General features: G+C 29.8%; 44 protein-coding genes. 40 read left to right on the top strand and 4 right to left on the bottom strand.

What is annotated here, in order from left to right; all coding sequences use genetic code 11:
* Positions 1-110 precede the first annotated feature (110 nt).
* The 8 genes from B2694_RS04970 to B2694_RS04935 all read left to right on the top strand — a co-directional run bounded on the left by B2694_RS04970 (position 111) and on the right by B2694_RS04935 (position 9,416).
* Positions 111-803 (top strand): Crp/Fnr family transcriptional regulator, encoded by a 693-nt coding sequence (locus B2694_RS04970; protein WP_346884795.1) that lies wholly within the window; start codon positions 111-113, stop codon positions 801-803.
* A 97-nt stretch (positions 804-900) separates the two neighbouring features.
* Positions 901-1,413: a ferritin-like domain-containing protein gene (locus B2694_RS04965; RefSeq protein ID WP_346884794.1), complete on the top strand. Its 513-nt coding sequence runs from the start codon at positions 901-903 to the stop codon at positions 1,411-1,413.
* 339 nt (positions 1,414-1,752) lie between these two features.
* Positions 1,753-2,175, top strand: a complete 423-nt coding sequence (locus B2694_RS04960) for a GNAT family N-acetyltransferase (protein ID WP_346884793.1) — start codon at positions 1,753-1,755, stop codon at positions 2,173-2,175.
* Between the two features lie 182 nt (positions 2,176-2,357).
* Positions 2,358-3,392 (top strand): M42 family metallopeptidase, encoded by a 1,035-nt coding sequence (locus B2694_RS04955; RefSeq protein ID WP_346884792.1) that lies wholly within the window; start codon positions 2,358-2,360, stop codon positions 3,390-3,392.
* Positions 3,393-3,589: 197 nt separating this feature from the next.
* Positions 3,590-4,966, top strand: a complete 1,377-nt coding sequence (locus B2694_RS04950; RefSeq protein ID WP_346884791.1) for a hypothetical protein — start codon at positions 3,590-3,592, stop codon at positions 4,964-4,966.
* A gap of 282 nt (positions 4,967-5,248) precedes the next feature.
* Entirely contained in the window at positions 5,249-6,301 is a 1,053-nt protein-coding gene (hydE, locus tag B2694_RS04945) for a [FeFe] hydrogenase H-cluster radical SAM maturase HydE (protein WP_346884790.1), read from the top strand.
* A gap of 18 nt (positions 6,302-6,319) precedes the next feature.
* On the top strand, positions 6,320-7,513 hold the full coding sequence (hydF, locus tag B2694_RS04940; RefSeq protein ID WP_346884789.1) for a [FeFe] hydrogenase H-cluster maturation GTPase HydF: 1,194 nt from the start codon (positions 6,320-6,322) through the stop codon (positions 7,511-7,513).
* A 241-nt stretch (positions 7,514-7,754) separates the two neighbouring features.
* Positions 7,755-9,416: a SulP family inorganic anion transporter gene (locus B2694_RS04935; RefSeq protein ID WP_346884796.1), complete on the top strand. Its 1,662-nt coding sequence runs from the start codon at positions 7,755-7,757 to the stop codon at positions 9,414-9,416.
* Positions 9,417-9,469: 53 nt separating this feature from the next.
* On the opposite strand, the gene B2694_RS04930 is transcribed toward B2694_RS04935, so the two are convergent.
* A complete protein-coding gene (locus tag B2694_RS04930; protein ID WP_346884788.1) occupies positions 9,470-11,020 on the bottom strand; it encodes a PLP-dependent aminotransferase family protein in 1,551 nt (516 codons plus the stop codon).
* Positions 11,021-11,244: 224 nt separating this feature from the next.
* Entirely contained in the window at positions 11,245-12,261 is a 1,017-nt protein-coding gene (gene pdaA / locus B2694_RS04925; RefSeq protein WP_346884787.1) for a delta-lactam-biosynthetic de-N-acetylase, read from the bottom strand.
* 360 nt (positions 12,262-12,621) lie between these two features.
* On the opposite strand from pdaA, the gene nagA reads away from it, so the two are divergent.
* The 10 genes from nagA to B2694_RS04875 all read left to right on the top strand — a co-directional run bounded on the left by nagA (position 12,622) and on the right by B2694_RS04875 (position 22,085).
* Positions 12,622-13,731 (top strand): N-acetylglucosamine-6-phosphate deacetylase, encoded by a 1,110-nt coding sequence (nagA, locus tag B2694_RS04920; protein WP_346884786.1) that lies wholly within the window; start codon positions 12,622-12,624, stop codon positions 13,729-13,731.
* Between the two features lie 33 nt (positions 13,732-13,764).
* Positions 13,765-14,076 carry a hypothetical protein gene (locus B2694_RS04915; protein ID WP_346884785.1) on the top strand — a complete coding sequence of 104 codons (312 nt, stop codon included), beginning with the start codon at positions 13,765-13,767 and terminating at the stop codon, positions 14,074-14,076.
* A 125-nt stretch (positions 14,077-14,201) separates the two neighbouring features.
* Positions 14,202-14,942, top strand: coding sequence for a tRNA pseudouridine(38-40) synthase TruA (gene truA, locus B2694_RS04910; protein ID WP_346884784.1), 741 nt, complete (start codon positions 14,202-14,204; stop codon positions 14,940-14,942).
* A gap of 90 nt (positions 14,943-15,032) precedes the next feature.
* Positions 15,033-16,307, top strand: a complete 1,275-nt coding sequence (locus B2694_RS04905; RefSeq protein ID WP_346884783.1) for an MFS transporter — start codon at positions 15,033-15,035, stop codon at positions 16,305-16,307.
* 141 nt (positions 16,308-16,448) lie between these two features.
* Positions 16,449-17,459, top strand: coding sequence for a substrate-binding domain-containing protein (locus tag B2694_RS04900; protein ID WP_346884782.1), 1,011 nt, complete (start codon positions 16,449-16,451; stop codon positions 17,457-17,459).
* Positions 17,460-17,583: 124 nt separating this feature from the next.
* Positions 17,584-18,267 (top strand): response regulator transcription factor, encoded by a 684-nt coding sequence (locus tag B2694_RS04895; protein WP_346847390.1) that lies wholly within the window; start codon positions 17,584-17,586, stop codon positions 18,265-18,267.
* 4 nt (positions 18,268-18,271) lie between these two features.
* Positions 18,272-19,705, top strand: a complete 1,434-nt coding sequence (locus B2694_RS04890) for a HAMP domain-containing sensor histidine kinase (protein WP_346884781.1) — start codon at positions 18,272-18,274, stop codon at positions 19,703-19,705.
* A 92-nt stretch (positions 19,706-19,797) separates the two neighbouring features.
* Positions 19,798-20,826 (top strand): hypothetical protein, encoded by a 1,029-nt coding sequence (locus B2694_RS04885; protein WP_346884780.1) that lies wholly within the window; start codon positions 19,798-19,800, stop codon positions 20,824-20,826.
* A gap of 154 nt (positions 20,827-20,980) precedes the next feature.
* A complete protein-coding gene (locus B2694_RS04880; RefSeq protein ID WP_346884779.1) occupies positions 20,981-21,736 on the top strand; it encodes an exodeoxyribonuclease III in 756 nt (251 codons plus the stop codon).
* A gap of 76 nt (positions 21,737-21,812) precedes the next feature.
* Positions 21,813-22,085, top strand: coding sequence for a hypothetical protein (locus tag B2694_RS04875; protein WP_346884778.1), 273 nt, complete (start codon positions 21,813-21,815; stop codon positions 22,083-22,085).
* Positions 22,086-22,166: 81 nt separating this feature from the next.
* On the opposite strand, the gene B2694_RS04870 is transcribed toward B2694_RS04875, so the two are convergent.
* Positions 22,167-22,538, bottom strand: a complete 372-nt coding sequence (locus tag B2694_RS04870) for a hypothetical protein (RefSeq protein WP_035130245.1) — start codon at positions 22,536-22,538, stop codon at positions 22,167-22,169.
* A 423-nt stretch (positions 22,539-22,961) separates the two neighbouring features.
* Between B2694_RS04870 and B2694_RS04865 the strand changes: the two genes are divergently transcribed.
* From B2694_RS04865 to B2694_RS04855, 3 genes are read left to right on the top strand one after another with little or no spacing between them, the layout of a single operon-like run.
* A complete protein-coding gene (locus B2694_RS04865; RefSeq protein WP_346884777.1) occupies positions 22,962-23,324 on the top strand; it encodes a DUF2089 domain-containing protein in 363 nt (120 codons plus the stop codon).
* A 16-nt stretch (positions 23,325-23,340) separates the two neighbouring features.
* The gene (locus B2694_RS04860; RefSeq protein ID WP_346884776.1) at positions 23,341-23,733 is read left to right on the top strand and encodes an SHOCT-like domain-containing protein; all 393 of its coding nucleotides are present in this window, start codon (positions 23,341-23,343) and stop codon (positions 23,731-23,733) included.
* A gap of 27 nt (positions 23,734-23,760) precedes the next feature.
* Positions 23,761-24,030, top strand: coding sequence for a hypothetical protein (locus B2694_RS04855; RefSeq protein ID WP_346884775.1), 270 nt, complete (start codon positions 23,761-23,763; stop codon positions 24,028-24,030).
* A gap of 58 nt (positions 24,031-24,088) precedes the next feature.
* Here the strand turns inward: B2694_RS04855 and B2694_RS04850 are convergent, their stop codons facing one another.
* Entirely contained in the window at positions 24,089-25,207 is a 1,119-nt protein-coding gene (locus tag B2694_RS04850; protein ID WP_346884774.1) for a hypothetical protein, read from the bottom strand.
* 490 nt (positions 25,208-25,697) lie between these two features.
* On the opposite strand from B2694_RS04850, the gene B2694_RS04845 reads away from it, so the two are divergent.
* The 19 genes from B2694_RS04845 (at position 25,698) to B2694_RS04755 (ending at position 41,575) form a co-directional block, all read left to right on the top strand.
* The gene (locus B2694_RS04845; RefSeq protein ID WP_346884773.1) at positions 25,698-26,831 is read left to right on the top strand and encodes a 1-propanol dehydrogenase PduQ; all 1,134 of its coding nucleotides are present in this window, start codon (positions 25,698-25,700) and stop codon (positions 26,829-26,831) included.
* 246 nt (positions 26,832-27,077) lie between these two features.
* The gene (locus B2694_RS04840) at positions 27,078-27,425 is read left to right on the top strand and encodes a BMC domain-containing protein (protein WP_346884772.1); all 348 of its coding nucleotides are present in this window, start codon (positions 27,078-27,080) and stop codon (positions 27,423-27,425) included.
* A gap of 8 nt (positions 27,426-27,433) precedes the next feature.
* The gene (locus B2694_RS04835) at positions 27,434-27,865 is read left to right on the top strand and encodes a EutP/PduV family microcompartment system protein (RefSeq protein ID WP_346884771.1); all 432 of its coding nucleotides are present in this window, start codon (positions 27,434-27,436) and stop codon (positions 27,863-27,865) included.
* Between the two features lie 21 nt (positions 27,866-27,886).
* Positions 27,887-28,459, top strand: a complete 573-nt coding sequence (locus B2694_RS04830; protein WP_035130570.1) for an ANTAR domain-containing response regulator — start codon at positions 27,887-27,889, stop codon at positions 28,457-28,459.
* A complete protein-coding gene (locus B2694_RS04825; RefSeq protein ID WP_346884770.1) occupies positions 28,452-29,876 on the top strand; it encodes a sensor histidine kinase in 1,425 nt (474 codons plus the stop codon). Before B2694_RS04830 ends, B2694_RS04825 begins: the two co-directional genes overlap by 8 nt.
* Positions 29,877-30,007: 131 nt before the next feature.
* Positions 30,008-31,441: an ethanolamine ammonia-lyase reactivating factor EutA gene (gene eutA / locus B2694_RS04820; protein WP_346884769.1), complete on the top strand. Its 1,434-nt coding sequence runs from the start codon at positions 30,008-30,010 to the stop codon at positions 31,439-31,441.
* Between the two features lie 17 nt (positions 31,442-31,458).
* Positions 31,459-32,823 (top strand): ethanolamine ammonia-lyase subunit EutB, encoded by a 1,365-nt coding sequence (locus B2694_RS04815; RefSeq protein ID WP_346884768.1) that lies wholly within the window; start codon positions 31,459-31,461, stop codon positions 32,821-32,823.
* A 13-nt stretch (positions 32,824-32,836) separates the two neighbouring features.
* A complete protein-coding gene (gene eutC, locus B2694_RS04810) occupies positions 32,837-33,727 on the top strand; it encodes an ethanolamine ammonia-lyase subunit EutC (protein ID WP_035130580.1) in 891 nt (296 codons plus the stop codon).
* A gap of 17 nt (positions 33,728-33,744) precedes the next feature.
* The gene (eutL, locus tag B2694_RS04805; RefSeq protein WP_035130583.1) at positions 33,745-34,398 is read left to right on the top strand and encodes an ethanolamine utilization microcompartment protein EutL; all 654 of its coding nucleotides are present in this window, start codon (positions 33,745-33,747) and stop codon (positions 34,396-34,398) included.
* A gap of 15 nt (positions 34,399-34,413) precedes the next feature.
* The gene (locus B2694_RS04800; RefSeq protein WP_346884767.1) at positions 34,414-35,082 is read left to right on the top strand and encodes a BMC domain-containing protein; all 669 of its coding nucleotides are present in this window, start codon (positions 34,414-34,416) and stop codon (positions 35,080-35,082) included.
* A complete protein-coding gene (locus B2694_RS04795) occupies positions 35,082-36,560 on the top strand; it encodes an acetaldehyde dehydrogenase (acetylating) (RefSeq protein ID WP_346884766.1) in 1,479 nt (492 codons plus the stop codon). Before B2694_RS04800 ends, B2694_RS04795 begins: the two co-directional genes overlap by 1 nt.
* 49 nt (positions 36,561-36,609) lie before the next feature.
* The gene (eutM, locus tag B2694_RS04790; RefSeq protein ID WP_035130585.1) at positions 36,610-36,900 is read left to right on the top strand and encodes an ethanolamine utilization microcompartment protein EutM; all 291 of its coding nucleotides are present in this window, start codon (positions 36,610-36,612) and stop codon (positions 36,898-36,900) included.
* A 72-nt stretch (positions 36,901-36,972) separates the two neighbouring features.
* Entirely contained in the window at positions 36,973-37,752 is a 780-nt protein-coding gene (locus B2694_RS04785) for a cobalamin adenosyltransferase (RefSeq protein ID WP_346884765.1), read from the top strand.
* A 16-nt stretch (positions 37,753-37,768) separates the two neighbouring features.
* A complete protein-coding gene (eutD, locus tag B2694_RS04780; protein WP_346884764.1) occupies positions 37,769-38,395 on the top strand; it encodes an ethanolamine utilization phosphate acetyltransferase EutD in 627 nt (208 codons plus the stop codon).
* A 22-nt stretch (positions 38,396-38,417) separates the two neighbouring features.
* A complete protein-coding gene (locus B2694_RS04775) occupies positions 38,418-39,104 on the top strand; it encodes a TIGR02536 family ethanolamine utilization protein (protein WP_346884763.1) in 687 nt (228 codons plus the stop codon).
* Positions 39,105-39,115: 11 nt separating this feature from the next.
* Positions 39,116-39,388 carry a EutN/CcmL family microcompartment protein gene (locus tag B2694_RS04770; protein ID WP_346884762.1) on the top strand — a complete coding sequence of 91 codons (273 nt, stop codon included), beginning with the start codon at positions 39,116-39,118 and terminating at the stop codon, positions 39,386-39,388.
* On the top strand, positions 39,381-39,926 hold the full coding sequence (locus tag B2694_RS04765; protein WP_346884761.1) for a BMC domain-containing protein: 546 nt from the start codon (positions 39,381-39,383) through the stop codon (positions 39,924-39,926). Before B2694_RS04770 ends, B2694_RS04765 begins: the two co-directional genes overlap by 8 nt.
* Positions 39,927-40,007: 81 nt before the next feature.
* Positions 40,008-41,102, top strand: coding sequence for an ethanolamine utilization protein EutH (gene eutH, locus B2694_RS04760; RefSeq protein ID WP_346870143.1), 1,095 nt, complete (start codon positions 40,008-40,010; stop codon positions 41,100-41,102).
* A 2-nt stretch (positions 41,103-41,104) separates the two neighbouring features.
* Positions 41,105-41,575, top strand: coding sequence for a cupin domain-containing protein (locus tag B2694_RS04755; protein ID WP_035130623.1), 471 nt, complete (start codon positions 41,105-41,107; stop codon positions 41,573-41,575).
* The last annotated feature ends 43 nt before the right edge of the window (positions 41,576-41,618 follow it).

Below are 41,618 nucleotides of genomic sequence, written 5' to 3'. Positions count from 1 at the left end.
ATTATCAAAAATCGATCAGACACCTCAATCTATACTTTACATCCTATAATTCATAAGTTACCATATTGATGTATATATATATAGGACATATGTCATGATAAGGAGAATTTATGAAAAAAATATTGAATCAGCAACTCTTAAACAAGTATTTTGTTAAGTACAATATAGAAGAACTATTTGATGAGGAGATAGTAAACTATGCTCAACTCCATTTTTATGAAAAAGATGAAGTTATATTAGAAGCAGAGGATGAGCTTGAGTATTACTATTTGCTTGTAGATGGGAAAATTAAAATATCATATCTTTTTGAAAATGGTAAATCAATGCTATTAAAGTTTTATAAAGACTTTAATACTATAGGAGATTTAGAGTTTTTAAAAAATAAGCCCATACAATGTAATGTTGAAGCTATAGAAAATACTTTTTTAATTGCCATACCATCAACTATACTTAGAGCAAATTATATTGATAATGTGAACTTTTTGCATCATTTAGTAGGTTCTTTAAGTGAAAAACTTCATGAAACCATTAATAATAGTTCATATAACTTTGTATATCCTCTTGTAAATAGGCTAGCTAGCTACCTAGTTGAGCATTTAAAAGATGATAGAAATTATATACTTTTAAACTCATCATTTAAAGAGATTGCTGAATTTTTAGGAACAACTTATAGGCATTTAGTGAGAACATTTAAAGAGCTTGAATCAAAATCAATTATAAAATGTGATAATAAAAAAATATATATATTAGATGAGGATAGACTTAATGAGTTATCTAAAAATGTGTATATGAAATCTCTTTAGATACAGAAGTAATATATGTAAATGTAGAAGAACCATTCATAAGATAAAATTATTTTTAATATATATAAAATGTAGATAAATAATTAAGGGGACTATTATGAGTTATACTACTGAAAGACAACCACAAGGCATAGCAAAAAGTGTTGAAGATTTTTTAAGAGAAGGACTTGTTGCAGAAGTAGTGGCTATAAATGATTATAGTCATTTTATAGCAGTTACAGAAAACAAAGAACTTAAAGAATTATTTCATCATATTATGGAAGATGAAAAAAGGCATTATGCAATGTTTTTAAACGCTCTAAGATGTGTTGATCCAGAACAGGCGGAATTACAGGAAGAAGCCAAAGAACATGTAGATATATCATCTAAAGAGAAGTATAAAGACTACACTAATAAATATGATAAGGAAGTTAATCTGCTTGCAACTATTAGAGAAGGAATAAAAGGAGAGCTAGAGGCTATTTTACTTTATGAACAATTTGTGAGAAATATAAATAACGATACTTTAATTAAAATCATAAATGAAATAACTAGGGATGAAAAGGAGCATGTGGAAGAATTAACGAGAGCTTTAATTATTTTAGATAAAGATGAATATGGAACATTGTAAGAATGTATAAAATAATCTGTGTAAACCCAATAAGGAGAATGTTTTTATCCTTATATTAATGGGGAAGCACAGATTATTTTATTATTAAGAAAGAAAATTTAATATAAGAGAGGTGGACTTTTTATTTTAATATAGATATTATTAACTTAATACACTGGAAAAAAATAATTTATAGCTATGATTAAACATTATTGTATAATATTTTATATGAGTAGTATCTGGTGGATTAGTTGAAATTGTAAAGAAACAAGAATAATGCTATGCTTATATAAAACCTTAAAAATTGATAAATATAAGAATGAATAATTAACATGAAAGAACATAATTGGGAGCGATATTATGAATATAAAAATAGAAAAAAACTGTGATAATGTAGATTGGAGCTTGATTCCAGAAATATTAAAGCTGGGAGGTATGGGGTATTTTGATGAAGATACCCATAAGAAAGCATTTGAAAATAGTTATATTACTGTGTTTGTATATGATAACAATAGGCTTATTGGATTTGGAAGAGCATTATCAGATGGAGTTTATCAAGGCGCAATTTATGATGTAGCTATATTTCCACAGTATCAAGGTAAAGGGATAGGAAAATTAATTGTAAGTACTATACTTGAGTCATTGCCAGGATGCAATGTGATTTTATATGCTGCTAAGGGAAAAGAAGGATTCTATAATAGCTTTAATTTTAGAAAGATGAAAACTGGTATGGCTTTATTTAATAATGCTGAAAAAATGAAAGAAAAGGAATTTATTGAATAGAAAACTTTACAAAAAATATTTTTATAAACCCTTTAATAATTTATAGATGAATATTATAATATTTAGAGAGACTAAATTATATGACTATTATAATTATTTAGATATTTTAAAAATTAACTACTTTATATCTAAGATTACAAAATAATAGAAATATAAAATTTATATTATCGGGAGGGCGAAAAATGATAACAGTAAACAAAGAAAAGGTTTTAAATACAGCAAAAGAAATATTGCTTATTGATAGCCCAAGTGGATTTTGTTATGAAGTTATGGATAAAATCCAATCAATGGCAGAAGAGTTAGGTTATACTTTTGAAAAGACTGTTAAAGGCTGTGGAGTTATAACTGTTCCTGGAAAGAGTAATGACAAAGTAATAGGGTTATCTGCACATGTAGATACATTAGGAGCTATGGTAAGATCTATTTCTAGTGAAGGTACTTTAAAGTTTACTTTAATTGGAGGACCAATAGTTCCTACTTTAGATGCTGAATATTGTAAGGTTAGAACTAGAGATGGAAAAATATATAATGGAACATTTTTAAGCACTAGTCCTGCTATTCACGTGTATGAAGATGCAAAATCTAAAGCTCGTGATCCAAAGAATATGGAAGTAAGACTTGATGAAGTTGTAAAATCTAAAGAAGATGTAGAAAAACTAGGCATATGCCCTGGAGATTTTATATTTATAGATCCTAAAACTACTATAACAGAAAGTGGATTTTTGAAATCTAGATTTATAGATGATAAAGGTAGCGTTGCATGTTTAATGAATCTTCTTCATATATTAAGTAGCGAAAAGATAGTTCCTACCTATACTACTAAAGTATTTATATCTGTTTATGAAGAAGTTGGACATGGTTCAGCCTATATACCATCGGATATAACAGAAATGATAGCTGTAGATATGGGATGTATTGGAGAAGATTTATCTTGTACAGAATATGATGTTTCTATCTGTGCTAAGGATTCTAATGGTCCATATGATTTTAATATGACTACAGACCTAGTAAGTCTTGCTAAAAGCAACGAAATAAAATATGCTGTAGACATTTATCCAATGTATGGTTCAGATGTTGGAGCAGCACTTAGTGGTGGAAATAATATTAAAGGTGCACTAATAGGACCTGGAGTTCATGCTTCTCATGGAATGGAAAGAACTCACTACACAGCTTTAGAAGGAACAATAAAATTATTATATGCTTACTTAACAAGATAGGTATTAAGACTCAATTTATCATTAGATATGGTAGGTTGAGTCTTATTTTTAAAGGAAATTTTCCCCATGATTAAAGATATTGAAATATCTATAACAACATATAAGTAAAATATAATTGGGTTTACATATAATTCAATATTAAGTATAATTTAGATATATTATGGATATGAATTTTACGATAAAAAGGGGGAGACATATTGAATTTTAAAATAAAAAAAGAAATTATTATTACCATTGCCTTTGTGATAGGATTTATCTTTTTAATAGGAGGAATGTACATATCATTGCCAGCTAATGAGAAAAGTTATATAGGTAAAAATTCTTCTACTATAGACTTCACTAACTATGAGGATTATTCTGGATTGGGAATTTTTGATAGCAGTATAAAGGATAAAAAAATAATTTTAACTAATGAAGAAGGTGGAATAAAGGAGAATGAGCAAATTCAATATAAATTTATATCTTACTTAATGGATACATGGAAGTTAAAATATTTTTTAGTTGATGCAGGGTATGCAGAAGCTGCAATTATAAATGAATACTTGCAGACTGGAGATGAAGCCTTATTAGAATCATATAATAATAGTTCTATGGGATATGCATTTATTGGAGATTCAACGGTGGACATGTTTAAAAGATTATATTTAAAAAATAGTCAGCTTCCCGACAATAAAAAATTAAATATTGTTGGAATAGGTATAAGAGAATCCTATGAATTTATTGATTTATATTTTAAAAGGATAATTAATAGAAATCCAGATTTAACAGAGAAGCAAATAGAAAATATAAATAATTTTTTGGAAAATTTAAAAAGTGAAGAGACTATAACAAATATAAGTAATGATGAGGATTTAGAAAAAAGAAATGAAATAATTTTAAAGCATATAGATAATTTTTATAGTGATATTAATGTCAATGAGGAAGAATATAAAGAAGCTTTAAATGATGATTTAAATAACATAAAAATTGTTTTAGATAATATGAAAAATTTGCAAGAAATTATGAAAACATATTATCAAGATGATTCAAATAATACAAATGGAAATGAAAAGTATTCTCAATATTTATATGATAATTTGAATAGTTTCTATAAAGATATGAATATGAAAAGATGTTATGTTCATGTATATCAGATATATAGCTATCAACATAAAATTTTAGATGTAGATTTTTTAGGAGCCAAAATTGCAAAGGATAAGAAATTTAAGGATAAGGTTTTAGGGATTAATGTTATATACCAAAAAGGTAAATTTAATTTTGATAATACACAAATACAAATAAATACAGCAAGACAAGATTTAAATACGCTCCTCGAAGAAATAAAGTTAGATAAAGAGGATATAGTAATAGATTTAAACAACTCAAGAAGTCCATATAAAAGAAAATTTATTCCTATATATTTTCCATTTCCAGATGATATATTATATTCACAAGAAGATGTAGATGGGGAAGAAGTTGGAGGAATTATAGGGAAAAATCCAGGGGTAACTACTGATTATTTTCAAGGAGTAATTATTATAAAGAATCCTTCTATAGACGAAACTTATTATAATAGATTATATAATAATCAATAAATAATTGGTTTATTCAAGTCACTGCAATAAATGGCTTGAATTTATTATAATAAAGTATTATTCTAAAGATGGAATACTAAGTTTAAATTTTCATAAAAATAAATGTAAAGGTTTAAAAATCTAACGGAAAAGATAAAACAATCTAATCTGAAAGGAAACTATAAAACCAGAACCATAGTTATTGTTATATATTATGGGTCTAGCTTTCTTTCTATATTAAGATGGCTAGACTTTTATTTTAGGTTAAGTATATTATAAAATTATATTGTAAAGGGGAAAATTATGATAAGAGATTTAATAGATAAGTTAGCTTTAACTAATGATTTATCTTCAGAGGAGTTATTGTACATATTAGATAATTTGGATGAAGAAAGTAAAAAATATTTAATAGAAAAAGCTCATGAAACTAGGATGAAAGTATATGGAGATAAAGTATATATGAGAGGTCTCATTGAATTCACTAATTACTGTAGCATGAATTGTGTTTATTGTGGAATTAGAGCAGAAAATAAAAATGCTGATAGATATAGACTTACTCTAGAAGAGATATTAGAATGTGCAGACCTAGGAGATGAACTAGGATATAAAACTTTTGTATTACAAGGTGGAGAAGATCCATATTATACAGATGAAAGATTAGTACAGGTTATTAAAGATATAAAACAAAGATATCCTGAAAATGCTATAACAATTTCTTTAGGAGAGAGAAGTTATGAATCCTATAAGAAACTTTATGATGCAGGTGCAGATAGATACTTATTAAGACACGAAACTGCTACAAAAGAACTTTATGATAGATTTCATCCAGGTGCTACCTTTGAGAATAGAAGACAATGCCTATACAACCTAAAGGAAATAGGATATCAAATAGGGGCAGGATTTATGGTGGGGTTACCTGGACAAGAAAATAAGGATTTAGTTAATGACTTAAGATTTATAAAAGAACTATCTCCTCATATGTGTGGATTGGGTCCTTTTATACCCCATAAGGACACAGTATTAAAGGATTGTAAATCAGGAACTTTAGAAAAAACTATTACTATGCTAGCTTTAGTAAGACTTTTAGTCCCCAATATTTTATTACCTGCTACTACAGCACTAGGTAGTATTAATCCTTTGGGAAGGGAGATGGGAATTAAAGCTGGAGCAAATGTTGTTATGCCTAACCTATCACCAAGAAGTGTGAGAGAGAAATATTCTCTTTATGATGGAAAGATATGCACTGGAGATGAAGCAGCAGAATGTAGATATTGTATTGAAAATAGAATAAAAAGTGCAGGATTCCAGTTAGATATTACTAGAGGAGATAATTTAGACTGGATACGTAAGCAATAGATTAGAAGGAGAGAGAGAATGAATACTACACCTAATTCTAATAGAACGCATATAGCTATATATGGTAAAACTAATGTAGGAAAATCATCATTATTAAATAAAATTCTTAAACAAGAAATTTCTATAGTTTCAGATGTAAGGGGAACTACTACAGACCCAGTTTCAAAGGCAATGGAGTTAATTCCAATTGGTCCAGTTCTATTTATTGATACAGCAGGACTTTGGGATGATACTAAGCTTGGAGCTGTAAGGAGTGAGAAAACTCTTGAAATAGTTAAGAGGACAGATTTAGCTCTATATGTTATGGATTCTGATGATATAGACATAAAAGCTTACGAAGAAGTAAAGTTAAATTTTAAAAAGTATAATGTGCCACATATCCTTGTCATTAATAAGATAGATGTTTTAAATAATAATAATAGAATAATAGATTTGAAAAATGAGTTTTCTGAAGGTGTATTTGTATCTTCCATAACTGGTGAAGGAATTGAAACTTTAAAGGGAAAAATTATAGCTATGGTACAAGAGAATCAAGAGGAACTTCCCATAATAGGTGATTTATTACCTTATAATAGTAAGGTTGTTCTTGTAGTACCTATAGATTCAGAAGCACCGAAAGGAAGGTTAATATTACCTCAGGTTCAATGCATAAGAGATTGCTTAGATTATGGAATAAAAAGTTATGTAGTAAGAGATACAGAATTGGAATCTGCTCTGGTAGATATTAAGGATATAGACTTAGTAATAACAGATTCCCAAGCTTTTAAGAAGGTAGATAAAATAGTTCCATCTAATATTAAATTAACTAGTTTCTCTATGCTCTTTGCAAGACATAAAGGAGACCTATCTGTATTTGTAGAGGGGGCTAATAAAATCAAAGACCTTAATGAAAATTCACGAATACTTATATCAGAAAGCTGCTCTCATAATGTGTCTCATGAAGATATAGGAAAAGTTAAGATTCCAAAGCTTTTAAATAAACATGTAAGATTTGATCTTAATTATGAATATAGAGTTGGTCATGATTTCCCAGAGGATATTGAAAAATATGATTTGATAATTCATTGTGGAGCATGTATGATAAACAGAAAAACTGTTATTAACAGAATAAATCAGTGCAAAGATAAGAAGGTTTCTATAACTAACTATGGAGTTATACTTGCGTATTTAACAGGTATTTTAGATAGAACCTTATCAATTTATAAAATGTAAATTATTCCATATAAAATATAAATTTGACAATTCAAATAGCAAGGTATAAAATATCTATGGGTGTAAAGCTTATTTTGCACCCATAAATAATAGCATAAGCATTAGGCTTCAGAGGACGATAATCTTCCACTGAGGCTATGTTCGTTGCCACGATACCCTACTTTAGTACTTATTAGCAGAAATAAGTATTAAAATAGAATATTGTTGAGTGACTAAAGCTAAAGTAAAGGATGGAGAAAAGATGTCACCAAAGATTTTTACTCTTATTAACGAGAAAAAAATTACTAAAGAGCAAGTAATGAAGGATGTTATGGCTGGAATTATAGTAGCTATAATAGCATTACCACTTTCCATTGCACTAGGTATATCTTCTGGAGTATCTCCGGAAAAAGGCCTCATCACTGCTATAGTTGCTGGATTTATAATTTCTTTTTTAGGTGGAAGTAGAGTGCAAATAGGAGGTCCTACCGGAGCTTTTGTAGTTATAGTTTATACTATAGTACAAATGTATGGTATTAATGGTCTTATAATAGCAACCCTTATGGCCGGAATTATGCTTGTTATAATGGGAGTATTAAAATTAGGAGATCTTATAAAGTATGTTCCACATACTATAACTGTAGGTTTTACTAGTGGGATAGCCATAACTTTATTATCTACACAAGTTAAAGATTTTTTAGGACTTAATATTAAAAATGTACCAGTAGAGTTTATACCTAAGTGGCAAAGCTACTTTTCTAATATGGGCACTTTAAATATTACTGCACTTTTAGTTGGAATTGGATGTATACTAATAATGGTGTTTTGGCCAAAGGTAAATAAAACTATTCCGGGTTCCGTTATAGCACTTATTGTATCTACTCTAGCAGTTCAGTTATTTAATTTACCAGTAGAAACAATAGGTAGTAAATATGCACAAATATCATCTAGTATACCAGTGCCTTCAATTCCCATGTTTGAAATAGAAACAATAAAAGTTTTATTTAAGCCAGCTATGACTATTGCTATATTAGCAGCTATAGAATCCCTACTATCAGCAGTTGTAGCAGATGGAATGATAGATGATAGTCATGATTCCAATATGGAGCTCATTGCTCAAGGTATTGGAAATATAGGTTCAGCTTTATTTGGAGGAATTCCAGCTACAGGAGCCATTGCAAGAACAGCAGCTAATGTTAAAAATGGTGGTAGAAGTCCAATTTCAGGAATGGTACATGCTATAACCTTATTATTAATAATGCTATTATTTATGCCTTTAGCTAAAATGATACCTATGACAACTTTGGCAGCAGTATTAATTGTAGTTTCTTATAATATGGGTGAGTGGTCAACCTTTAAATCCCTTCTTAAAGCACCAAAAAGTGATATTATAATTTTACTTTTAACTTTTATATTTACTATAGTATTTGATTTAGTAGTAGCTATAGAGATAGGAATGATTCTAGCTATGTTCTTATGGATAAGAAGATTAGCTGAAACTACAGATATTAAAAAAGTTCAAGGAATAAAAAGCAAAAGAAATAAAGATGGAGAAGTAATACAGATTGATAATAATAAAATTTTAATATATGAAGTAAACGGACCTTTCTTCTTTGGAGTAGTTCAAGATTTTATTAAGATGATAAGTAAAATTGAGACTGCAGCAGAAGTATTATTATTAGACATGAGGCATACTCAAGCATTAGATGCCAGTGCAATTTCAGCGCTAGAAAGGTTACACAATCATTGTAATAAGCACAATATAAAACTGATAATATCAAATCTACAACTACAACCTAAAAAAGCACTTACTAAAATGGAGTTTGTAAAATCCTTAGGTAAAGAAGCGGTGTTTAATACGAGAGAAGAAGGATTAAAGGCTGCACATGAGTATATAAATATAGAAGAAAAGCTTTTGGGATAAAATTAAAGGTTCTGTATAAATAGTTTACTATTTGCATACAGAACCTATTTTTCTTATATAAGAGGACTTATATAAGAGGTTCTTTTACCTTTATTTATAAGCATTGATAGGCAGTCAGCGATTATACTCATGCCAACTTGAATTTCTTCTAAATTAGTGGCAGCATAACTAAGTCTTAAAGTGTTATCTATATTTTTATCTTTATTTACATAGAATACATTGCAAGGAACAATTAATACATCTTTTTTTGAACATTGAACATATAGCTCACTAGCAGAAACGCCCTTAGGAAGTGTTACCCAAAAGTTAAGACCACCTTTAGGATCTATAAAATCTATGCCATATATTTTAAGCTTTTTTAGTTCTGATTTCATGGCATCATATTTTATTTTATACATCTCTATCATATATTTTAGATGTTTTTCCCAGTAACCATTTTTAAAATAAAGTTGCAGTGCTCTTTGAATTAATCCAGAAGAAGAAATATCAGTAGTATGTTTTGCTGCTAAAAGTTCATCTTTTATAGCTTCAGGAGAAATTATAAATCCTATTCTAAGTCCAGGCATTAAAAGCTTTGAGAAGCTTTTGATATAGATAACCCTATTTTTACTATCCATAGATTTAAGGGTTTTGCTCTTAAAAGAACTATCATAGGAAAGTCCAGATAAAGAATCATCCTCCACCAAATATAAATCGTATTTATCAGCTAAAGCTAATAGCTGATTAAGTTTTTCTTCAGAATAAGAGGCTGTAGTAGGATTTTGAAATTGAGTCATTACATATATTAATTTAGGTTTATATATTTTAATATTTGCTTCTAATAACTTTAAGTTTATGCCATCAGCTTCCATGGGTACACCGATGATATTAGCTCCTCTAGATTTAAATACAGCAACAGCTCCTGTATAAGTAGGATTTTCTGTAATAACATAATCACCAGGACTTAGTAGAGCTTTACCAATTATATCAATACCCTGTTGAGCACCAGAAACTATTTGAATGCTATCTGAAGTAGCATTTATTCCATACTCTTGAAGAAAATAATCACATAAAGAAGACCTAAGAGGTTCATAACCATTGCTTTCTTGGTATCCAAATGCGTAACCTTTATCTCTATCTAGGACTTCATTTAAAGCAGATTTAAAGGCTTCAAAAGGGAAGATGCCTGGATCAGGAGTAGCACTAGCAAAGTTAATAGTAGTTGAAGACATAGCAATTTGACCATTAGACATAAGCTTAAAGTCTTCCTGGTAGTTAGGGGAAGCTACATAGGTATTATGTGAATCTAGATTTTCAGAATTTATACCTCTACTATTGGATGGGGAGGATGAAATATCATAACTCATATAGATATTATCTTGTTCTGCTACATAATATCCACTTCCCTTTATAGCGTTAACGTATCCGTTTATCTCAAGTTGTTTATATGCATTAACTATAGTTACATTATTAACTTCTAATTCATTAGCTAATTTACGAATAGGGGGAAGCTTATCACCAATTTTTAAAGTGTTAGATTTTATTAATGCTTCAATTTTATTAGCTACTTGAAGGTACATAGGTATTGTAGAAGATTTATCTAATTCTATTGAAATAGAGTTCATTATTAATACTCCTTTCATTATTCTAAATATAATTATTGTAACGATACAATAATTATATATTTAAGTAATGACATTGTAAAGAAAAGATTGAAGATAATTATAAGAAAAGAGCATTAATACTGCTTACAAATGTATTAATACTCCTTTTCTTGCTTATTATATTTTAGGAAGAATGCATTTTGAAAATATTTTAAGAGCATCTTTAAAGTAATATATTTTATAATCTACTGGAATAGTTGAAATTCATAGCCTTGTGCTTTGGCTTCTTTTAGTATGGAATCAAGGATTTCTGTGTTGGTCTTAGAAACTGCATGAACAAGAAGAATTGCGCCATTGTGTAAGCCGTTCATTATAGTATCTTTTGCTTTAACTGGATCAGGTTGTTTGTTTATATCCCAATCATGATATGCAAAACTCCAAAATAATGTTTTATAACCTAGATTTTTTGTCATAGCTAAAGATTTCTCGGAATATTCACCCATTGGTGGTCTGAAATAAAGTGGCATATTTTCACCAGTAATTTCTTTAAACTTTGATTCTACATCTGAAAATTCATTGTTAAATTTCTCCTCTGATCTAGTAACATCTGGCATAGAAGGATGATGATTTGTATGATTACCAACAATATGACCTTCTTCTACCATTCTTTTTATAATATCTGGATTATCTTTTACATAAGGTGAAGTTACAAAGAATATAGCCTTAACATCATTTGCTTTTAGTATATCTAAAATTTTAGGGGTATATCCATTTTCATAACCTTCATCAAAGGTTAAATAAAGTACCTTTTTACTAGTATCTCCTACGTAATGAGCATCATATTTATTTAAATCAAACTTTAATTTTAAATTTACTTCTGGTGTCACATGTTGTTTATTTGGTTTAAACCACCATGCTATTTTTTCATTGCTAAGATTAGTAGTATCTATTTTTGAAGCTATTGGAGCAGGATCTTCATTAGATGGGTTATTAGAGCTGTCATTGGATATATTTTCATCTACATCTGACGGCTTAACTGCTAAATCATCTTTTGAGGATGAAGGATTCCTCTGATTGTTTTGAGAAGCTCCCTTAATTATTTCATCATCAATTTCTTTCACAGTATTAAATACACTTTTATTTTCATCCTTGTCTGTAGTTGAGTTTGAGGTAGACCCTGTGTTAGAAGTACATCCAACAAACATAAAAGAACTTATAATTACAAGGACTAAACTTAAATTACGTATAAATTTTTTACTCATTTTAATCCTCCTTTTTAAAATATCATTAGTGACTTTAGTAATTAATATACGAATAGCATGTGTTTATAGTTAATAAAAAATACAAAAAGTTTTTCTACTAGAGTAATAAAAATATGTTTAACCTTTAGTAAGATTATCTTATAATGAAATGTAGAATATCGTACTATTTCCATAGTTCACTATTTAGATAGGTAAATAGCCAAATAGCTATATAGGAAACTATTTAACTATTTAACTACTTGTTCTATTCATGCGGGTTTCAAAGTTTTTTCATTTAAATAGTAAGATTGGAAATATATTTAATATGAATATTAATAATTGCTTTGTTAGTGAAAAATAAAGATTTAAGGAGCAATGGTAATGATAAAGGTATTAACAGATACAACAATATATATTAAAGATGGAAAAATTGCAGACCATGGAGAGTCTTTAGTTATAGAAAAAGGATGTTACGCAGTACCTGGCTTTATAGATGAACATACCCATGGTGGATACAGAATAGATGTCATGGACACTGATTATGAAGGTTTAAGAAATCTAACTAATAAATTGCCAGGAGAAGGAGTTACAGCTTTTCTTCCAACCACCATGACTGCAAGTTTGAAAAAAATAAGAGAAGCTATTGATAATACTTTAAAGGTTAAAAACCATAATGATAATAATGAAGCAGATGGAGCAGAAATAATTGGACTTCATTTGGAAGGTCCCTTTATAAATAAAAAGTATAAGGGAGCTCAGGCTGAGAATTATATTTTAACCCCAGATAGTGAGATAATGAAGGAGATTATAAAACATTCTCACAATAACATTAAAAAGGTTACTTATGCTCCTGAATTAGACAATAAGTTCGAATTTATAAAATGTCTTACAAATAATAATATTATTCCATCAGTAGGGCATAGTGATGGAACTTTTTCTCAAATAGAAATAGCAGTAGAAAAGGGTCTTTCCAGTGTTACACATTTTCACAATGGACAAAGCCCTCATCATCACAGAGAACCTGGAGTAGTTACTGCTGGTTTTACTTTTGATGAATTAGGTGTAGAAATAATATGTGATGGAATACATCTTCACAAAGACACTATAAAAGCTGTTTATAAAATAAAGGGAAGGGAAAAAATAATATTAATAACAGATTCTATGGAAGCTAAAGGGTTAAAAGATGGTGAGTACAAACTTGGTGGACAAAAGGTTATTAAAGTTGGAAATGAAGCTAGACTTGAAGATACAACCTTAGCTGGAAGTTGTTTAACTATGATAGATGCTGTAAAGAATATAATAAAATTCACTGGATGTACCTTAGAAGACGCTGTCACTATGGCAAGTACAAACCCAGCTAGGAATTTAAATATACTTCATAGGAAGGGTAGTTTAGATAAAGGCAAGGACTGTGATATAGTAATATTAGATAATAAGTATAATATTGTAAAGACTCTATGTAAAGGAAAAGTTGTGTTTGAAAATAGATAAAAATTTTAGGATTAAGAAGGGAGAAATTATATTATGGCAAAGAAAAATAGTAAAAATAATAACTTTTTAAATACTCATAGAAATAGCTCATCCCCTAAGATATATTCTATATTATTGGATTTAGTAAATGATGATAGAGAAGACTTAGCCAAAATTGTATTAAAAGTAGATTATTTGCTTCAATATACCAGTAATGCTATAAAACAAAGGGATTATCCAGAAGCAAAAGAGGCTATAGAAAAGGCTAGAGAAAGAATTGATAGTTTAAAGGCTGAAAATGTGGATGTAGAGTATTTAGAATACCTCTACCAAGGGATAATTAAAAATTGCAAGACAGTTAAATAGTATAACTACATAATTTTATAGCTTTATTTTAGTAAAGAGTATATACTTAATTGGAATGAGCTAAGAGTTAGAACTCTGTTTATTCTATAGAGAATTTAACTAGCAGAGATAATAAAGGAGATTTTATGAGAAATTTTAAAATGGTAATAGAATATGATGGAACTAGATATAAAGGATGGCAAAAGCAAAAGGATAATGTTGCTACTATACAAGATAAAATTGAAAATGTATTAAGTAAGATGACTAATGAAGATATTCAAGTTATAGGTTGTGGGAGAACAGACACAGGAGTACATGCTAAAAACTATATAGCTAATTTTCATACTAAATCTACCCTTACCAATGAAGATATTTTGAACTATCTTTATGAATTTTTACCAGAGGATATAGTTGTAAAATCAGTAACTGATGTTCACGAAAGATTTCACTCTAGATATAATGCAAAGGCAAAAACCTATGAGTATACTATAAACAATGGAAAATATAGAAATGTATTTAATAGAAAATTTACATACCACATTGAAGAAGAAATAAATTTAAATGCTATGATGGCAGCTGCAGATGTTTTGGTTGGTACCCATGATTTTAAGAGTTTTACAAGCTTAAAATCAGATAATAAATCCACTGTTAGAACTATAAATTATATTGATATAACAAAGGATGATGAGATTATTAAAATAGAAGTCAATGGAGATGGATTCCTTTTAAATATGGTTAGAATAATAGTTGGAACTCTTTTAGAAGTTGGGAAAAATCAGTTAAAGCCAAGTGATGTTGCTAAAATTTTAGAGGCAAAAGAGAGAGCACAAGCTGGACCAATGGCTCAGGCTAAAGGATTATGCTTAAAAGAAGTTGAATATAATTAATTTTAAGAGAGCAATAATGCTCTCTTTTTGTATAAGTATTGAAATTTTGTTTACCCTAAATAGAGAATGATTATTTAAGGTGGACATAAAATGGGTAAATTAAAGACGTTACAAATAATAAAGACATTTCCTAAAAATATACATATAATGGTAGCGAGTGAAGGTTTATGCGCTCTAGCCATGGGAATGTTTTTCTTCTTGCAAATTTTATATTATGATTTTATAGGCTTATCAGCTGAAGCTATAGGAACAATATTTTCTCTAGGCTCCCTATTTACTTTGACAGGCTTTTTTGTAGGACCATTTATTAAAATACTTGGAAGAAAGAGAATTTTATGTATAGGATTATTAATTTGTGCCATAGGAATCGGGTTTCATATGGGATTTAGGGCAATGATAATTCTTATGTTTGGTCAAATTCTTATAAATATAGGTACGTGTCTTATAAATGTTACAGAGTTACAATTGTTGTATTCATATACTATAGGCAAAAAGGAATGTTGTGCCTATAGCTATAAGTATTCTGTAAATTTAATAGCCGGAGCTGTAGGAGCACTAATAGCTGGAAATATAACAGGCATAGAATATTTTGCGAGAATAGGGTATAAAAAATTGTTTATACTAGCAGCCATAATTCTAATAGTGACTTCAACTATTAGATGCTTATTGCTACCTAAGGATATAACTAATGTAGCAGAAAATGAAGAAGTAAAGAAAAGTATGAGAGAAACAATAGAATGCTTAAAATCTGATAAGCAAATTAGACTTTTTTCTATGCTTCTATTTATTAATGCCATAGGATTTAGTGGTGTAGCACCTTATAATAATTTAATATTAAAGAATTATTTTGGTTTAGGAAATAATATAATATCTTATATAACTTTTTCATTAACTATTTTAAGTATGTTTGGGCTTATTTTAATGCCAGGGATTATAGAACGGATGGGGGTAAAGAAATTTAACCTGACTGTATTTATAATTGCAATTATCAGTTGTCTTATGTTAGCAGTGGTTTCTAGCAGTGAATTGTTTATACTTTTCTTAGTTATTAGAGGTATATCTGTTGGTCTTATAATTTACTCTTTAGATAGTCTGATGATGAGTAATATAGCCATAGAGCATCGAGATATATTTGCATCATTAAAGATGCTAGCTAATGGATTCTCATTAGCTATAGGGAATTTTCTTGGTGGAACTATTTTGAATAACTTGGGATATAGATATAATTATTTATACGGTTTTATTATACTTATTTTTGCTACTATATTTTTCTATCTTAAGGTTAGAAGATATATGACAAGTACTACAATAAATAGATCTTGTTCCTGTAATTTTAAGGCTAGACATATTGAATATAAGAAATAGTAGAAATTGATAAAATAATTAACATAGACCATGTGCTTACTTGATAAATATGGGGGAGCATATGGTCTATTGTAGTTTAATAGAGTATCATATATAATATATTTATAGCTTAATAAATGACATAAAGTAGGAGGAATCTGTATGGGGGTTACAATAAAGGACATTGCGAAGATTGCCCAAGTGTCGGCAACTACGGTTTCTAATGTTATTAATGGAAAGACAGCAAAAACTACAGAGGAGACAAAACAGAGAATACTAAATTTAATTAAGGAGCTTGACTATAAACCGAATGCCATGGCTAGGAGTTTGGTTAATGGAGAAACTAAGCTTATTGGGGTTATTTTGCCGGATATTTCGAGTTTTTATTTTTCACGAATAATTAAGGGTATTGAGGAAACCGCAGAGGAGCATGGATACAGCATATTAGTTTGCAGTACATATAATTATGCAGAAAATGAACATAAGTATATTAACCTAATGAGAGAGCACTGTGTAGATGGTATTATAATTGCGCCTAGTTTAATAAAGGAGAGTTGGCAATTTGAAGATTTATTAAGAATTAAGTATCCTATGGTGGCTATTCATCGTAGCATTAGTAGTAGTGAAGACGTTTGCAATGTATATCTAGATAGTTGTAGGGATGGTTATGAAGCAACTAAATATCTTATTGAATTAGGACATAAAAATATAGGATGTATTAATGGAACATCTTGGTTAGCAAATTGTGGAGATGGCATGGAAGGGTATAGACAAGCTATGAAAGATCATAGCTTAGAAATAGATGATGAATGGACATACTCTTCTATGCATGATGTAGAAACTGGTATTAAGGGAGCGGAAAAACTTTTAAGGTGTAATAATAAGGTTACAGCTATAGTAGCTTGTTCTGATGTTATTGCTTATGGAGTTTATAAAGTTGCCAATAAGGTTAAGATATCTATACCATATGATTTATCTGTCATAGGTATTGATGATTTGGCTTTTTCTGAAATTATAACGCCAGCACTTACAACCTTTAAACAACCTATAAAAGAAATGGCTAAAAAAGCCACTGAAGAGTTGATATCTATAATTTTACGACAACCAAGAGAACAATCAGAGTATAGGTATACATCTGAATTAGTTGTAAGAGAAAGTGTAGAAAGAATATAGTTTTAATCCCTATCTAATATAGATGGGGATTTTTTATTTGAGACAGTTACTTCATATATTTGCCATATATAATATGAAGATGTATATTATAATTAGTGGATAATTTTTAATTTGGGAGAGAGATATGGGTATAAAGATTTTAATAGTAGAAGATGAGATATCTATAAGTGATATATTATATACTGCATTAAAAAGTGAAGGATATAATGTAAGATGTGGATTTACGGCTAAAGAAGGCAGAGAATTAGTAAAAAATTATAAACCTGATTTAGCTTTGTTAGATTTAAATTTACCAGATGAAAGTGGCTTCGAGTTATGTAAAGAAATTAATAGTAAGTATTTAATTCCAATTGTAATATTAACTGCAAGAAATGATATAGTAGATAAAATTTTAGGATTAGAGCTAGGAGCTGATGATTATATAACTAAGCCATTTCATATAAAGGAAGTCCTTGCAAGGGTTAAAACTGCTCTTAGATGTGTAGAAAAGTACAAAGTGAAGAGCCAAAGTGAATTTTTAGAAGTTTCAAATCATATAAAAATAAATATAGATAGTAGAATTGTATTAAAGGATGAAGAAGAAGTCAGATTGAAACCACAGGAATATGATTTGTTTGAATTCTTAGTGAAGAATAGGAATAGAGTATTTTCAAGAGAAGAACTTCTTAATAAAGTTTGGGGATATGATTATGATGGAGATATTAGAACTGTAGATGTTCATGTAAGAAGAATTCGAAGTAAATTAGATAATGAAAATGAGAGATATCTTATAGATACAGTATTTGGAGTAGGATATGTAATGAGGTAATAATATGAAGATAAGAGTAAAATTTATATTTTCTATACTATCTATAATTATAACTTTTGGAGTAATATTGAATTTATCCATAAGACATATATTAATTATTAGAATGGAGACATCCATAGGTAATTCACTAAACGAAATTATGTATAGTACTAGAGAAGCTATAAAATATAGACTGCTAGCTACAGATTTAGAGTATGAAAAAGATAGCTTAGTTAAAGAAAGCAATTACTTAAAGAGATATATATCATCTAATTTTCAGTGTACTGTAGAAATAAGTGGTACAGATGGTAAGGTATTAAGTGAGAACGTAGATGAATCTTTTAGGAAAATATTAGATAGTGGAAATAAAAATGCTAAATCTGGAGCTGCTATTGTTAATCTTAAATATGAAGATAAAAAACTATATGGAGTTCTGTCATATCCTATTTTTGTAAATGAAGATAATCTAGGGGTGCTTAGTATAATAAAAGATTATAGTGAGGTTTATGGTGAAAATAATAGGATACTTTTATTTATAACTGCTGTAGAAGGAATTATATTATTCTTTATATTTAGCTTATGCTTTTTCATAATAACTAAAGTTACTAAGCCTATAATAACATTGACAGAAGGTGTAAAAAAAGTTGGACAAGGAGACTATAGTTTTTATGTAGATGTTCATGGAAATGATGAAATAGCTATATTGTCAAGAGAATTTAATAATATGAAAGAAAAAATAAAAGAACATATAAATACAATAAAAGAAGAAAAGCAAAAGGTAGAGAAATTAGAGAAAAGTAGAAAAGCTTTTTTTGATAATGTGACTCATGAAATGAAGACCCCTTTAACTGCTATTTCTGGATATGCAGAGATGATAAATGATGGAATGGTAAAGGAGGAGGCTTTCAAGAAAAGAGCTATAGAAAGAATCTATCTAGAAAGTGAAAGATTGCATCACTTAATTATAGAGTTAATAGAAATATCCAAGGGATTATCTTATACTACAGAAGAATTTAAGGATATTAGAATAGATAAACTTATAGATGAGATAAGTGATGACATGAGTATAAAAGCTAGAAAACACTCTATGAAAATTATAAGAAATTTAGAAAATGGTATAGTATTAGCACAGTGTAACAGGATTAGGGAACTTATTATAAATTTAATTGACAATGGTATAAAGTATTCTAAATCACAAGAGTCTCTTTATATAAATGGGAAAATAGAAGGAAAGAAATATATTCTAGAAGTAGAGAGTATGTCAGGAGTTATTTCTAAGGGAATATACGATCATATTTTTGAACCTTTTGTAAAATCTAATAAGTTTTCAGAATCTGAAAGTAGAGGACTCGGATTATACCTATGCAGTGAAATTATAAAAGATCATGGAGGTTCTATAGATATTATAAATGGAGAAAAGGTTACTGTAAGAGTAGATATGCCATTAAGTATAAAATAACCTTGTTAATAACTTGGAAATAACTTTACTATAGTTGTTAAAATTTTCATCATATACTTATATTAAAGTTATTAAGTAAGGGGTGCTTGAAAATGAAAATAAATAAATTTCTATTGTGTTCTGTAGCTTTTGTTATGGTCACTGGTACAGTTATAATGGGAGGATGCAAAAATAAAGATAAAGAGATTGTTTTATCTGAAAATGTAGCCAAAGATATTCAAGTTGAGGAAAATGAAATAGAAAAGTATATAAAGGAGGGAAATAAGTTTCTAGAAGAAAAAAAATATGCAGAGGCTAGAAAGTCCTATGAAGCTGCAATAACAAAAGGAAAGAATGATAAGCAGATATATACAGATATAAAGGATGAGTATATAAAGAAAAAGAGGTACGATGATGCTTACTATATTATAAAATTAGCTATTGATAATAAGGTTGATACAGAAAATATGGAAAAGATTCTTACTAGTATAAGGGGAAAAATGGAGGGAATTGAGTTATCTTATGATATATATGAAGATGACATTTCATTTGTTTTACCAGAAGAGGTAGAAGTAATTGTAGATAACAATAAGATAAAGGATTATGTTCTTTGGGAAAAATCAAAGATAGATATATTAAATCAACCTGGACAATATTCATACAATGGGGTGACAAAGGAATATGGAAGAAATGTTCATGCTACCTTAAATATAAAAGAGAATATGTATGATAGTAGAATTGGATATGTAAAAGATATTTACACAGATAATAATGTTATTTATATATCCTTTGATGAAGTAGAATTTTATACTGGAGAAGATGCCTTAGTAGAAGCTAAAAAGGATAATAAAGCTATAAAAGAAGAGGATGGAACTTATGTAGTTTATGATGACTATTATATTAGAAATTCTGTAGTTGAAACAAAGGTTTATGAAGTATCTAAGGATGTAGCTATGAACTTATTAGCCTATGAAGTAAACCCGGATAATAATAAGATTGATTTTCAAACAGTTAATTATGATACTTTTAAAAAGCATATAGATAAGTATAAGAAGAACACCTCTGCAGAAAGAGCTTTACTATGTAAAGTGGATATAAAAAATAGTATAGTTGCATCAATTAGTAGACAATTTACTCCATAGTAGTGTAAATAAATATATACTATATGTTACAATAATTAGTAAGGTAATAGAATCACATTAAACTTATAGTGATAAGTTATAGCTAATAATAAAATAAGTTTTAAGTTATAAGTTATTATAACTTAAAACTTATTTTGGAAATGAGGTAGTATATATGAAGTTGATTTCGTGGAATGTTAATGGCATTAGAGCTTGCGTTCAAAAAGGATTTTTAGATTTCTTTAAAGAAGTAGATGCAGATATGTTTTGTATTCAAGAAAGTAAAGTTCAAGGTGGCCAGATAGAACTTGCTTTAGAAGGATATCATCAATACTGGAATTATGCTGAAAAAAAAGGATATTCAGGAACTGCTATATTTACAAGGATAGAACCTATGAATGTATCCTATGGTATTGGAATAGAAGAACATGATAAAGAAGGTAGAGTAATTACTTTAGAGTTTGAAAAGTTTTATCTTGTAACAGTATATACTCCAAACTCTAAGTCGGAGTTAGAAAGACTTGATTATAGAATGGTTTGGGAAGATGAATTTAGAAAACATCTTAAAAATTTAGATGAAAATAAATCAGTGATAGTCTGTGGAGATTTAAATGTAGCTCATAAGGAGATAGATCTTAAAAATCCTAAAAATAATAGAAGAAATGCAGGATTTACTGATGAAGAAAGAAATAAATTCACTGAATTATTATATTCTGGATTTATAGATACCTTTAGAAATTTCTATCCTGATTTAGAAGGAACATATTCTTGGTGGTCTTATAGATTTAAAGCTAGAGAGAAAAATGCAGGATGGAGAATTGATTATTTCTGTACCTCAGAAAGATTAAAGGAAAATTTAATTTCAGCTAAGATACATACAGAGATATTAGGTTCAGACCATTGTCCAGTAGAACTTGAAATTAATATTTAACATTTAAAGTAATATTATCCCATAAACTTAAATATAATATATAAAATTATACTTAAGTAAATATGGAGGGGTTACTATGATAATAGATGCTAGTTTAAGAGATTTAAAAATTAAGGGAAGAAAATTTAGAAATGAAGGAAGAACTGTGGGAATGATACTTAGAAGTAATGGAGATACTTTGCCAATTAGCATTAAACGTTCAGATATGGATAAATTTCTAAAAAGATATGGAGACCATAGTGATGTAACTTTAAGGGTTGATGGAGAAAATATTAATACATCCATAATAGAAGTACAAAGAGATCTATTACTTCATTATGCACATAATGTGCAGTTTAAAGAAATTTAAATTATAGTTTGAAAAATCCCCAGTTAAATTGATAATTCTCAATTTAACTGGGGATTTTTTTATTTTAGTATCATTTATAGACTAAAGTGGTATTCTTGCAAGAACCATATGTTTATTTTTCATATTATATAACTGTTCCTTAGTGATTTCTTGAATAGTTGTAATCTTAGTTACATTGTGGATCATACCAACTCTAATTTTTGCATCTTCTAAGTCTCTTGCTAATAATGTTCCACAGTATCTAGCATCTTCAGTATCCACATTAAATAAGAATACATTTAATTTCTCTATTGGTACAACATCTTTCTTTAAAAATTCATCATCAAATTCAACTTCACTATCAAGAGAGATTAAACCTTCTCTAACTATAAGTTTATCCCACCCTTTATATTCACAAAGTCTACCCCATAGTCCTAAATTCATAATGCTTCTTACAGTAAGTTTTACCATCATAAAAATTCACTCCCTCTCAATTTTAACTCTCATATATTTTAATTATTATTGTACCATTATTTTGAAGATTATTCAATCAATTTACTGAATATTTAAATTATTTATAGTTTGTATACAATATTTATTGATTATACATTAATAAATATATTAAATTTATCAATAATTATGATTACCAATTTAAAAAGATTTATGTTATTAGATCTTTGGATATTTATTCTAAGGTTTGTAATGGATATTTTATAATAAGATTTTTATATATTATCAATAAATGAGTAAAATTAATTATATTAACATTGCAATTAATTATATTAATATAATACTTGTTTAAAATTAATTTCTTGAATAATAATATTAATTATTTTTAATGTATATATTTACAATTAAAAGAATATGCTGTATAATTTTATTTAGGAGGTGGCAAGAATGTATAAGGCATTAACAAGATGTCCTGTTTGTTCGGGAAAATTGAATATAAAAAGGCTACAGTGTGATGAATGTAATACTGTAATTGAAAATAATTTTACTTTTTCAAAGTTTGAGAAGTTAAATCATGACCAATTAAGGTTTGTAGAAACCTTTTTACAATATAGAGGAAATATAAAAGATGTAGAGAAGGCATTAGGAATTTCTTATCCAACAGTAAGGGGTAAGTTAGATGAAATAAATGAAGTATTAGGGCTATCTAGTAAAAAACAGCATGAAATTGATAGAAAACATGTAATTACAAAGTTAGAAAATGGTGAGATAACTTCAGATGAAGCTATCGAACTTTTAAATAAATTATAAATTAGGGGGAGTAATCATGGAAGATAAGTTAAGAATTTTAAAAATGGTAGAGGAAGGAAAGCTTACAGGGGAGCAAGCAAGTAAACTTCTAGAAACCTTAGAAAAGAACGATGGAGATAAAGTAAAATGCGAAGATGATAATGAATTCTTTAAAATACCAAAATCAACTAACGGGACTAGAATGCTTTATATAAGGATTAAATCTCACGATGGAGAAAATGTTAAAGTTACAATACCACTAGAGGTTATAAAAATAATGGCTTCTGCTGGTAGTAATGTAATTGAAAGTATGGACAAATATGATATCAAAATTGATATGATATTAGAAGCTATTGATAAAGGTGTTGTAGGACCAATTGTACAAGTAGATACAGATGAGGGAGATAAAATATTGATAGAAATAGCTTAAAATAATATATTAAGGGGATTTGAGTAAATGATTATCAATATAAAAGAACCAGGGGAAAATAAGAGTAAAAATATATGTATACCAAGGGTTTGTATTTCGCTAGGAATATTTGTACTACCTTTAGCATTAAAATCTATGTATAGGAAAAAAAATAATAGTGAAACCAAGGTAGCAATTAACAATAAAGAAATGAAGAACTTAAAAAAAGCAATTAAGTATCTTAATAAAAATTATAAAGGCTTAGTTCTTGTAGATATAAAAACCAATGAAGGAGAAAGTGTAAAAATAGTTATATAGATAATATATGTATGTATTTTAAAGAGATGATCAGTTTCATTAAAGTCATTATGTAAAACTACATAATGACTTTAATACCTTTAGATTCAGCCTGTTTTATGAAATCCTCTAAATATACAATATAACAATTTTTTAAACTAATAGTTTTCAGTGTAGGTATATCAAAAAGCTTAGAATAATCTGATATGTAAGCGTAGGATAGATTCAAGGTTTTTAGATTATTTATAACTTCTATTCCGTCTACAATTAAAGGACCTTCTAAACATAGAGAGAATTCCTCTACATTAGGAAAATTTTTCAAAGTTGAAAGCTGAAAATCACTGCTAAAGTTAATGGTTAAGTTTTTTACCTTTGGGAATAATGGCAGACTATTTATAGAATCAGTTTTCGGATATATAAGTTTAAAAGTATCTATTTTATCAAATAAGGCTACTTCACTTAAAACATTTAAGTTGCATCTGTGTATACTTAAAGTCTTTAAATTATATAACTTAGTAATAGGTAAATAATCTAAAATTAATCCATCATCATTAATTTCCAAGGTGTTTAAATTTTCAATATTTTCTAAGCCTTTTAGATTAGATACATTTTTGATTTTAAGTTTATTTACATTTGAGAGGTCAGTTTTATTCAAAGAATTTAGAGAATGTATATTCATACCTAGGGCTTTTTTTACAGTAGTATTAAGGTTAGAATCTTTTATAATTCTATTAGAATATATGTAATAATTAATTGAAAAGAAGGTACATATAGATAAAATCACCATAATAATTCTTAGATATTTTTTACTATGGAATTCTTTTATAACTCTATAGATTATAGACATACCTAAAGATAATATAAGAATTATATGACTAGGTATGTATATGTATAATTTAAACAATAAATAATTTAAAATCATGGGAATGGTTATAATATAACTGATAATAATAAAATTAGAAGAGTGAAATTCATTAAAATTAGTAATAGTTATAATTACAGTTATACATAATAATACAATCCATGGCAAAGGAAATTTACCATCTAGGACTAATAGATTTGAAAAGAATAGATTAAATATCATAAAAGCAATGAGAAAACTTATAGAAATAATATACCAAACATTACATTTAGATTCTTTAGGATATAAAGTAATAATATTATTTTTTACATTAGTTTTATAAGAAAAATTTTTCATTCTGTCCTCCTAGTATAAAGGGTTATAATGCTATACAAATATTATATTTTAAAAATAGTTATATGTAAACGTATAATAGACTCGAGAAAATGTAATATTTAACGGCAAATTTAGAGGCTTTTATCATAAAAAATATTTTAAACAGAAAAATTTTTAATATTTATTAATATAAATAAAAATATTGCAGAAAACAGTAGCTTAAGAGATAAATATTATAGTGTAAATATAATATTCAATTAATTAATGAGTTTACATTTTAATTAATTGAATATTTATTGACTTTTATTTTTTAAAATAGTATATTGAAAATATGTACAATGAAGTACTTAAAGAGCAGTGAAGCTCCATAGGATTATTCCTATGGAGCTTTTTGTGGTTGTTTTTAGGGTAAATTTAATAATGAATTTTCTTTTAATAAACTTACTGCATAAATAGTTAATTAATTTTAAAGACTATATTGTAAATAAGATAGTCTTGAAAGGAGTTTAAGATGAACAATTTTAAAATTAAAACTCAGATTTATTTTGGTCAAGGAGCTTTAGAACGGTTAGAGGAAGTAGGAAATAAAAAAGTTTTTGTAGTTACAGATCCTTTCATGGTGAAATCAGGAATGATTAATAACATAACAGAAAAATTAAAAAGTGCTAACATAACTATATTTAGTGATATAGTTCCGGATCCACCTATAGAGCTCATAGTTCAAGGTATAGAAGAGCTTCAGAAAGTTAAGCCAGAAGTGTTGATTGCTCTAGGAGGAGGTTCTTCAATAGATGCAGCTAAAGCAATAATGGATTTTGCGAAGAAAATTACATCTGTTACAGATATGGAATTTATAGCTATCCCAACTACAAGCGGTACAGGTTCTGAGGTTACATCCTTCTCAGTAATAACAGATAAAACTAAGGGAACAAAGTATCCATTAGTTTCAGATGATCTATTACCAGATGTGGCTATATTAGATCCAGAACTAGTGAAAAGTGTACCTGGATCAATTACTGCAGATACAGGTATGGATGTAATAACTCATGCTCTTGAAGCTTATGTATCTACAAATGCTTCTGATTTTTCAGATGCTTTAGCAGAAAAAGCACTTATACTATCCTTTAAATATCTTTTAAGAGCATATAATAATGGTGAAGATATAGAAGCTAGAGAAAAAATGCATAATGCATCATGTCTTGCAGGAATTGCGTTTAATTCAGCTTCTCTTGGATTAAATCATGGGATAGCCCATGTTCTAGGAGGCAAATTCCATGTACCTCATGGAAGAACTAATGCTTTATTATTACCTTATATAGTTGATTTTAATGCTGACATAGTAGGATATGAGAATAATGAGTTTTCTAGAGCTGCTATTAAATATGCTAACATAGCAAAATTATTAGGATTACCTTGTAGTAATGCTAGAGCAGGAGTTAGAAGTCTTGTAAATGAAATTAAAAAATTACAAAAGGAAATGAAGATGCCTACCACTTTAAAAGCTTGTGGTGTATCTATGGAAGAATTAGAAAAGCTTAAAGAAGAAATTGCAAACAGTGCATTATTAGATGCATGTACTGCAACTAACCCTAAAATACCTACTCCTCTTAATGTTATTGAAATTATCGGAAAAATTAAAGAATAACATTAAAAAATGGGTTGACAGTATAAAATTTTGAATATATAATCGAAATATACACAAAGTAGTGTAATGGTTTTAAGCAAAGGGGCTTCTTGAAAATATTATGTTTTCGAGGAGCCTTTATTATTTTTTATAAAATTATAGATTTATTTTAGAATAGTTGTTAAAACACAGGTAATACTAAGACTAATAATTTATATGAAAATATTATTTTAGTGTTGTCTCTAAATGCAAAGGTAAGGTGAGTATATGAGTGACGATAAGCAAAGGATCATACAGGAGTTTGTTCCAGGAAAACAAGTAACCCTTGCACATATAATAGCCAATCCTACAGAAGAGCTTTATAAAAAGCTAGGTCTTGTAGCAAGTACTAGAGATGCTATTGGTATTTTAACTATAACTCCAAGTGAAGGTTCTATAATTGCTGCTGATGTAGCTACAAAAGCTGCTGGAGTTAATCTTGGGTTTGTAGATAGATTTAGTGGTTCACTTGTTATAACAGGAGATATTAGTTCTGTAGAATCAGCATTGAAGGAAGTTACTTCTGTACTTGAAGGATTATTACAATTTACCTCTACAAGAATTACTAGAACCTAGGAGGTAACATGAAAAAAGTAATATTTATAGGAAAGACTGGTAGTGGCAAGACTACTTTGTGTCAAAAGATTCATGATTTAGATTTAGAATATAAGAAGACTCAATCGGTAGAAATTTATGATGAGTCTATAGATACTCCAGGAGAATATCTAGAAAATAGATCTTACTACAAAGCTTTGATAGTAACATCAGCAGATGCAGATGTAATTGCACTAGTATATGATTGTACTTCAGAAGAATCGTACATAGCACCAGGTTTTTGTAGTATGTTTGCTAAAGAATGTATTGGGATAGTGACAAAGATAGACATTGCTCAAAACAAAGATAGAATAAAACATGCTAAGGAAATCTTAGATGAGGCTGGAGTATCTAGAATATTTGAAGTAAATACTTTAGATGGAACTGGCATAGAGGAATTAATTAAATATTTAAGTTCATAATATAGAGGAGAATAATTAAATATGAGTAAAAAAATCATAATAGTCGACGATGAGCCTATTATTAGAATGGATATCAGAGATATCTTAGAAGCGGAGGGTTACAATGTAGTAGCAGAAGCTTCAGATGGGTTTAGTGCTGTAGAACTTTGTAAAGAGCATAAACCTGATTTAGTAATTATGGATATACAGATGCCTATACTTGATGGCATAGGAGCTAGTAAAAGAATTAGACTTGAGCATCTTGCAGGTGGAATACTTTTATTGACAGCCTTTAATGATACTGAATTTATAGAAAAGGCTAAAAGTGTAGGAGCATATGGATATCTGGTGAAACCTTTAGATGAAAAATCATTTATCCCAACAGTGGAAATGTGCTTAGCTAAAGTAGAAGAATTTGAAGAGTTAGAAAATAACCTGGAGAAAGTTACATCAAAGTTAAACGAAAGAAAATTAATAGAAAAAGCAAAAGGTATACTTATGAAAGAATTAAATTCCGATGAAGAAGAAGCTTACAGATACATTAGAAAATTAAGTATGGATAGAAGATGCTCTATGATAGATATTGCAAAAACTTTAATAGTGGCTTATGAATAAGATAAAAGAATTATGTAATATTTATACTAATCTTACTGATGAAGATGTTAATAAAATCATAGAGGTTTCTAGCTCTATTGAGTTAATAGCTAATTTAGAGGAATGCGATGCTTTTATAGATGTGCCATCAAAAAATCCAGAAGAAGCTATAGTGGTTTCAGAAGGAAGAAAAAAAGAATCTATTTATACTAATTCTGTAGTAGGGAAAAAAGCTTTAAGAATTAATGAGCCTGGCGTAATAAGAACTCTAAAAACCGGTGAGGTTTTTAAAGGAGTAAGAGCTTTAACACAAGAAAATAGATTTGTAAGGCAAAAGGTATACCCGATTTATAATAAGGAAAAAATAATAGGAGTAATTATTGTTGAGGATGATATAAGTAATGAAATAAAAGAAGATTTTACTATTCCTAATGATGGCTCCAAAAGCAAAAGACAAAAGACACATCAGCTTATGAACTTGATAAATTCCAATAGATTGATAAATGATAACTTAGAATCTGCTATTTTAGTTTATGATGAAAATGGAATATTAAGAATTAAAAATAGAAAAGCTGATATGATTTACATAGGTAGAGGATATAATGAGCTTGAAGGAATGCATTATGATGACTTGTCCTTAGATAATACCCTATTTACTAATATTAATAAAATCTTAGAGATTACAGAAGATAATAAAGTAATAACAAAGGAAATAAAAGTTGGTAATTTTTATTATGGAATAAAAAGAATACTGATTAAGGAAGAAGACTTGAGAGTTATTGAAATAGTTCAAGATATAACAGATATAAAGAATAAGGAAGCCGAAATAATCTCTAAGTCTGTTGCTATAAGAGAAATTCATCATAGAGTAAAGAATAACCTACAAACTGTAGCTTCACTTTTACGTATTCAAGGGAGAAGATGTGATAGTGAGGAAGCAAAGGTAAGTCTTCAAGAAAGTGTGAATAGGATTCTAGCTATTGCAGCAACTCATGAACTTTTATCCAAGGATATAAGTGATGAGGTAAAGATTATGAAGGTTATAAATGCTATAGTAGATAATGCTAAAAGATGTTTTTTAAATATTCAAAAGGAAATTAACATAGAAGTATCAGGTAATGATTTTTATATTGATACAGATAGAATTACTGCAATATCTCTTATAATTAATGAATTAATACAAAATTGTTATGATCATGCTTTTAATCATAGGGAATGTGGCACTATAAAAATTATTGTTACTGAGCAGGAAGAGTTTAGAGAAATATCAGTAGCTGACGATGGAGTTGGTTTTGATACTTCCATAGATAAATCTTCTAGCTTAGGAATGTCTATAGTAAAAAACTACATATCTGATAAATTAAAAGGTGATATAGATATATTTTCTAATGATGAGGGAACTAGAATTAAATTTAGATTTCCTATAAAACTTGAATAAAATAGAACTACATTGAAGTAGTTTGATTTAAGCAAAGAGGCTTAAAGTTAAAAAAATTAATTTTCATAGTTATTTGAAAGATTAATTTGATAGCTTTAAGCCTTTTTATATTTGTATTTGGAGGTGATTTAATGAGAGAAGAACTTTTAAGTGTTGGAATTGATATTGGAACTAGTACAACTCAACTTGTATTTTCGAAACTAATCATAGAAAACACTGCTTCAAGTTTTTCAGTACCTAGAATATCAATAGTTGATAAAGAAGTAGTTTATAGAAGTGATGTTTATTTTACGCCACTTAAATCTATGACAGAAATTGATGCTGAGAAAGTTAAGGATATAGTATCTTTAGAATATAAAAAATCTGGTATCAATAAGGATGAAATACAAACAGGAGCTGTAATTATAACAGGTGAAACTGCTAGAAAAGAAAATGCCAACGAAGTACTACATACTTTAAGTGGATTTGCAGGAGACTTTGTAGTTGCTACAGCAGGTCCAGATCTCGAAAGTATTATAGCAGCTAAAGGTGCAGGAGCTCACATTTACTCCAGTGAACATTCTACAAGTGTAGTTAATCTAGATATTGGTGGAGGAACTACAAATTTAGCTGTGTTTACTAGAGGAGATTTGAAGGAAACTGGATGTCTAGATATAGGTGGAAGACTTATAAAACTCGATAAAGACACAAATAATATAGTATATATTGCACCTAAAATACAAAATATTATAAATCAAAATAATTTTGATATGAAAGTTGGCTATAAAGCAACTAAAGAAATGTTGATTCCAGTTGTTGATGAAATGGTAAAGCTTTTAGAGGAAAGCGTAGGAATTAGGACTCAAACATCTATCTTTGAAATGATAGTTACTAATAAGTCTATTGCCTTAAATGAGGATATTAAGTGTATATCTTTTTCAGGAGGAGTAGCTGACTATGTATATAATGAATCTCCTATAGAAGATTATTTTAAGTATGGAGATATAGGAATACTTCTTGGAGAAGCTATTAAAAACTCAGACTTATGTAAAAAATTAAAATTGGTGAGATCAATAGAAACTATAAGAGCAACGGTAGTGGGAGCTGGCTCTCACACTATGGATATTAGTGGAAGTACAATTACATATACCCATGACAACTTCCCTATAAAAAATTTACCAATTTTAAAGCTCAGTTTAGAAGATGAGAATAGAGGTTCTGAAATTTTAGAAAAAGCTATATCAGAAAAAATTAATTGGTTTAAATATGAAAATGAACTTCAGAGTATTGCCATAGCCCTACATGGAAAGAAGAATCCTTCTTTTGCAGAAATACAAGACATGGCAAAGGGACTAGTAGGTGGGATGAAAGAACTGATTGATAGAAAGCTTCCACTTATTATAATTGTTGAAAATGATATGGCAAAGGTATTAGGTCAGGCTATTTACTCCCTTTTACATCTTGATAAGGACATAGTTTGTATAGATGGTATCAAGGTTGAAAATGGAGATTATATAGATATAGGAAAACCCGTAGCGGAAGGTAAAGTATTACCTGTAGTTATAAAAACATTAGTATTTAATTAACCGAGAGGAGGATTATCATGATTTTAAAAACTAAATTATTCGGAAAAGTATACCAGTTTAATTCAGTAATGGAAGTTATGGCAAAAGCAAACGAAGAAAAATCAGGAGATAACTTAGCAGGAATAGCTGCACAGTCAGCAGAGGAAAGGGTTGCAGCAAAAGTTGTACTTTCTAACCTTACATTGTCTGATTTAAGAAATAATCCTGCAGTACCTTATGAATTAGATGAGGTTACTAGAATAATACAAGATGACGTAAATGAAAAAATATATTCAGAAGTTAAAAATTGGACTGTAGCAGAATTTAGAGAGTGGCTACTAGATGATAATACTACAGGAGCAGATATAAGAAGAGTTTCAAGAGGAATAACATCAGAAATAGTGGCTGCTGTTGCAAAAATAATGTCTAATATGGATTTAGTATACGCAGCTAAGAAAATAAAAGTTACAGCTCATTGTAATACAACTATAGGAGAACCAGGTACATTATCTGTTAGATTACAACCAAACCATCCAACAGATGATCCAGATGGAATACTTGCATCTTTAATGGAAGGATTAAGCTATGGTATTGGAGACGCAGTGCTTGGATTAAATCCAGTTGATGACTCTGTAGAGAGCGTAACAAAAGTCTTAAAGAGATTTAATGAATTTAAAGAAAAATGGCAAATACCAACTCAAACTTGTGTACTTGCACACGTTACTACACAAATGGAAGCAATTAGAAAAGGTGCGCCAGCGGATCTTATATTCCAATCAATTGCTGGTTCTGAAAAAGGAAATGAAGCATTTGGATTTACTGCTGCAACAATAGAAGAAGCAAGACAACTTGCACTTAAAGAAGGAACTGCTACAGGTCCAAACGTAATGTATTTTGAAACTGGTCAAGGTTCAGAACTTTCTTCAGATGCACACCATGGTGCTGACCAGGTAACAATGGAAGCTAGATGCTATGGATTTGCTAAGAGATTCCAACCATTCCTAGTAAATACAGTTGTTGGATTCATAGGACCTGAGTACCTATATGATGCAAAACAAGTTATAAGAGCTGGTCTTGAAGACCACTTTATGGGTAAACTTTCAGGACTTCCAATGGGATGTGACGCTTGTTACACAAACCATATGAAGGCTGATCAAAATGATATAGAAAACTTAGCGGTATTACTTGCTACAGCAGGATGTACATACTTCATGGGAATTCCTCATGGTGATGACGTAATGCTTAACTATCAAACAACTGGATATCAAGAGACAGCTACATTAAGAGAGTTATTAGGAGTAAAACCTATTAAACCTTTTGAAGAGTGGATGGAAAAAATGGGAATTATAGAAAATGGCAAGTTAACCAGAAGAGCTGGCGACGCTTCAATATTTTTAGGATAAGGGGGGACTACTGATGAACGAACAAGAATTAAAATTAATGGTTGAAAAGTTATTAGGAGAAATGGTAGAAAAATCAGGTAGTACTGACATAGTAAATCAAGTAGCAAATAAAATGAGTGCTGTAATAGGTTCAGTAGATGAAAATGGATGTATTCCAGATATCACAGAAATTGACCTTAAAAAACAACTTTTAGTTGAAAACCCTCATGATAGAGAAGGATACCTAAAAATGAAGGAAAGAACTCCAGCAAGAATAGGTATTGGAAGATCAGGTCCAAGATACAAAACTATAACTCAATTAAGAGTTAGAGCTGACCATGCTGCTGCACAAGACTCTGTGTTCTCTTATGTATCTGAAGATTTTATAAAAGAAAATAATTTAATACCAGTAAATACAATGTGTGTTGATAAAGATCAATATATAACTCGTCCTGATCTTGGAAGAAAATTTGATGAAGAAACTACTAAGTTTATAAAAGATAAGTTTTCAGGTCAAAAGGTATTAGTAGTAGTTGGAGATGGACTTTCTTCTGCAGCTATTGAAGCTAACCTAAAAGATTCAGTTCCTTCAATTAAGCAAGGTTTAAAAATGTATGGAATTGAAATTGGAGATATATTATTCATTAAACATTGTAGAGTTGGAGCTATGGATGCCATTGGTGATGCAACAGGAGCAGAGGTTGTTTGTATGCTAGTAGGTGAAAGACCAGGTCTTGTTACTGCTGAATCAATGAGTGCTTATATAGCTTATAGACCAACAGCTAATATGCCAGAGGCTAACAGAACAGTTATATCAAACATCCATAAAGGTGGTACTACAGCAGTTGAAGCTGGAGCACATATAGCGGAACTTATAAAGACAATGCTTGATAAAAAAGCATCAGGAATAAATTTAAAAATATAATTTAGGAGGAATTTATTGTGATTAATGAAGCATTACGTCCAACCGTATTAAGCGTTAAAATAATTTCAAATGTAAGCCCAGAACTAGTTAAAAAATTAGAATTACAACCTCATCACAAAAGTTTAGGTATCATTACTGCTGATAGTGATGACGTAACTTACACTGCCCTTGATGAAGCTACAAAAGCTGCTGAAGTTGATGTAGTATATGCAAGATCAATGTATGCAGGTGCTGCTAATGCATCTACAAAACTTGCTGGTGAAGTTATTGGAATAATAGCTGGACCAAGTCCAGCAGAAGTAAGAAGTGGTTTAAATGCTACTATAGACTTCATGGAAAATGGATCACACTTTGTAAGTGCTAACGACGATAACTCTATAGCTTACTATGCACATTGTGTTTCAAGAACTGGAACTTATCTTTCAAAAGTAGCAGGAGTTAAAGAAGGAGAAGCAATAGCTTATCTTGTAGCTCCACCACTTGAAGCTATCTACGGATTAGATGCAGCTCTTAAGGCAGCAGATGTTGAAATGAAAGAATTCTTTGGACCTCCAACTGAAACAAACTATGGTGGTGGATTACTTACAGGTAGTCAATCAGCATGTAAGGCAGCATGTGACGCTTTTGCAGAAGCTGTCAAATCAGTTGCTCAACAACCAGTAAACTTTTAGGCGAAGGTTTAGTAAGTGAGTAAAGCATTAGGTCTAGTAGAAGTAAGAGGATACGTTGCAGCAGTAGAAGCTGCAGATTCTGCTCTAAAGGCTGCAAATGTTACTTTGATTGGACTAGAAAAAATAAAAGGTGGAATAACCACTATTAAAATTATTGGAGATGTAGGAGCGGTAAAGGCTGCAGTTGATGCAGCCAGGGCTTCTGTAGAAAGTTTAGGTACTTTTAGAACTGCTCATGTGATACCAAGAGTAGATTCCCAAGTTGAAGATTTATTCTTTGAAGGACATAAAAAATCACAAGAGGTATCTATAGAATCATCCAGTGAAAAAAGGGATACAAAAGATAAGGAAAAAACAGAAACTCCGGTTAAGAAAAAAGAAGAGGCTTTAGTCAAGAAAAAAGTAGAAACTTCTGAAGTGGGAATTGTAGAAAAATTTACAGAAGAAAAATCAGAAGCTAAAGAAGAAAATAAGGAAGTAGAGCCTCAAATAAACAATATAGAAGAAATTAAAAAAAATGATTTCAAACATAATATAGATTATAACTCTATGAAAGTAGAAGAGTTAAGAAGGTTAGTTAGAACTTTAAAAATTCCGAATATGACAAATAAACAAATTAAATTTGCCAAAAAGGATGTGCTTATTAAAACTATACTAGAATATAACAAAGCAGGTGAAAAATAATGGAACTTACAGATAAAGATTTAGCGTCTATACAAGAAGTTAGAAATCTAATTAAAACAGCTAAAGCTGCTCAAGCAAAATTGGCTAAAAAATCTCAAGAAGAGATTGATAGAATAGTTAAGGCTATGGCTGAGGCTGCTGCAGCAAATGCAGAGAAGCTAGCTAAAATGGCAGTTGAAGAAACTGGATTTGGGATATGGCAGGACAAAGTAATTAAAAATATTTTTGGGTCTACATATATCTATGATTATATCAAGGATTTAAAAACTATTGGTATAGTTGCAGAAGATGAAGAGAAAAAAGTTATGGATGTTGCAGTACCTATGGGAGTAATTGCAGGATTAATTCCTTCAACTAATCCAACATCAACAACTATGTATAAAGCTCTTATATCATTAAAATGTGGAAACGCAATAGTATTTTCACCACATCCAAATGCTAAAAAAAGTATATTAGAAACAGTTAGAATTATTAATGAAGCAGCTGTAAAGGCTGGATGCCCAGAAGGAGTTATTGGATGCATTACAATTCCAACCCTTCAAGCTACAGATGAATTAATGAAAAATAAAGATACAGCTATGATACTTGCAACTGGTGGTTCAGCAATGGTTAGAGCAGCGTACTCTTCAGGTACACCGGCCCTCGGAGTTGGTCCAGGAAATGGTCCAGCATTTATCGATAAGAGTGCTGATATTAAAGTTGCGGTTAAGAGAATAATGGATTCTAAAACTTTTGATAATGGAACAATCTGTGCTTCTGAGCAATCAGTAATTATAGAAGAAGCTATTAAAGATAGAGTAGTGACTGAATTCAAAAATCAAGGAGCATATTTCTTAAGCCCAGAAGAAGCAAAACAACTTGGTAAATTTATAATGAGAGCTAATGGAAGTATGAATCCACAAATAGTTGGTAAGAGTGTAGAAACTATTGCAAAACTTGCTAATTTAACTAACGTACCTTCTTCAGCAAGAGTACTTATTGCAGAAGAAACAGAAGTAGGACACAATGTTCCATATTCAAGAGAAAAACTAGCTCCAATTCTAGGATTCTATGTTGAAAAGAGTGTAGATGATATAGAAGCTAAGTGTAGAGAAATACTTATTAATGAAGGCGCTGGTCACACATTCTCAATGCACTGTGAAGACAAGGAACTAGTAAAAAGGTTTGCTCTTAGTATGCCGGTATCAAGAATACCAGTAAACACTCCAAGTACTTTAGGAGGAATAGGTGCTTCTCTAAATATAGTACCTGCTTTAACTTTAGGTTGTGGAGCTATTGGTGGAAGTGCAACATCTGATAATGTAGGACCACTTCACCTTGTAAATATCAAAAAAGTAGCTTATGGAGTTAGAGAAATTGAACATTTTAGAGGTGGAAGTAGCAATTCAGTTAATGAAAATAATAGTTCACTTTCATCTGCAGACACAGAAGAGCTTGTTAATTTACTTGTTAAGAAAATAATAAGTGAATTAAGATAATAAAATAAAATTTCAAAGTATATTGGTTAAATTTAAGGAGGAATTTATAATGGCAAACGCAAATGCATTAGGAATGATTGAAACTAAAGGATTAGTAGCAGCGATAGAAGCTGCAGACGCAATGGTTAAAGCTGCTAACGTACAACTAGTAGGAAAAGAACAAGTTGGTGGAGGTCTTGTAACTGTACTTGTAAGAGGAGATGTTGGAGCTGTTAAAGCTGCTACAGATGCTGGAGCAGCGGCTGCTGAAAGAGTTGGAGAATTAATATCAGTTCACGTAATCCCAAGACCACACTTTGAAGTAGATGCTGTTTTACCAAAAACACAGGAAACAGTTTAATTTAGATTTGTGTAGAGATGTATTGCTAAAATAAGCAATACGTCTCTTACATCTAATGAGGGATGTGAAGATATGTCAGTATTAACTGAAAGTGAAGTTAGAAGACAGTTAAAGGGAACAGACTTTAGGGAATATAACGAATTTAGAGTTCTAAAAGGGCAAATAGTAACTCCATCTGCAAAATCGTTTTTGTCAGAAAATAATATTAAATTGAAGTATGTAGATTCTTTAGAGGAAGTAGTACATGAAGTAAAAAAGGTAAAAGAAGAAGTACCTGTAAAGTTACAAACGAGAGAAGAAAAAAGTAAATATATAACTGTATTTGGTGCTGAATTAATGGAAAAACCTGAGCATATGACACATTTAAATGGAAACTTATTAGTGTTTAAAGATCATAAGATAATAGCGCTGAGAGGAAAGCTAGATTCTCTTGAGTCTAAGATATTGGAAACTCAAGTTATTACTCATAAATTAGGAGCTTCAAAACTAACAGAAGACCTTGAAGAGATATTAAAGTTTGTAAGAGGTCTCCTTAGATGTGAAGTAGTTAATGAACCAGTAGGAGAATTTAAACTTCTTGGTATGACTCCAGAAGAATTGAGAGAAAAATCTAATTATCCAAAGAAATATTATGGGATTGGTCATGAGCCAGTAGCGTTTTCTATGGGTGAGGCTGTTGTGGCATTAAATTCTTGTAGAACAACTATAAGAGAAACTGAACTTTTAGCTTATACCGCATTTAAAGGGGAGTATGGTGATGTTCAAAGGCCGGATATAATAAAGGCATTAAATAGATTATCATCCTTGTTTTGGATAATGATATTTAAATATAGAACTGGAGAATACAGTTAAAGCAGGAGGATGAAATATGAATAATCTTTTAGTAGAAGATATCATAGATGAAGTAATAAAGAGAGTAAAAAAAGAAGCTTTTATAGAAGTTGAAGCTTCAGGAAAACACGTTCACCTATGTGAAGAACATATAAACATATTATTTGGACGTGATTATCAGTTAAATAAGGTTAAAGACTTATCACAACCAGGTCAATATGCATGTAAAGAAAGAGTTACTATAACAGGACCTAAGGGTTCACTAAAAAATGTTGTTGTTCTTGGACCTGCAAGGAAATCTACACAAGTAGAAATTTCATTAACTGATGCAACAGTTCTTGGAATTAAGGCTCCTGTTAAAGAGAGTGGTAAAATAGAAGGTACTCCTGGAATTACAATTTCTACAGAACGAGCTACTCTTACAATAGATAAAGGAGTAATTGTTGCTAAAAGGCACATACACATAACTCCAGAAGATGCAGAGAAGTTTGGTGTGAAAGATAAAGAAATCATTCAAGCAAAGGTTTATGGTAATAGACCCCTAATATTTGATGATGTTGTCATAAGAGTAAGCCCAGACTTTAGAACATATATGCATATAGACTATGATGAGGCTAATGCTTGTGGATTTACGAAGGGAAATCTTTGTAGAATAGTTAAGTAGGCCTCAAAAAGGAGGTATATAAATGAACTATGATAAACTTGTGGACTTAATAGTAAAAGAAGTTTATAAAAAGTTAGAAGAAACAAATGAAAATATTGTAAAACATAAGATAGCTGCAATAATTGGAGATGTAGAGTTGGATCCTATTACTAAATCTAATTTAGATGAAGAATATACTGTGACTTCATATAATGAAGCACAATTAGAAGCTGACATAGCCATAGTTTCTACACTATCTATAAAGTCCATGGCAAATATAGCTACGCTAACTGGTATCAATGAAGAAGAAAACTTTATCATTAATATGCTATTAGCAGGTAAGAAGGTATATGTCCTTGAAAATGGTCTAGAGTATAGAAAGTATAAAAATACTGCTCCAAGAGCACTATATAATAAGTATTTAAGCTTTGAAAGAGAGCTTAAAGTGTATGGAATTGATATAGTTGAGTTTATTGAAAAAGTTGAAGATAAAACCACAAGAAAAGAAGAGTATAAAAAAATTGAAGATACTAGTATATTAGAAACTTCAAATTTTATATCAGAAGAGATGAGCTTCGAAATTAGAAATAAGAAACTTATTAGTGAGATGGATCTTAGGAAGCCATTTATGAATGGAATGAAATCTGTGGTAATAGATAAAAAAAGCATAATCACTCCATTGGCTAACGACTTTATAAGAATTCATAATCTGAAAGTTAAAAGAGTTTAGCGGAGGATAATATGGTTATAGGTAGAGTTGTTGGTAGATTATGGGCAACTAGAAAAGATGAAAAGCTAAATGGTCAAAAGTTTTTAATAGTGAGGATACTAAAAGATATAGATGTAGAAGAAACAGGCTTTTTTGTAGCAGCGGATAGTGTAGGTGCAGGTACTGGAGACAATGTACTTATAACTAGAGGTGGTGCAGCTAGAGTGTCACTAGGAGAAAGAGATGTACCTGTGGATGCAACTATAATAGGAATAATTGATTCAATAGAGGTGGAAAATGAGTAAAAGTATTGGAGCAATTGATTTTAAAAGTATAGCTAAAGGCATTGAAGTTGCAGATGAAATGGTGAAAAAAGCTGATGTTGATGTACTATATCTTAAAACTATATGTCCTGGAAGATTTTTGGTTATATTAACAGGAGATGAAGGTGCTATAAGAACAACCCTTGACCACGGGATTTTCTCTGGTCAGGGGCATATAATAGATAGTTGTATTATAAATAGTGTCCATAATAATATTATACAAGCTTTGAAAAGTAGATTTGTAACTAAGGCTAATGGGGCCATAGGAGTAATGGAGACCAATAGCGTAAGTAGTGGTCTTAAAGCGTTAGATATTGCTCTTAAGGGAGCCAATTTAAATTTAGTAAAACTACAAGTAGCATCTGGAATAAGTGGTAAACTTGTTTATATTATTTCTGGTGGGCTTAGTGATGTAGAGCATGGAATAAATATAGCTAAAGAAGCTATAGAAGAAAAACGAATTGTTCATGTATCAGTAATACCTTCGCCAGATGAACTTATCATTAAGTATTTAACATAAAAGCTTAAACTTTAGTTTACACAGTTAACAGTATAAATAAATTGAATAAATAAAGAATTAACTTATTAAGGAGATGAAACAATGGAAATTAACGACATAATTGTATATATAATGGTTGTATTTATGGCCCTTGGAGCCATAGATAAGTGTTTAGGAAATAAGTTTGGACTTGGAGAAAAGTTCGAAGAAGGTTTCATGGCTATGGGTTCTCTTGCAATTGCAATGATAGGAGTTATCTGTCTTGCACCAGTACTTGCAAATATATTAGAACCAGTAATAGTACCAGTATTTAATTTCTTAGGAGCAGACCCAGGTATGTTCGGAGGTACATTACTTGCGAACGATATGGGAGGAGCTTCACTTTCTCAAGCTCTTGCAGTAGATTCTCAAGCAGGAATGTTTGGTGGATTAATAGTTGGTTCAATGATGGGTGTTACTATAGTATTTACAATTCCAGTTGCCCTTGGAATAATAGAAAAAGAAGATCACAAATTCTTAGCTATGGGAGTATTAGCAGGGGTTATTACAATTCCATTAGGAGCTTTTGTTGGTGGTCTTGTAGCTGGATTCCCAATAATTATGGTGCTAAAAAACTTAATTCCAATAGTAATAATTGCAGCACTTATAGCTTTAGGACTTTGGAAATTTGAAAATGCAATAATTAAAGGATTTACGGTTTTTGGAAAATTTGTAGTTATACTTATAACTTTAGGATTAGCTGCAGCAGTAATTGAAGAATTAACAGGTCTAGTTATAATTCCAGGAATGGCACCAATTTCTGATGGTATTGAAACCGTTGGAGCAATAGCAATAGTTCTTGCTGGAGCATTCCCACTAGTATACGTAATTACGAAAGTATTCCAAAAACCATTAATGGGATTAGGTAAAGTTTTAAAAATGAATGATATAGCAGCAGCTGGTATGGTTGCAACTCTTGCTAATAGTATTCCAATGTTTGGCATGATGAAGGATATGGATAACAGAGGTAAAATAATTAACGTTGCGTTTGCAGTATCAGCAGCCTTTGTATTTGGAGATCACTTAGGATTTACAGCAGGGTTTAATTCAGAAATGATACTACCAATGATAGTAGGTAAATTAGTTGCAGGAATTACAGCAATATTTGTAGCTATATTCATTGCAAACAATGCAACTAAAAATGAGGAGGCTAAATAATGATGGAAAATATAGATAAAAGTTTATTAGAAAAATTAGTTAGACAAATAATTGAAGAAAAACTTACAGGAGCGTCTAATGATTCTGTAGACTTTGTAAGAAATAAAGATGCAAGCGGCATTATATCTGTTAAACTACCAACAGTTAGAGTAGATGAGTCAAATAGACTTGATACTGGAAATAGCAGTGATATAGTATATACAAAAGATTTATTCACTCTTGAAGAAAGTAAGAGATTAGGTTGTGGAATAATGGAAATGAAAGAAACAACCTTCGATTGGACTTTAAACTATGATGAAATAGATTATGTTATAGAAGGACATCTAGACATAGTAATAGATGGAAGACTTGTATCAGCAGATGCTGGAGAATTAATTTTAATACCAAAAGGAAGCACAATTAAATTCTCAGTTCCAAACTATGCTAGATTCATATATGTAACATATCCAGCAGATTGGGCAACCCAAAACTAATAAATTAATTAACATACCAATATGGGGCTGTCGCACTAAGAAA

The sequence above is a fragment of the Clostridium sp. UBA4395 genome, assembly GCF_002390995.1.
GTDB classification, from domain to species: domain Bacteria; phylum Bacillota; class Clostridia; order Clostridiales; family Clostridiaceae; genus Clostridium_J; species Clostridium_J sulfidigenes.
Note: the sequence above shows the minus strand (reverse complement) of the source record. Positions and strands in the feature narration are given on the sequence as shown.

Excerpts from the sequence above, each read along its gene's own strand:
- B2694_RS04875 (WP_346884778.1), top strand. The coding sequence starts at position 21,813 with ATGATAATAGATGCTAGTTTAAGAGATTTAAAAATTAAGGGAAGAAAA.
- B2694_RS04895 (WP_346847390.1), top strand. The coding sequence starts at position 17,584 with ATGGGTATAAAGATTTTAATAGTAGAAGATGAGATATCTATAAGTGAT.
- B2694_RS04935 (WP_346884796.1), top strand. The coding sequence starts at position 7,755 with ATGTCACCAAAGATTTTTACTCTTATTAACGAGAAAAAAATTACTAAA.
- B2694_RS04865 (WP_346884777.1), top strand. The coding sequence starts at position 22,962 with ATGTATAAGGCATTAACAAGATGTCCTGTTTGTTCGGGAAAATTGAAT.
- hydF (WP_346884789.1), top strand. The coding sequence starts at position 6,320 with ATGAATACTACACCTAATTCTAATAGAACGCATATAGCTATATATGGT.
- B2694_RS04815 (WP_346884768.1), top strand. The coding sequence starts at position 31,459 with ATGATTTTAAAAACTAAATTATTCGGAAAAGTATACCAGTTTAATTCA.
- B2694_RS04905 (WP_346884783.1), top strand. The coding sequence starts at position 15,033 with ATGGGTAAATTAAAGACGTTACAAATAATAAAGACATTTCCTAAAAAT.
- B2694_RS04900 (WP_346884782.1), top strand. The coding sequence starts at position 16,449 with ATGGGGGTTACAATAAAGGACATTGCGAAGATTGCCCAAGTGTCGGCA.
- B2694_RS04870 (WP_035130245.1), bottom strand. The coding sequence starts at position 22,538 with ATGATGGTAAAACTTACTGTAAGAAGCATTATGAATTTAGGACTATGG.
- B2694_RS04915 (WP_346884785.1), top strand. The coding sequence starts at position 13,765 with ATGGCAAAGAAAAATAGTAAAAATAATAACTTTTTAAATACTCATAGA.
- B2694_RS04840 (WP_346884772.1), top strand. The coding sequence starts at position 27,078 with ATGAGTGACGATAAGCAAAGGATCATACAGGAGTTTGTTCCAGGAAAA.
- B2694_RS04755 (WP_035130623.1), top strand. The coding sequence starts at position 41,105 with ATGGAAAATATAGATAAAAGTTTATTAGAAAAATTAGTTAGACAAATA.
- eutD (WP_346884764.1), top strand. The coding sequence starts at position 37,769 with ATGAATAATCTTTTAGTAGAAGATATCATAGATGAAGTAATAAAGAGA.
- B2694_RS04960 (WP_346884793.1), top strand. The coding sequence starts at position 1,753 with ATGAATATAAAAATAGAAAAAAACTGTGATAATGTAGATTGGAGCTTG.
- B2694_RS04880 (WP_346884779.1), top strand. The coding sequence starts at position 20,981 with ATGAAGTTGATTTCGTGGAATGTTAATGGCATTAGAGCTTGCGTTCAA.
- B2694_RS04785 (WP_346884765.1), top strand. The coding sequence starts at position 36,973 with ATGTCAGTATTAACTGAAAGTGAAGTTAGAAGACAGTTAAAGGGAACA.
- B2694_RS04930 (WP_346884788.1), bottom strand. The coding sequence starts at position 11,020 with ATGAACTCTATTTCAATAGAATTAGATAAATCTTCTACAATACCTATG.
- B2694_RS04860 (WP_346884776.1), top strand. The coding sequence starts at position 23,341 with ATGGAAGATAAGTTAAGAATTTTAAAAATGGTAGAGGAAGGAAAGCTT.
- B2694_RS04835 (WP_346884771.1), top strand. The coding sequence starts at position 27,434 with ATGAAAAAAGTAATATTTATAGGAAAGACTGGTAGTGGCAAGACTACT.
- truA (WP_346884784.1), top strand. The coding sequence starts at position 14,202 with ATGAGAAATTTTAAAATGGTAATAGAATATGATGGAACTAGATATAAA.
- eutH (WP_346870143.1), top strand. The coding sequence starts at position 40,008 with ATGGAAATTAACGACATAATTGTATATATAATGGTTGTATTTATGGCC.
- B2694_RS04890 (WP_346884781.1), top strand. The coding sequence starts at position 18,272 with ATGAAGATAAGAGTAAAATTTATATTTTCTATACTATCTATAATTATA.
- eutC (WP_035130580.1), top strand. The coding sequence starts at position 32,837 with ATGAACGAACAAGAATTAAAATTAATGGTTGAAAAGTTATTAGGAGAA.
- B2694_RS04970 (WP_346884795.1), top strand. The coding sequence starts at position 111 with ATGAAAAAAATATTGAATCAGCAACTCTTAAACAAGTATTTTGTTAAG.
- B2694_RS04825 (WP_346884770.1), top strand. The coding sequence starts at position 28,452 with ATGAATAAGATAAAAGAATTATGTAATATTTATACTAATCTTACTGAT.
- nagA (WP_346884786.1), top strand. The coding sequence starts at position 12,622 with ATGATAAAGGTATTAACAGATACAACAATATATATTAAAGATGGAAAA.
- B2694_RS04795 (WP_346884766.1), top strand. The coding sequence starts at position 35,082 with ATGGAACTTACAGATAAAGATTTAGCGTCTATACAAGAAGTTAGAAAT.
- B2694_RS04965 (WP_346884794.1), top strand. The coding sequence starts at position 901 with ATGAGTTATACTACTGAAAGACAACCACAAGGCATAGCAAAAAGTGTT.
- B2694_RS04885 (WP_346884780.1), top strand. The coding sequence starts at position 19,798 with ATGAAAATAAATAAATTTCTATTGTGTTCTGTAGCTTTTGTTATGGTC.
- B2694_RS04850 (WP_346884774.1), bottom strand. The coding sequence starts at position 25,207 with ATGAAAAATTTTTCTTATAAAACTAATGTAAAAAATAATATTATTACT.
- hydE (WP_346884790.1), top strand. The coding sequence starts at position 5,249 with ATGATAAGAGATTTAATAGATAAGTTAGCTTTAACTAATGATTTATCT.
- eutM (WP_035130585.1), top strand. The coding sequence starts at position 36,610 with ATGGCAAACGCAAATGCATTAGGAATGATTGAAACTAAAGGATTAGTA.
- B2694_RS04765 (WP_346884761.1), top strand. The coding sequence starts at position 39,381 with ATGAGTAAAAGTATTGGAGCAATTGATTTTAAAAGTATAGCTAAAGGC.
- eutA (WP_346884769.1), top strand. The coding sequence starts at position 30,008 with ATGAGAGAAGAACTTTTAAGTGTTGGAATTGATATTGGAACTAGTACA.
- B2694_RS04770 (WP_346884762.1), top strand. The coding sequence starts at position 39,116 with ATGGTTATAGGTAGAGTTGTTGGTAGATTATGGGCAACTAGAAAAGAT.
- B2694_RS04855 (WP_346884775.1), top strand. The coding sequence starts at position 23,761 with ATGATTATCAATATAAAAGAACCAGGGGAAAATAAGAGTAAAAATATA.
- B2694_RS04830 (WP_035130570.1), top strand. The coding sequence starts at position 27,887 with ATGAGTAAAAAAATCATAATAGTCGACGATGAGCCTATTATTAGAATG.
- B2694_RS04955 (WP_346884792.1), top strand. The coding sequence starts at position 2,358 with ATGATAACAGTAAACAAAGAAAAGGTTTTAAATACAGCAAAAGAAATA.
- B2694_RS04845 (WP_346884773.1), top strand. The coding sequence starts at position 25,698 with ATGAACAATTTTAAAATTAAAACTCAGATTTATTTTGGTCAAGGAGCT.
- B2694_RS04775 (WP_346884763.1), top strand. The coding sequence starts at position 38,418 with ATGAACTATGATAAACTTGTGGACTTAATAGTAAAAGAAGTTTATAAA.
- pdaA (WP_346884787.1), bottom strand. The coding sequence starts at position 12,261 with ATGAGTAAAAAATTTATACGTAATTTAAGTTTAGTCCTTGTAATTATA.